Annotated in this window: 50 protein-coding genes and 1 riboswitch (1 of these 51 cut by a window edge); of the genes, 34 read left to right on the plus strand and 16 right to left on the minus strand. The window is 42.1% G+C overall.

The features are described 5' to 3' along the window. Together AAGA51_RS07340 and AAGA51_RS07345 are read left to right on the plus strand one after the other, a co-directional pair. A protein-coding gene (locus AAGA51_RS07340) for an 8-oxoguanine deaminase (protein WP_042482508.1) crosses the window boundary here: on the plus strand, nucleotides 1-231 show its 3' portion. The gene continues 1,125 nt to the left of window position 1, outside the view; 231 of the gene's 1,356 nt are visible here — the last part of the coding sequence; the start codon falls outside the window, past its left edge; its stop codon occupies nucleotides 229-231. 83 nt (nucleotides 232-314) lie between these two features. After that, the gene (locus tag AAGA51_RS07345; RefSeq protein ID WP_042482506.1) at nucleotides 315-953 is read left to right on the plus strand and encodes a LysE family translocator; all 639 of its coding nucleotides are present in this window, start codon (nucleotides 315-317) and stop codon (nucleotides 951-953) included. A 74-nt stretch (nucleotides 954-1,027) separates the two neighbouring features. On the opposite strand, the gene AAGA51_RS07350 is transcribed toward AAGA51_RS07345, so the two are convergent. Further along, on the minus strand, nucleotides 1,028-2,395 hold the full coding sequence (locus tag AAGA51_RS07350; RefSeq protein ID WP_042482503.1) for an alanine/glycine:cation symporter family protein: 1,368 nt from the start codon (nucleotides 2,393-2,395) through the stop codon (nucleotides 1,028-1,030). 99 nt (nucleotides 2,396-2,494) lie between these two features. Beyond that, a riboswitch (glycine riboswitch) is annotated at nucleotides 2,495-2,593 on the minus strand. A 305-nt stretch (nucleotides 2,594-2,898) separates the two neighbouring features. On the opposite strand from AAGA51_RS07350, the gene AAGA51_RS07355 reads away from it, so the two are divergent. After that, nucleotides 2,899-3,057, plus strand: coding sequence for a hypothetical protein (locus AAGA51_RS07355; protein WP_042482498.1), 159 nt, complete (start codon nucleotides 2,899-2,901; stop codon nucleotides 3,055-3,057). A 115-nt stretch (nucleotides 3,058-3,172) separates the two neighbouring features. Further along, nucleotides 3,173-3,907 carry a hypothetical protein gene (locus AAGA51_RS07360; protein ID WP_042482495.1) on the plus strand — a complete coding sequence of 245 codons (735 nt, stop codon included), beginning with the start codon at nucleotides 3,173-3,175 and terminating at the stop codon, nucleotides 3,905-3,907. Between the two features lie 76 nt (nucleotides 3,908-3,983). On the opposite strand, the gene AAGA51_RS07365 is transcribed toward AAGA51_RS07360, so the two are convergent. Further along, nucleotides 3,984-4,466 carry a YajQ family cyclic di-GMP-binding protein gene (locus tag AAGA51_RS07365; RefSeq protein WP_042482491.1) on the minus strand — a complete coding sequence of 161 codons (483 nt, stop codon included), beginning with the start codon at nucleotides 4,464-4,466 and terminating at the stop codon, nucleotides 3,984-3,986. Nucleotides 4,467-4,477: 11 nt separating this feature from the next. Next, nucleotides 4,478-5,542, minus strand: a complete 1,065-nt coding sequence (locus AAGA51_RS07370; protein ID WP_042482490.1) for a 3-deoxy-7-phosphoheptulonate synthase — start codon at nucleotides 5,540-5,542, stop codon at nucleotides 4,478-4,480. Nucleotides 5,543-5,748: 206 nt separating this feature from the next. On the opposite strand from AAGA51_RS07370, the gene AAGA51_RS07375 reads away from it, so the two are divergent. After that, entirely contained in the window at nucleotides 5,749-6,639 is an 891-nt protein-coding gene (locus tag AAGA51_RS07375; protein WP_042482487.1) for a putative PEP-binding protein, read from the plus strand. A gap of 144 nt (nucleotides 6,640-6,783) precedes the next feature. Further along, nucleotides 6,784-7,269 carry a PaaI family thioesterase gene (locus AAGA51_RS07380; RefSeq protein WP_042482485.1) on the plus strand — a complete coding sequence of 162 codons (486 nt, stop codon included), beginning with the start codon at nucleotides 6,784-6,786 and terminating at the stop codon, nucleotides 7,267-7,269. Between the two features lie 24 nt (nucleotides 7,270-7,293). On the opposite strand, the gene AAGA51_RS07385 is transcribed toward AAGA51_RS07380, so the two are convergent. After that, the gene (locus AAGA51_RS07385; RefSeq protein ID WP_042482483.1) at nucleotides 7,294-8,646 is read right to left on the minus strand and encodes a hypothetical protein; all 1,353 of its coding nucleotides are present in this window, start codon (nucleotides 8,644-8,646) and stop codon (nucleotides 7,294-7,296) included. A gap of 113 nt (nucleotides 8,647-8,759) precedes the next feature. Here AAGA51_RS07385 and AAGA51_RS07390 point away from each other — a divergent pair, with 113 nt between their 5' ends. Further along, complete coding sequence (locus AAGA51_RS07390; protein ID WP_042482480.1) at nucleotides 8,760-9,593, plus strand: CvfB family protein; 834 nt, start codon at nucleotides 8,760-8,762, stop codon at nucleotides 9,591-9,593. A 221-nt stretch (nucleotides 9,594-9,814) separates the two neighbouring features. Here AAGA51_RS07390 and rsmF read toward each other — a convergent pair whose 3' ends face one another. The 4 genes from rsmF to AAGA51_RS07410 all read right to left on the minus strand — a co-directional run bounded on the left by rsmF (nucleotide 9,815) and on the right by AAGA51_RS07410 (nucleotide 17,166). Continuing rightward, the gene (gene rsmF / locus AAGA51_RS07395; RefSeq protein WP_042482477.1) at nucleotides 9,815-11,239 is read right to left on the minus strand and encodes a 16S rRNA (cytosine(1407)-C(5))-methyltransferase RsmF; all 1,425 of its coding nucleotides are present in this window, start codon (nucleotides 11,237-11,239) and stop codon (nucleotides 9,815-9,817) included. A 181-nt stretch (nucleotides 11,240-11,420) separates the two neighbouring features. Continuing rightward, nucleotides 11,421-14,084, minus strand: coding sequence for an MlaD family protein (locus AAGA51_RS07400; protein ID WP_042482475.1), 2,664 nt, complete (start codon nucleotides 14,082-14,084; stop codon nucleotides 11,421-11,423). Then, the gene (locus AAGA51_RS07405) at nucleotides 14,077-15,333 is read right to left on the minus strand and encodes a paraquat-inducible protein A (RefSeq protein WP_042482472.1); all 1,257 of its coding nucleotides are present in this window, start codon (nucleotides 15,331-15,333) and stop codon (nucleotides 14,077-14,079) included. Before AAGA51_RS07405 ends, AAGA51_RS07400 begins: the two co-directional genes overlap by 8 nt. 33 nt (nucleotides 15,334-15,366) lie before the next feature. Then, nucleotides 15,367-17,166 carry an ABC transporter ATP-binding protein gene (locus AAGA51_RS07410; protein WP_042482470.1) on the minus strand — a complete coding sequence of 600 codons (1,800 nt, stop codon included), beginning with the start codon at nucleotides 17,164-17,166 and terminating at the stop codon, nucleotides 15,367-15,369. Between the two features lie 124 nt (nucleotides 17,167-17,290). On the opposite strand from AAGA51_RS07410, the gene AAGA51_RS07415 reads away from it, so the two are divergent. From AAGA51_RS07415 to rmf, 14 genes are all read left to right on the plus strand, one after another. Next, entirely contained in the window at nucleotides 17,291-17,764 is a 474-nt protein-coding gene (locus tag AAGA51_RS07415) for a GAF domain-containing protein (protein WP_042482467.1), read from the plus strand. A gap of 99 nt (nucleotides 17,765-17,863) precedes the next feature. Further along, nucleotides 17,864-18,490: an RNA chaperone ProQ gene (gene proQ / locus AAGA51_RS07420; protein WP_042482463.1), complete on the plus strand. Its 627-nt coding sequence runs from the start codon at nucleotides 17,864-17,866 to the stop codon at nucleotides 18,488-18,490. 17 nt (nucleotides 18,491-18,507) lie between these two features. Continuing rightward, on the plus strand, nucleotides 18,508-20,514 hold the full coding sequence (gene prc, locus AAGA51_RS07425; protein ID WP_042482460.1) for a carboxy terminal-processing peptidase: 2,007 nt from the start codon (nucleotides 18,508-18,510) through the stop codon (nucleotides 20,512-20,514). A 145-nt stretch (nucleotides 20,515-20,659) separates the two neighbouring features. After that, nucleotides 20,660-21,334, plus strand: a complete 675-nt coding sequence (locus tag AAGA51_RS07430) for a hypothetical protein (protein WP_042482457.1) — start codon at nucleotides 20,660-20,662, stop codon at nucleotides 21,332-21,334. A gap of 155 nt (nucleotides 21,335-21,489) precedes the next feature. Continuing rightward, nucleotides 21,490-24,096, plus strand: a complete 2,607-nt coding sequence (gene pepN, locus AAGA51_RS07435; protein ID WP_042482454.1) for an aminopeptidase N — start codon at nucleotides 21,490-21,492, stop codon at nucleotides 24,094-24,096. Between the two features lie 75 nt (nucleotides 24,097-24,171). Then, complete coding sequence (locus tag AAGA51_RS07440; RefSeq protein WP_081878676.1) at nucleotides 24,172-24,390, plus strand: DUF2835 domain-containing protein; 219 nt, start codon at nucleotides 24,172-24,174, stop codon at nucleotides 24,388-24,390. Between the two features lie 185 nt (nucleotides 24,391-24,575). Continuing rightward, entirely contained in the window at nucleotides 24,576-29,414 is a 4,839-nt protein-coding gene (locus tag AAGA51_RS07445) for an NAD-glutamate dehydrogenase (protein ID WP_042482452.1), read from the plus strand. Nucleotides 29,415-29,487: 73 nt separating this feature from the next. Next, a complete protein-coding gene (gene pyrD, locus AAGA51_RS07450; protein ID WP_042482448.1) occupies nucleotides 29,488-30,498 on the plus strand; it encodes a quinone-dependent dihydroorotate dehydrogenase in 1,011 nt (336 codons plus the stop codon). A 180-nt stretch (nucleotides 30,499-30,678) separates the two neighbouring features. Beyond that, the gene (locus AAGA51_RS07455; protein WP_042482445.1) at nucleotides 30,679-31,221 is read left to right on the plus strand and encodes a cell division protein ZapC; all 543 of its coding nucleotides are present in this window, start codon (nucleotides 30,679-30,681) and stop codon (nucleotides 31,219-31,221) included. 459 nt (nucleotides 31,222-31,680) lie between these two features. Then, a complete protein-coding gene (rlmKL, locus tag AAGA51_RS07460; protein ID WP_042482443.1) occupies nucleotides 31,681-33,807 on the plus strand; it encodes a bifunctional 23S rRNA (guanine(2069)-N(7))-methyltransferase RlmK/23S rRNA (guanine(2445)-N(2))-methyltransferase RlmL in 2,127 nt (708 codons plus the stop codon). A 24-nt stretch (nucleotides 33,808-33,831) separates the two neighbouring features. Further along, nucleotides 33,832-34,074 (plus strand): glutaredoxin family protein, encoded by a 243-nt coding sequence (locus tag AAGA51_RS07465; RefSeq protein ID WP_081878675.1) that lies wholly within the window; start codon nucleotides 33,832-33,834, stop codon nucleotides 34,072-34,074. Further along, nucleotides 34,052-35,968: an ABC transporter ATP-binding protein gene (locus AAGA51_RS07470; protein WP_042482438.1), complete on the plus strand. Its 1,917-nt coding sequence runs from the start codon at nucleotides 34,052-34,054 to the stop codon at nucleotides 35,966-35,968. Before AAGA51_RS07465 ends, AAGA51_RS07470 begins: the two co-directional genes overlap by 23 nt. An 8-nt stretch (nucleotides 35,969-35,976) precedes the next feature. Next, nucleotides 35,977-37,653, plus strand: a complete 1,677-nt coding sequence (locus tag AAGA51_RS07475; protein ID WP_042482787.1) for a DUF3466 family protein — start codon at nucleotides 35,977-35,979, stop codon at nucleotides 37,651-37,653. Between the two features lie 164 nt (nucleotides 37,654-37,817). Further along, on the plus strand, nucleotides 37,818-37,991 hold the full coding sequence (gene rmf, locus AAGA51_RS07480) for a ribosome modulation factor (protein ID WP_042482436.1): 174 nt from the start codon (nucleotides 37,818-37,820) through the stop codon (nucleotides 37,989-37,991). Between the two features lie 130 nt (nucleotides 37,992-38,121). Here the strand turns inward: rmf and fabA are convergent, their stop codons facing one another. Together fabA and AAGA51_RS07490 are read right to left on the minus strand one after the other, a co-directional pair. Further along, nucleotides 38,122-38,640, minus strand: a complete 519-nt coding sequence (fabA, locus tag AAGA51_RS07485) for a bifunctional 3-hydroxydecanoyl-ACP dehydratase/trans-2-decenoyl-ACP isomerase (protein WP_042482432.1) — start codon at nucleotides 38,638-38,640, stop codon at nucleotides 38,122-38,124. A 71-nt stretch (nucleotides 38,641-38,711) separates the two neighbouring features. After that, complete coding sequence (locus AAGA51_RS07490; protein ID WP_042482784.1) at nucleotides 38,712-40,355, minus strand: S16 family serine protease; 1,644 nt, start codon at nucleotides 40,353-40,355, stop codon at nucleotides 38,712-38,714. Nucleotides 40,356-40,521: 166 nt separating this feature from the next. On the opposite strand from AAGA51_RS07490, the gene matP reads away from it, so the two are divergent. Together matP and AAGA51_RS07500 are read left to right on the plus strand one after the other, a co-directional pair. Continuing rightward, nucleotides 40,522-40,971 (plus strand): macrodomain Ter protein MatP, encoded by a 450-nt coding sequence (gene matP, locus AAGA51_RS07495; protein ID WP_042482429.1) that lies wholly within the window; start codon nucleotides 40,522-40,524, stop codon nucleotides 40,969-40,971. A gap of 10 nt (nucleotides 40,972-40,981) precedes the next feature. Further along, complete coding sequence (locus tag AAGA51_RS07500; protein WP_042482425.1) at nucleotides 40,982-41,299, plus strand: DUF3634 family protein; 318 nt, start codon at nucleotides 40,982-40,984, stop codon at nucleotides 41,297-41,299. Nucleotides 41,300-41,524: 225 nt separating this feature from the next. On the opposite strand, the gene AAGA51_RS07505 is transcribed toward AAGA51_RS07500, so the two are convergent. The 3 genes from AAGA51_RS07505 to AAGA51_RS07515 all read right to left on the minus strand — a co-directional run bounded on the left by AAGA51_RS07505 (nucleotide 41,525) and on the right by AAGA51_RS07515 (nucleotide 44,908). Next, nucleotides 41,525-43,240, minus strand: a complete 1,716-nt coding sequence (locus AAGA51_RS07505) for a response regulator (RefSeq protein ID WP_042482421.1) — start codon at nucleotides 43,238-43,240, stop codon at nucleotides 41,525-41,527. Next, nucleotides 43,237-44,436: an FIST signal transduction protein gene (locus AAGA51_RS07510; protein ID WP_081878674.1), complete on the minus strand. Its 1,200-nt coding sequence runs from the start codon at nucleotides 44,434-44,436 to the stop codon at nucleotides 43,237-43,239. The genes AAGA51_RS07505 and AAGA51_RS07510 overlap by 4 nt, the downstream gene beginning before the upstream one ends. Nucleotides 44,437-44,551: 115 nt before the next feature. Then, the gene (locus AAGA51_RS07515; RefSeq protein ID WP_042482419.1) at nucleotides 44,552-44,908 is read right to left on the minus strand and encodes a hypothetical protein; all 357 of its coding nucleotides are present in this window, start codon (nucleotides 44,906-44,908) and stop codon (nucleotides 44,552-44,554) included. Nucleotides 44,909-45,168: 260 nt separating this feature from the next. On the opposite strand from AAGA51_RS07515, the gene ccoN reads away from it, so the two are divergent. The 11 genes from ccoN (at nucleotide 45,169) to ttcA (ending at nucleotide 55,213) form a co-directional block, all read left to right on the plus strand. Beyond that, nucleotides 45,169-46,596, plus strand: coding sequence for a cytochrome-c oxidase, cbb3-type subunit I (gene ccoN, locus AAGA51_RS07520; protein ID WP_042482416.1), 1,428 nt, complete (start codon nucleotides 45,169-45,171; stop codon nucleotides 46,594-46,596). A 13-nt stretch (nucleotides 46,597-46,609) separates the two neighbouring features. Next, nucleotides 46,610-47,230 (plus strand): cytochrome-c oxidase, cbb3-type subunit II, encoded by a 621-nt coding sequence (gene ccoO, locus AAGA51_RS07525; RefSeq protein ID WP_042482413.1) that lies wholly within the window; start codon nucleotides 46,610-46,612, stop codon nucleotides 47,228-47,230. Between the two features lie 12 nt (nucleotides 47,231-47,242). Beyond that, entirely contained in the window at nucleotides 47,243-47,413 is a 171-nt protein-coding gene (locus AAGA51_RS07530; protein ID WP_042482410.1) for a CcoQ/FixQ family Cbb3-type cytochrome c oxidase assembly chaperone, read from the plus strand. Nucleotides 47,414-47,420: 7 nt separating this feature from the next. Beyond that, nucleotides 47,421-48,398, plus strand: coding sequence for a cytochrome-c oxidase, cbb3-type subunit III (ccoP, locus tag AAGA51_RS07535; RefSeq protein ID WP_042482406.1), 978 nt, complete (start codon nucleotides 47,421-47,423; stop codon nucleotides 48,396-48,398). A gap of 99 nt (nucleotides 48,399-48,497) precedes the next feature. Then, nucleotides 48,498-48,977: a FixH family protein gene (locus AAGA51_RS07540; RefSeq protein WP_042482403.1), complete on the plus strand. Its 480-nt coding sequence runs from the start codon at nucleotides 48,498-48,500 to the stop codon at nucleotides 48,975-48,977. Between the two features lie 4 nt (nucleotides 48,978-48,981). Continuing rightward, nucleotides 48,982-51,360: a heavy metal translocating P-type ATPase gene (locus AAGA51_RS07545; RefSeq protein ID WP_042482400.1), complete on the plus strand. Its 2,379-nt coding sequence runs from the start codon at nucleotides 48,982-48,984 to the stop codon at nucleotides 51,358-51,360. Continuing rightward, nucleotides 51,361-51,552, plus strand: a complete 192-nt coding sequence (ccoS, locus tag AAGA51_RS07550) for a cbb3-type cytochrome oxidase assembly protein CcoS (protein WP_042482398.1) — start codon at nucleotides 51,361-51,363, stop codon at nucleotides 51,550-51,552. It abuts the gene before it with no gap. Continuing rightward, complete coding sequence (locus AAGA51_RS07555; protein ID WP_042482396.1) at nucleotides 51,542-52,219, plus strand: sulfite exporter TauE/SafE family protein; 678 nt, start codon at nucleotides 51,542-51,544, stop codon at nucleotides 52,217-52,219. Before ccoS ends, AAGA51_RS07555 begins: the two co-directional genes overlap by 11 nt. Nucleotides 52,220-52,309: 90 nt before the next feature. Continuing rightward, nucleotides 52,310-53,062 (plus strand): FNR family transcription factor, encoded by a 753-nt coding sequence (locus tag AAGA51_RS07560; RefSeq protein WP_042482392.1) that lies wholly within the window; start codon nucleotides 52,310-52,312, stop codon nucleotides 53,060-53,062. Nucleotides 53,063-53,192: 130 nt separating this feature from the next. Beyond that, on the plus strand, nucleotides 53,193-54,140 hold the full coding sequence (gene uspE, locus AAGA51_RS07565) for a universal stress protein UspE (protein ID WP_042482385.1): 948 nt from the start codon (nucleotides 53,193-53,195) through the stop codon (nucleotides 54,138-54,140). A gap of 140 nt (nucleotides 54,141-54,280) precedes the next feature. Further along, nucleotides 54,281-55,213, plus strand: a complete 933-nt coding sequence (gene ttcA, locus AAGA51_RS07570) for a tRNA 2-thiocytidine(32) synthetase TtcA (RefSeq protein ID WP_042482382.1) — start codon at nucleotides 54,281-54,283, stop codon at nucleotides 55,211-55,213. A gap of 56 nt (nucleotides 55,214-55,269) precedes the next feature. Here the strand turns inward: ttcA and AAGA51_RS07575 are convergent, their stop codons facing one another. Genes AAGA51_RS07575 through AAGA51_RS07585 form a run of 3 tightly spaced genes read right to left on the minus strand, consistent with a single transcriptional unit; the run spans nucleotide 55,270 to nucleotide 57,519 of the window. Then, nucleotides 55,270-55,929: a DUF2987 domain-containing protein gene (locus tag AAGA51_RS07575; protein WP_042482380.1), complete on the minus strand. Its 660-nt coding sequence runs from the start codon at nucleotides 55,927-55,929 to the stop codon at nucleotides 55,270-55,272. Further along, complete coding sequence (locus AAGA51_RS07580; protein WP_042482377.1) at nucleotides 55,929-56,726, minus strand: glucosaminidase domain-containing protein; 798 nt, start codon at nucleotides 56,724-56,726, stop codon at nucleotides 55,929-55,931. Before AAGA51_RS07580 ends, AAGA51_RS07575 begins: the two co-directional genes overlap by 1 nt. Then, complete coding sequence (locus AAGA51_RS07585; RefSeq protein ID WP_042482374.1) at nucleotides 56,719-57,519, minus strand: hypothetical protein; 801 nt, start codon at nucleotides 57,517-57,519, stop codon at nucleotides 56,719-56,721. The genes AAGA51_RS07580 and AAGA51_RS07585 overlap by 8 nt, the downstream gene beginning before the upstream one ends. Nucleotides 57,520-57,671: the final 152 nt, after the last annotated feature.

Below are 57,671 nucleotides of genomic sequence, written 5' to 3' on the forward strand. Positions count from 1 at the left end.
GAGGTTGGTTTAGAAGCCGATATAGCCATGTTCAAGCTTGATGATATTCGTTTCTCAGGAAGTCACGATCCATTAGCTGCGCTTTTATTATGTGGTGCTCAGCAAGCGGATAAAGTGATGGTGGCTGGTCAATGGCGAGTTTTAGATGGTGAAGTGTTGGGTATTGATATGGCTCAACTGCTAGAGCGTCATTCAGCGGCAGCGAAGCGCTTAGCGCAGCTCGCTAAATAATTATTCTTTAACTTAAAAGTCATAGAGACAGTGTGAGATCTTTGTTGTATAACGAAGATCTCATAATTCATCAGGGATTGATAATGTACATTCAAAATTTCGAAGCTTTTCTTATTGCTATTACCATTCTGACTCTCACTCCTGGATTGGATACCGCACTGGTTATTCGCAACACCTCACGAGCGGGATTCGCGGATGGTTGTACTACGAGCTTGGGAATTTGTACGGGACTATTTGTCCACGCTACCTTTTCTGCAATCGGTATTTCAGCGATCTTGGCTCAGTCAGCAGAGCTGTTTCATTTTGTGAAAATGATTGGTGCGGCTTACTTAATTTGGTTGGGTTTATCGAGTCTTCGAGCGCTTATGGCTTCTGGTCAAGGGCTCAATGTAGCAGTGGCTACGCATTCATCTTTGAATTTGAAACGTTCACTGCGTGAAGGTTTCTTATCGAACGTATTAAACCCTAAAACAGCGGTATTTTACTTAGCATTTTTGCCACAGTTTATTAATCCTGAGCATTCACCTTTGCTTCAATCTCTATTGATGGCTGCGATTCATTTCGTGATTGCGATGATTTGGCAATGTGGTCTGGCAGCAGCGTTAAGTTCCGCTAAGAACCTACTTAAAAATGCTTCGTTCATGCGTTGGATGGAAGGCACAACGGGTGTGGTGCTAGTGACTTTAGGCATTAAATTGTTATTTGAAAAAGAAACGGTTTAGTCTGAAACATTATGTTTGCAATAAAAAATAGCGCCAATGCGGCGCTATTTTTTTATCTGTCGGATGATGCTTGGTTAAGCAACAGCTTTTGAATAAGTCACATGCGCTTCAAAGTAACGTTTTGTCTCTTCAACTACCACATGGCGTAGGGCAATCAGACCGATAAGGTTTGGAATCGCCATCAGGCCATTCACGATATCCGCCAAAATCCAGATCATATCCAAATGCAAGAAAGCGCCTGATGCTACGAGAGCAATGAAGATTAGCTTATATGGCAGAACCGCTTTTGTCCCCAATAGGTAAACCACGCAACGCTCACCGTAATAGTTCCAACCTAAGATGGTGGTAAATGCGAAGAACATTAAGCCGATAGAGACAAGCATTGGCCCCAACGTGTTTGCATTTAAGCCAACAGCGAATGCATGAGTTGTCATTGCAGCACCAGCCAAATCTGTTTGCCATGCACCGGTAAGAATCAATGCTAAGCCCGTCATGGTACAGATGATGATGGTATCGAAGAACGTGCCTGTCATGGAGATCAAACCTTGGCGTACACAAGAGTCCGTTTTCGCTGCTGCTGCTGCCATTGGAGCACTACCAAGGCCGGATTCGTTTGAGAATACGCCGCGTGCTATACCAGATTGGATAGCCAGCATAATGCTTGCGCCAAGGAAACCACCTGTTGCAGCGGTTGAAGTGAAAGCAGAAACCAGAACCAACTCAATAGCATTCAACAGTTGATCTGAATTGGTGATAATCACACTCAGACAAGCAACAATGTAGAACACCGCCATTGTTGGTACCACTTTACCCGCTACTTTCGCAATAGACTGAATACCGCCGATAGTGACGAATGCCACTAGCAGAGTCAGCACCACTGCGGTTACTTCACGTGATACACCAAATGAAATCTGTGTTGCATCTAAAATCGCGTTTACTTGAGGGAAAGTACCAATACCAAAACAAGCGACACCCAGAGCAAAAATTGCAAATAACACGGCAAGCGCTTTTGAGCCAACGCCGTATTGTAAGTAGTACATTGGTCCGCCGACCATTTGTCCGTTTGCGTCTGTTTTACGATATTTTACAGCCAGTAGACATTCGGCGTATTTAGTCGCCATGCCAAATACCGCTGCCAGCCACATCCAGAACAGTGCGCCAGGACCACCGACTTTGATAGCGGTTGCTACGCCCACGATGTTACCCGTCCCTATCGTTGCGGATAGGGCAGTACACAAGGCAGCGAAACTGGATACATCACCTTCTTTGTTTGAGTTTTTGTCTTTGGAAAAGACCATTTTTAACGCAGTTGGTAGATGGCGAAACTGAAGTAAGCCTAAACGAAATGTAAAATAGATACCTGTACCAACAAGTAATATTAGAAGTGGTGGACCCCAAATAAAATTGTCGATTGATTGTAGTAATGATTGAAGGTTTGTCATGAATTCCCCTTAAAAAATAACACATAAGGAGAAGAGAGAAAGGGTATTAAAAAATATAAATAGATCCGTGGCATTGGATGCAACGAACACAATAGGGCCTTTCACTCCTCTGTCCTTTTGCCTGAGAGTTTCACCCTGCTAAACGCAGGACTTGCTCCTTCGGCGACCGATTTAACGGTTCTCTCCAGAGGTTCCTCCAACTACAGTCCTCGCTTATTCCAAATACGGAATAAAGCACCTGAAAGATTTACTTCTTCGGCGGGTAACACTAATCTAACAATTTGTTATTAGATTAATAACCTCTCTCCTGCAGTCTTCATCGGAACAATTATCCAAGTGAATGGATAATTTGCGTTGGCGATATTAGCGAAATCAAAATGTGATGTCACGCGCTAGATCAATTTAATGTAACATTGTGGTTCAAGTTACGGATTTATATACTTTCCCATGACTTTATGGGCAATAATACGTGATATAAGCAAGTCAACAAATTGGAGGAATCCATGAACAGGTTAATTGCTATCGCTGTATTGGTGGTGCTGGCTTTTCTGTTAATCCGATATGGTACTAACGCGAAATTTCAGAAGTGGATTGTCACAACTTTGGTTTCTGCGTTTGTCATCTACGTTGTGACAGTTGTTGTAGCTGAATTGATCCGCTGATGTTTGTATACCTAAGTGACTTCAATATGCAGAATTCAGAGCTTCATCAAAGAGTTCAGGTCAAGCTAAATAACGGTAGGAATGGCATTCCCTTTCAATATATTGGGAGTAAAAAATGAATCAAACAGATTTAGATGATGATCATGATGATGTTGTCGTCATCGAGCAGCGTGATAAAAGGGGTGTTGTTTATATAGCAGTGGCTGCTGTATTGGGCTTGGCACTCGGAGGTCTGATTGGTTCTTCAATCACGGCTTCAAAATGGGAAAAAACATACCAAGTGCTTGAGGCTCAGTATCAGAAGAGTTTAGAAACCAAAACCGAAGAAGTGGCGGTTGCAGAGCAGAATAAAACCTCAGCCCAAGAAGAGTTTGATAAGCAACTTGCAGCGGTGATGGATGAGCAAGAACAAAAGCATCAACAAGCTTTGGCAAACATTGAATCGCAACTGACTGAGCTTGAAAAAGTGAATATGTCGTTGGAAGCGCAAGTCGCAGAACAAAAAGCGCAGCTGGAGCATACTGCTCAGCAAAATGCCAAGTTGAATCGTCAGTCAGATATGCAAACCACCATGCTTGAGCGTTCGCGTGAGTTATTCCAGAAAGAGCTGAAAATTAAGCAAGAAGTAGAAACCTTGCAGAAAGAACGTGACGAGTTGGTTCCTAAGTTAAAAACACTGAAAAAAGAGTGTGATGTTTATTTAGAAGGTAAGTCATGGGATGCCACCTCAGACTCTTGTGATAAACAGGATGCTGCGAGTTCGAGAATTAGCCAAATTGATCAAATGCTAAGAATTCATCAGATGGACTTAGAGCAAATCAAAGCACTTTCAGAAGAGCTTGGACTTTGAATATCGAATCGAGATGGACAAAGAAAAAACCAGCCATTTGGCTGGTTTTTTCAACTTATTGTGACAAAACTTCTGATTAGTCGCGGAAGTTGTTGTATTGCAACGGCTGTTCCAAATCTGAACCACGTAGGAACGCTATCACAGCTTGCAAATCATCCCGCTTTTTACCAGTTACGCGTACTTTGTCGCCTTGAATTGAAGCTTGAACTTTTAGCTTCTCATCTTTGATCATCTTAACGACTTTCTTCGCTAAATCGGTTTCAATACCTTGTCTGAAAACCACTTCTTTAGACCAAGTTTTACCTGACGGTACCGATTTTTTCGATTCCATTGAACGTGGGTCAACACCGCGTTTCGCGAGGTTGTTACGCAAGATGTCCATCATCTGAGTGATTTGGAAATCGTCAGGGGCAGTAAGTTTTACCGTTTCATTTTTTAGTTCAAAACTGGCTTCAACGTTGCGGAAGTCAAAACGTGTTGCTAGATCACGTACGGAGTTCTCGACAGAGTTACGTACTTCAACAGTATCGACTTCAGAAACGATATCAAAAGAAGGCATGTTAAGTTTCCTTATTGTTGATTAGAGCGGCGTACTTTTATCGACTCAGCCAGCATCGCTAGCATTGTCTTGGTATCTTCCCAGCCCAAACAAGGGTCAGTGATAGATTGGCCGTACGTCAGATTATCAAGGTCAACCATAGACTGGTTTCCTTCCTCAATAAAACTTTCAGCCATGATACCCGCTATTTTATGACTACCGGACTCGATTTGCTCACAAATGTTTTGAGCAACGTCTAATTGTTTACGATGCTGCTTTTCGCAGTTCGCGTGGCTGAAATCGACCACAAGACGTTCCGGCAAATTAAATTGGGCTAGTTGCTTACACGCTTCATCAATTGATGCTGCGTCAAAGTTTGGTCCAGATTCACCACCACGTAGGATAACGTGACCGAATGGGTTGCCCGCAGTGCGATAAACCGTCATGCGACCATTTTTATCTGGCGAATAAAAGTAGTGTTGGGCATGAGAAGCGCGAATCGCATCAATAGCAATTTTTACATTGCCATTGGTACCGTTCTTGAAACCAACTGGACAAGACAAAGCAGAAGCCATTTCTCGGTGAATTTGAGATTCCGTCGTACGCGCGCCAATTGCTCCCCAGGTAATCAAATCAGAGATATATTGGCCTGTGATCATATCCAAGAACTCAGTCGCAGTTGCAAGACCAAGCTTGTTAATATCGAGCAGAAGTTTACGCGCTTTGTTTAGACCGGTTTCTAATGCATAAGACCCATCTAAGTTTGGATCGGTAATTAAACCTTTCCAACCAATAACTGTGCGCGGTTTTTCAAAGTAAGTTCGCATAACAATAAACAATTCATTGCTATATTGTTCTTGAATTGCACTTAAACGCTGGCCGTAATCCAAAGCTGCTTCTGTATCGTGTACAGAACATGGGCCTACGATGACCAAAAGGCGATCGTCCTCGCCAGTAAGAATCTGTTCGATTTGTCTGCGAGAGTGAGCAATACGTTGTGCAACTTCTTCCGTAATTGGATGTGCTTGGCTAAGTTCTGCCGGAGTTGGCATCGGTCCCAACGCTTGGGTTCTTAATTCATCTGTTTTGGTTGGCATAGGAGAATAGCCTGTCCTTTTATTGCGAAGCGCTAAAGATAGCGAATTTGGCTGTCAGAATAAACAGTTGCGAGCATTTGACGCTCATAAAAAGTGTAAAGTGAAAATATATTCAGTTTTTCATCATAACTATTGAATATATGCTTGTTTTTCTCTCTTTGACTCGGTATTTTCGAACTAACAACAAAACGGTAATTGGAGCAGTAATGAGTTTTGAACAACAAGGAATCATCCATCAAGAATTGGTGTTGGGAAATACCCTGCCAAATGCGGAGCCACAGCAAAGTAGCCATGCCTTATTTATATCGCTGTCTGAATTGATTGCAGAGAGTGTGTTCTACCATCCTGCATTGGCTGCGGGTGGAGTAGAGTTGCTTCCTGAGTTAGAACAAAACTCATTGAAATCTCTGCTCAACGGACTGTCGATCGAAGAACATTTTGTCTCAGTTCTTGTAGAACGCATTACGCAGTCGATCATTGCTGAACATGCCTCAATTCGAATTTGTTTAAGCTCATCAGACAGCTATGCGTTTAAAGCACTGATTGGCGGAAGCATAGAAGAAGATGAAGTTAACCCAGCAATGGGTGTTCGCGGTGTGTCTCGATTTGCTTCTAGCAAGTATTCACCGGCGTTTGCTCTAGAGTGCAAGGTGATCAAAGCACTGCAAGAGAAAGGTCATAACGTAGAGATCGTTGTACCGTTTGTCAGAGCGTTGAGCGATGCTGCAACCATTATTGATCGTCTGGCTGAACAAGGTTTACCACGTGGTTTGAATGGTCTGAAAGTGTTGTATGTTTGTAGTGTGCCTTCGGCTGCGTTGGTTGCAGAGAAACTGCTGCAGTACTTTGATGGTGTTGTCATCGATTGGGACGACCTGACGCAGATGACGTTAGCGGTGGATAAACATAATGATGCGATTAGCTATTTATATAACCCAGAAAGCGAAGCGGTAAGTCAATTAGCGAACCTTGTTGTAACGGCTGCAAACTTGGCTAAAAAGCCTGTAGTGGTTGTTACTCGTGGTTTGGAAAACTATCCGAAACTGCAGGAACATCTTGTAGAAAACATCCAGCCAGAGTCTATTTTTAACTTTTAACTCGCTGTTCTTGATTGAGAATTAAGAGATTGGTGAGAGCATCACTGATCTCTTAATTTTGTTAGCGAAATGTTGACACTTTATCCTGCATCCCTTTAACTGACCGAATAAATATAAAACAACATACCTTAAAAGGTCAGAAACATGCTCTCTACACTTACTAAAGCAAATTGGTATCTCAAGTCATTTGGATTTTTTAAAGTTCCTTTGATTTGGGCATGCCGCCCTCAAATTTTATCTCTCAATGATAAATCGATAGAAATCCGTATTCCTTTAAAACGACGCAACAAAAACCATTTGAACAGCATGTACTTTGGTGTGCTCGCTGTAGGCGCAGACGTAGCTGGTGGCTTTATGGCTATGGACAAAGCAGGGCAACGTGGCGAAAAGGTGTCATTGGCTTTTAAAGCTGTCAAAGGGGAGTTTTTTAAACGTCCGGAAGCGGATGTGCACTTTCACTGTAATGACGGCGAACTGATAGATGCAATGCTGGATGAAACCATAGCAACAGGTGAGCGAATTAATAAAGACGTAAAAATTGTTGCCACTTGCCCATCCTTACATGGAGATGAGCCAATGGCGGAATTTTTGTTAACCTTGTCGCTTAAGCGCATTAACAAGCGCGGATAGCCTGATTTAACTAGCAAAGCCCGATTATTGTTGGATTTCGGTTTTCTCAATATCGACGATCTTGCTTCGGTTGAGTACTACTTTCCAACGATAGTAACGAGGGCTTTGCTGGTGTCCGTCTTCTTTAATGATTAAGTTGATTAAATGACGTTTTTCGACGGATTCTCGGCTTACCTGACCATTGCTCAGCCGATAAATACGGTTGGAACCTTTATCCATCAAGCGGGTTAGAGCACGCAGATCGATCAGCATTACATCTCGAGTTTCTTCATAGCCACTCATGAAACGTGACGTTGTCATTTCAGTTTCGGAGCGGTAATGGAGAATTTGCTCTTCCCTTTGAACCACGCGTTTCTTACGTATTATTTTGATGCGATCGGCTAAAGCAGAAAGCGGCTTATAGTCGAGCCATTCGATTTTTTGACCGACTTGTTTGCCTGTCGTTGGGTCGAAATAGCGTCGACGCCACTTCGGTTTTCCTTTGCGAATCCAGCGCCACATCATGTCTTTCAAATCGTCTTTAAATATCTCGCGCAAAGCGTAGACAAAAGACATAGCGATAATGAATGATGCGGTGATTTCTCCCCAATAATCTCTTGCCAGAATCGCTGTAATAGTCACAAACACCATCACTAACCCCGTCGCTAAGCCTTTGACTGCGCGCCTCATATTTTTACCTAAAGAAGTCACCTTCTCAGTAAGAATAATCGGATGCTCTATCAAACGACGTAGCAAACGCATTTTGTTGCTCAAGCGGGTAATGTCTTGATCAGCTTTGACAGAGTTATAGTTGTTCAGAGTTCGGTGCGCTTGCTCCCTTTCAACCAAGGTAATCAGGCGCTCTTTTATGGTTTTATATTCTTTATCACGAGTCAGCTGAGACACCATGGATAAGAATTTTTGTTCAGTATACCAAGAGAGGTAGTTATCGATATTTGCGTAGTAACGCTTCAAACCTTCTTCGTACGGAATGCTTCGGCGTAGTCGTTTAAGTATGTCTAAAGAGAGTTCTATAACAGTATCAACCTCATCTTCAGTGACGCTGTCACTTGAAAGGTTGAGCTGACTGACGGCTTTATCTAATGCGATAACATATTGATAAGCAAACAAACTTAAACTTACACGGTACTGTGTTGGAGAGAGCCTGCCACGTTGGGCAAGTCGACTGTGTACAAGTGGGAGAAGAATTTTGTCACTGTAGTAGGAGCGTTTTTGATGAATGGAGCTGTAAAAAAATTCAGACTCAGTCATTACGTCAGAGGTAAGTCCTAGTTCGCCCGGAACAAAGATATACATGTCTAAGTCCAGTTTTTTGCTTTCTGACATCTCAGTGGTGATTTTTAACGTAACCGCATCTTGCTTATCTACCGTGATCAACAATAACTCCTAACTATCTTCGAAAAAAATAACGAAATTTTCTCTGATGAACAGGCGAAAGCATAACAGAGATAACGTATAATCTCTGCAAATTTGAGGTGAGACAGTAATTAATGATTAACGTTGGCAAGATTAACAGTCTAGAAGTGGTAAAAATCGCTGAGTTTGGCGTGTTTTTAGATGCGGGCGAATATGGCACAACAATGTTGCCAAAACGCATGGCTCCTGAGGGCGTAGAACTCGGACACTATGTTGACGTATTTTTGTATTTCGATTCAGACAACCAATTGGCTGCTACAACTGAAAAACCTGTGGCTCAAGTGGGTGAATGGGGCTTAATGACGATTGAAAGTGTTAACAGCACTGGCGCGTTTGCAAGCTGGGGTATCAAAAATAAAGATTTGTTGCTTCCATTTAGCGAGCAACGTACGCGCTTTAAGCCGGGTCAAAGCGTACTGGTTTATGTTTATACAGATAAAGCGTCTGGTCGTATCGTTGGTACCACTAAGTTCAATAAATGGTTGGATAAAACACCAGCTAATTACACTAAGAACCAGCAGGTTGATTTAATTATTGCTGAACGGTCAGACTTGGGCTTCAAAGCAATAGTAAATGGCGAGCATTGGGGAATGATTTTCCCTTCAGATGTATTTGGTAAGTTATTTATTGGTAAAAAGCTGAAAGGCTTCATCAAGAATATTCGCCCTGATGGCAAAATTGATCTCTCTTTGCAGAAGATCGGTGTTGAGAAGATGGACGACTTGAGCGAGAAGATTTTAGAGACTCTGGCTAAGAAAGGCGGTTCAATGCCATTAAGTGATAAATCAACGCCTGAAGCTATCTTTGCTGAGTTCCGTACCAGTAAAGGGACGTTTAAGAAATCTATCGGTACTTTGTACAAACAAGGTAAGATTGTTATCGAGCAAGATGGCATCCGCTTGGCTTAAATGCCAAGCTTTATAGCTTTGTTTGTTCCTCCTGAATAACCTTGTTTCCCTAGAATAAAAAAAGGCCCGAAATGCTTTGCATTTTTGGGCCTAGGGGAATGGCTCCGAAGAGCCTGCGCTAATTTCCACTTACAAATAAGTGTAGTACAGGCTCCTCGTTTAGCGAGGGTTAACTAGAATTTCATACTATAGTTTGCTTTTACAAAAGAGAAGTTTGCTTTTTAGAATAGGTTTTTGTCTCTAACAAGCTCTCTTGGTAAACCATTTTTCACTCGGTTACCGACCCATTTTCCTAATCCAATCACATCGTTACCAAAGCGGACGATGACTTCACCTTGGCCACTTTGCCCTTGTGGACGAACATCACGCCCCATATACCATTCTCTGGCGTCTTCAATCGAGAGTTCAATACCGCAAGCTTCTTTCCCCGTTGCAAGAGTGGTTGCAACTTGGTGTTGCCAGCGATAGCCTTTTTTGTGCGTTTCAGCAATTTTAATCCCCATGCGAGAGAAACGTAGCTCACCCAGCATTGGCTCTAATGCATCAGGGAATAACCATACATCGTTATCACGAAGCCAGACGGAACTGTTTTCTGGCAGCGAAATACCTAAGCATTTTTTCAGCTCTTGATTCACGTCGTTTGAAATCTTCGCGTTGGCTTTTTCAAACGGGAATTTACCTAAGCGTTTTTTGACTGGTGGCGTTTCGACACTGGCATTCTTGCGGATTCGAGCCACGAAGAAGCCTTCGCAGTCATAAACTTGTGGGAATATATGCAGGAAACCTTCTTCTGTTAATGCTTTATTGGCTTCAGGGAATAGGGAAGCTAACGATTCAAAACTGACTGCATCGCCGAATGTCTGTTTAAGATGCTGGCACACGTCTTGGTTCTCTTCACGGCTTAATGTACAGGTTGAATAAACAAGCACACCACCCACTTTTAGGGCCTGAAAGGCACTTTCGATCAGCTCTTTTTGTGTATCCGCAATACTATGAATGGATTCTTTGCTCCAGTTTTTCAATGAATCTGGATCTTTACGAATGGTTCCTTCGCCTGAACATGGCGCGTCCAACAACACGGCATCAAATTGCTCAGGTAACCAACTGCCAAACACTCGTCCATCAAAGTTGGTCAGCGCAGTGTTGCGAATGCCGCAGCGTTCTATGTTGGCATGTAGGACTTTTACACGGCTGGCTGAGAATTCATTCGCTACCAAAATACCGTTGTTTTGCATTAAGCCTGCAATCTGCGTTGTTTTTGAGCCCGGTGCTGCCGCAGTGTCTAGCACTGACAGATAAGGGCTGTCTTCCGCGGTGAACAGTGCAGATACAGGCATCATTGAGCTGGCTTCTTGGATATAGAACAAGCCTGCCATATGTTCAGCGGTATTCCCCAGAGGTACGTCACTTTCGTCAGCATCAATCCAGAAACCAGTATCACACCAAGGTACAGGTTCTAAAGCCCAGCGTTTATCTTCAGCGCGTTTTTTGAATTCCTCTACAGAGATTTTCAATGTGTTTACGCGAACACTTTTACGTAACGGTCTTTGGCATGCTGCAATGAAATCTTCCATGTTTAACTCAGGAGGAAGAATTTCGGCCATTGAAGATAGGAACAGCTCAGGGAAGGATATATTAGGATGCAAAACGTATTCTCGATTAGCTAAAGGGCAGAGTAGGTAGTAGGCGGCAGATTATAGCGGCATCACAGTTTTATTTGAAGTCGTGGTTTTACTGCTGGATTAAGCGTTGTTAAGCAGATAAATGAAAAAAGCGTGTTTCCACGCTTATTTCTTACTACTTTGAAGTTGCTAGTCCGGTTGCAGACTAGTTTGGTTGAGGAATAGGTGTGCGCCATTGTTTCCAACCTTCTTCAGCGCGCGAGTACAAGTAGAACGACTGTCCCGCTTTGGCAGCAGGCATGAGCTGTTTTTGTTCTGGTGTCGAGAAGGTAATACCACCGCGAACAATACTGTCAAACGTACCTGCCTTGATGTCCGCACCAGATAAGCCAATCGAAACATCAACACCGGAAACATTCCAGAAGACACTGTTTTGGCGAATGAGATAGCTGTACTCAGGTTCAATTTCGATAGTCGAAATCACTCTGTCAGCAAGGTTTCCTAACTGCACTCGAGTTACTCGACCTACATCCATGCCTCTAAACAAAACAGGGGTGCCAACGGAAACCGAGCCTTTATCTTCGCTTTGTAGGGTAAACGAGATACTGGTTTTCTTATATGGCAGTTCTGACAACGGGAATGAATAGGTTGGATCGCCATCTCCCGGCTTAACCTCAATAGACTTGCTTAGCAGGTTCTCGATGTTTTCAATACCATGAGTCAAGCTAACTTTCGCTGATGCAATCCAGAATACTGATCCTTTTGTGGCAATGTTCTTGCTGTATTCAGGTTTAATGCGCGCGGTAATCGAAATCTTATTTGCAGTGAAACTTGGCGTGACGCTGACCACTTCACCTACAGATACGCCTTGGTATTTGATGTTTGTACCGACAGGAACCGCCACATCGCCAGAGGCTGTAAGAGTAATGGTTTTGCCGTATTTTTGAGCTTGTTGATAGCTTGGATAAAGCACCCATTTGTCATTAACTTTGTTATCAACACCACTGATGTTATCAAACGCTATCCCTCCTTGAATCAATGTTTGTAGAGGCGCAGCTTTAACACTTATTCCTGCCAGCGATGCATCAATTTCGACACCTGAACGGTTCCAAAATACAGTTTGACTCGTAATTAGATGTTTGTACTGATTCTCTATTTTTACCTTAATCTCAACCCCTTTAGACGTCAGCGTGTAGCCTGCTACATTCCCCACTCGCAGGTTGCGATAGAGAAGTGGGCTACCCGCACTGACTGGAGGAAGTTCTTCCGCCATTAAGGTAAATGTTTGAGTGCCAGACTGATTGTACTTCGCCAATTCAGCTAACGATTGGCTTTGATAAAGCCGATATTGTGACTGAATTTGCTTACTGCCTTCACTGACAAAGCTAATTGAACCCGTCAGTAGCTGTTTAGCTGGAGGAATAGAAACGTTTAACCCTGATTCTGTCAGTTCGGCGGTTGCAGTACCTGTAACATAAAAGCGGCTATTTGAGCCGATAAATGGAACATACTCTTCATCAATCAGCACATCGAACTCAACGTTATCAGGCTTAAGGGCGACTTTTGTAACGCTACCGACCGCAACGCCGCGATACAAAATGTCGGTGCCAGCACTCAGACCAAATGAGCTGTCGGCGATAAGTTTTAAGGCGACGGATTTCGCCTGAGTACGGTTAAATTCTTGCTTACGCACTGCCACGAAATGACGAGAGCGATCACCTTCACCGGGAACCAGAGTTAGATAGTTACCCTTTATAAGATTGCCTAGGTTCTCAACGCCTGTCAGTGCGATTTTTGCTTCTTCAAGAATGAAGTTGCTGCCACTGTTCAGCATGTCGCTGAAGGCAGGTTGAATAGCGGCAGATGCAATAATTTCTTTGCGTTCTTCATCCAACTGCAGATTGGTGATCTGACCGATTTCCAACCCTCTGTACATAATTGGCGCACCAGAAACACTGATGTTGTTATCGTCTGGCAGAACAATCTTAATGGCGACACCACGTCCAGCAGTTCTGAGGTCCGGATAAAGTTTAAATTCAGAATTTTGTTCAGCGGGTTCTCCTTCGTCAGGAGAGTCAACTGCGATAGCCCCACCTAACAAAGCAGCTACACTTTCCATACGAATATCAACACCACTTAAACCTAAGTTAGCGCCAATACCACTTACGTTCCAAAAACGGCTTTCCGTCGTTATGACATTGCGATATTGCTCTTGAATGGACGCATCGATAATTACAGACTGATTGTCATCGGCCAGTTGATAGTTGTATACCTCACCGATGGGGATCTTTTTGTAGACGATTTGCGAGCCAACAGAAATTCCACCCAAATCTCGAGCTTTCAAAGTAATGGTTAACCCTTGATTGGCGAGCAAGTCTGAAGGTGCAGAGTCGAGAGCGCGATAGCTTTGAGGATGGTCGTCTGCATCATAATCATTGTCTTCAACAATTTCATCTCCCGGGTCAATAGCAATGTAGTTACCCGATACCAAAGCATCAAGACCGGAAATACCAGACAAACTAGCGGTGGGTTTTACTAACCAAAAGCGGGTCTTTTCAGAAAGCAGTCTTTTCGCATCCGGATAAATGTCGGTGTCGACATAAATGCTGTCTAAGTTAGGGGACAACTTGATGTTTCTGACCATACCGACCTCTAAGCCTTGATAACGGACCGGTGTTCTTCCAGCTACCAGACCTTGTGCATTAGAGAAGTAAATTTGAATGCGTTCACCAGCATCATGGATAGATTTCATTATTAACCAACCAGCCAGCACGACCGTGAGGATAGGCAAAATCCACAAAGGAGAGATCCCTTTGTTCTTTTTGACATCTGGCTTGTAGGAGGTTTGCTGAGTAATATTTTTATTCATCAACTGACTCTTGTTTATTGTTATCGTCGCGGTAGTTATCCCAAATGAGTCTTGGATCGAGGCTTTCTGCTGCTAACAGCGTCAACACCACAACCATTCCAAAAGCAATGGCACCGTATCCGGGAGTAAAATCGAGCAACTGCCCACGATCAACGACCGCTAACATTATAGAAATAACAAACAGGTCCATTACGGACCATTTTCCTATCCATTTGATAACAAAGTATATGATCATTCTTTGGCGGAAAAAGACGCTTCGCTTAAATTTTATGGCAAGTAGTAGATAAGTTAAGCCAAGTATTTTGGCGACCGGTACCACAATACTTGCCACAAAAATGATGACTGCAATTCCAATCATGCCGCTGTTAATCAGTGATGCTACACCCGAAAATATGGTGTCTTCGAGTCTTTGTCCGTTGGTTAACAAGATTGAAATTGGCAGAATGTTGGCTGGAATAATCGAAACCGTAGCGGCCAATAAGTACGCCCAAGTCGTTTCAATGGAATTAGGCTTTCTGTGGTAGAGCTTCTGATGGCAACGAATGCAATTTGAACTCTCTGGTTGAGAGAGATGGCAGTTGTGGCAGTGCACATGTTTCACTTCGAGCGGATATTCAGTTTCTGGTCGCCAAGCTTCCCAATAACGTCTTACACTGATACGACTGATTAGCAGAACGGTAAATATCTGTAGCAGAACCAGTCCGTATAGCCCGGGGCCAACGAAAACGTCTGAAATATCAATTAGTTTGAAACACGAAACCGCAATGCTCACCAGAAATACATCGATCATAACCCAAGGTTTAAGCTTAGAGATCAGCAGCAGCGAATAGCGCATTAGAGCGAAGTTATTGTGTCTCAACGCAACGTGTGCACCTACAACGCTGCAGCAAAGTATAAATGGAGCGAGCGAAGCACAGAAAAACACGAGCAGTGCTAAGCCGACATATCCTTCGTTATAGAGTGCTTCTACACCAGAAGGTAGTGTTGCTGGAATCATAACGCCTATTAGGCGAATACGAATAAAATCGAAAAAGTGAGAGGGTATAAACAACAATAGGCAGGTAATAGCCAAAGCTAAGTTGCCTGATAGGGAAGGTTGGCCGCCACGATAAAGTTGCGTACCACACCGAGGGCAATACGCACTTTTACCTTTCTCTACGCTAATGACGTCCACGGGCAACTCACACCCTTGGCAAAGGCGTATTCCAGAAGGAGTGGATAGATGTTTTTCTATCGCTCTCACTTTCATCAGATACCCCTTGAACTTAATGTGTCAATGTAACTAATTGGCGTAGGATTGCACCGAACCGTAGAGAGTTTGATATAGCCCTTCTTGCTCAACCAGTTCTCTATGTGTGCCAGCTTGGCTAACGCGTCCATCTTCCAATACATAAATCAAATCTGCTTGTTTCACCGCTGAAAGTCTGTGAGCGACTATCAAAGTGGTTCGTCCTTTTAAAAACTCGTTTAATGCCTTATGTAAGGCACTTTCTGTCGCGGTATCGAGTGCTGAAGTCGCTTCATCTAAAATGACGAATTTTGGATTACTTAAAACCATTCGTGCAATGGCTAGACGCTGACGCTGACCACCGGACAGGCGAATACCATTGCGGCCAATTTGAGAATCCAATCCATGATCCAGCTTACTAATCACATCCTGCATTTGCGCAATTTCAAGAGCGCGCCACAGTTCAGCTTCATCATGTTCTCCACCAAGGGTCAAATTGTGCCTTAAAGTGTCATTAAAGAGTATAGGTTGTTGTAGAACAACGGCAATTTCCCCACGGATAACATCGAAACTAATGTCGTCGCATGTCTCGCCATTGAAACGAATTTGCCCTGAGTTCGCCCGATAAACACCGATCAGTAGCTGTATTAGAGTCGATTTTCCTCCGCCACTTGCTCCGACCAGTGCAACTTTTTTACCGGATGGGATATTAAGAGACAAATCCTTGAGGACATTGTTTTCACCGTCATATGAAAAATTGACGTTTGAAACCGTCACTTCTACTTCTTTGTCTTCAGTAAATGGATTGATTTTACTGACTGGGCGATGTTCTTCTTCTAAATCAAGTAGAGCGTTGATTCGGCCAAGCGCGGCTTTGGCGCTATACCAAGAAAATTGAATGCTCAACAGTTCCTGAACAGGTGAAAGCATGAACCACAAATAGCCGAACACAGCAAACATCTGCCCAATAGAAAGATCACTGAACACTACCATGAGCATCGCCGCCGCTCTGAACAATTCGAATCCAAGTAAAAACAGCAGGAATGATAAGCGGCCAGCCGCTTCGGATTGCCATGCATATTTGTCCGCACTTAAACGTACTTCATTGGCCTGTTCTTTTAGCTCTGTAAGAAATTCACGTTCTTTGTTGGCCGCTCTAAGTTGATAAATACCATCGAGGGTTTCTACCAGCCTATTTTGAAAGCGCTCAAAGGCTTGGTTTTCTCTTTTCTTCAGGTGTTTGACTTTACTACCAAGCAAACGCGAAAAGTAAACCACGACAGGGTTTACTAATAGGATAAAGAGCCCTAAACGCCACTCAATCCACAATAAAACGATCGCTGTTCCGCTGACGGTCAACAGGCCAATAATAAATTTACTTAACGTAGACCCGATAAATTGGTCTATGGTTTCAATATCTGTAACCAAATGGGCATTTATTCCACCGCTTCCCCGAGTCTCGTATTGTTTTATGCTAATTCGCCCCAACTTATCTATCATCTTGCTGCGCATCTGATAGGTGATGGTTTTAGAGACAAGCGTGAACTGTCGGCTTTGCAGTATATTGAGCATCTGGCTCGCCGCTCGCATGAGAACGACAAGTACTAGAGTGAGGACGATGTAACCTGTTGCTGTTTGCCAAGACGATGGCAAAACACCATTCATCATCTCGATACCGGTTGAAGGCTGGTTTAGCAGCACTTCATCAACCATGAGAGGCATAAGCAGTGGGATGGGCACACTGATTAGCGTTGCAACAATCGCAATTACATTGGCAAACAATAGCTTGGATTGATGCTTTTTCGCTTGTGTTATTAGCCAAGAACGGCTAATAGTGTTTGTGGAATTTACCATCTTTATGAGAATGAATCCTATTTAGTTTTGGCGCATTATATGTAAAACCTTTAGGTAATCAAAACTTAAAGGCATTTAAAACCTAAAGTGAAGTCTTTATTTTTCAATTGGAAGTTTAGTTTATATGAAATTAGAACATTACCACCGCTTAACAAAACAAGCTGTCGCACTACTAGAATCAGAAAAGGACTTGATTGCGAACTTGTCTAACTTAAGCGCACTACTCAACATGGAATTAGAAGACCTTAACTGGGTTGGTTTCTATCTGATGCGAGAAGGTGAGTTGGTATTAGGTCCATTCCAAGGTAAACCTGCTTGTGTGCGTATTCCTGTCGGACGTGGCGTATGCGGCACAGCAGTTTCAACTAATAGTGTACAACGTGTTTATGATGTTCATGAGTTTGAAGGTCATATTGCGTGTGACGCTGCCAGCAATTCGGAGATTGTTATTCCATTTTCAATCAATGGTGAAGTAGTCGGTGTTCTCGATATTGACAGTCCAAGTGTGGGTCGTTTTTCCGAAATTGATGAGGAAGGACTGACATTTTTGATGACAGAAGTTGAAAAGCTGCTCAATTCACAGGCTAACAAGGCATAAATTGTCTTTTGCCTGTGGTTTTTCGTATTCAGGTCACTATAATACCGAACATATTTACTCTTAATGCTCGCGGACAAGCCGCATAAACCAGGAATCCTCATGGAAAACACTGAAAAGTTAAAAAACAGCAAAGAAGTTATTGCGTACATTGCTGAATGTTTCCCTAAATGCTTTACTTTAGAGGGTGAAGCGAAGCCTCTTAAAATTGGTATTTTTCAAGATCTTGCTGAACGCCTTGGCGAAGATCCAAAAGTTAGTAAAACTCAGCTTCGTGCAGCTTTAAGACAGTACACTTCTTCATGGCGTTACCTACACGGCGTAAAACCTGGTGCGGTTCGTGTAGACCTAGACGGAAATGCTTGTGGAGAGCTTGAAGAGCAACATGTAGAACATGCACAAGCAGCGTTGGCAGAAAGTAAAGCTCGTGTTGACGCTCGTCGTAAAGAACAAGGTAAAAAAGCTCGCGAAGAAGCGAAAGCTAAGCCAAAAGCTAAGAAAGCAGCTCAGCCTCGCCGTCCTCAAAACAAAGGGCCAAAACCAGAAAGTAAACCTGTTGAAACAAGAGCTTTGAATGCTGACGAAATCATTGTTGGTAAAGAAGTGAACATCAACATGGGTAAAGGCAACATGGCTGCGACCATTGTTGAAATCAATAAGGAAGACGTGCGTGTTCAACTTGGTAACGGCCTACAAATGGTTGTAAAAGCGGAGCACTTGCGCGCCTAAAGGAGAAACTCCTACGCATGAAATGCCGTTCAAAATGGACTCTGATTGCTGCTAGCGTTTGGCTAGCAGCATCTTCAGCTCAGGCTGTTGAAGCCCAAATTCAAAAGAAAGATTTACCCGTTCTTGCTCCTGAAGCTCAACATGAAACAGCAAGTAAAAGGGTAACTTCTCGTTTTACTCGTTCTCACTACAAGCATTTCAATCTCGACGATCAATTTTCTCAAGAGATTTTTGAACGTTACGTTGAGCTTCTTGACTACAACCGCAGTCTTTTCACTCAAGCTGACATCGATTCTTTCCAGTTTAAAGCTGTTCAATTAGATGATGAACTCAAGGCAGGTAGCAACGCTATTGCGTTTGAAATCTATAACTTGTCGATGATTAAGCGTTTCGAACGTTTTAAATATGCTTTGTCATTACTCGATAAAGAAATCAAATTTAATACTGATGAAACCATCGAAATTGATCGTTCTAAAGCGGCTTGGCCTAAGAATAAAGCTGAAATTGATGAGTTATGGCGCAAGCGCGTAAAATACGATGCTTTGAGCCTAAAATTGACAGGCAAAGAGTGGCCTGAAATCAAAGAGACGCTGTCAAAACGCTACAACAATGCTATCAAACGCCTAACTCAAACTCATAGTGAAGATGTTTTCCAACTTTACATGAATGCGTTTGCTCGCCAGATTGACCCGCATACCAGTTACCTTTCACCTCGTAATGCAGAACAATTCCAGTCTGAGATGAGCTTATCTCTGGAAGGGATTGGTGCTGTTTTACAAATGACGGATGACTACACGGTTATTTCTTCGTTGGTTACTGGTGGCCCAGCTGCAAGCAGCAAGCAATTGTCAGAAGGCGATCGTATTGTTGGCGTTGGTCAGGATGGTGAAGATATCGTCGATGTTATCGGCTGGCGATTGGATGATGTTGTTCAGTTAATCAAAGGTCCGAAGGGCACTAAGGTTAATCTTGAAATTCTACCTGATGGTAAGGATGTAAAACGTCACGTTGTAACAATTGTCCGCGATAAGATTCGTCTAGAAGATAGAGCCGTTAAATCAGAAGTGATTGAAAAGGGTGGTAAAAAGATTGGTGTTCTAGAAGTACCAAGTTTCTACGTTGGCCTTTCTCAAGACACCGATAAACTGATTACTCAGTTAAAAGCTGACAAAGTGGACGGCATCATTGTTGACTTACGAAATAACGGTGGCGGTGCTTTAACAGAAGCGACGGCATTATCCGGTTTGTTTATTACCAGTGGCCCAGTTGTTCAAGTTCGTGATAGTTATGGTCGCGTGAACGTAAACAGCGATACCGACGGAAAGATCAGTTATTCAGGTCCAATGACGGTATTGATCAACAGCTATAGCGCCTCTGCCTCTGAGATTTTTGCTGCGGCAATGCAAGATTATGGTCGCGCTATTATTCTTGGCGAAAACTCATTCGGTAAGGGTACGGTACAGCAGCATCGTTCTTTGAATCATATTTACGATATGTTCGATAAAGAGCTGGGCTATGTGCAATACACGATTCAGAAGTTTTATCGCATTGACGGTGGTAGTACGCAAAACAAAGGTGTAGTACCTGACATTGCGTTCCCTGCTGCAATTGATGCTGCTGAAACGGGTGAGAGTGTCGAGCCAAATGCGCTTCCTTGGGACAGCATTGATCAAGCGAAGTATTCTAAACTCCATGATTTCTCAGCGATTATTGCCTCGTTGACGCAAAAGCATCAGCAACGCATTGCCTCTGATCTTGAGTTTGGTTTTATCCAACAAGATATTACTAAATATAAAGCAGAAAAAGATGACAACGCGCTGTCTTTAAACGAAAAAGCTCGTAAGAAGAAAAGTGATGAAGCCGATGCAGAGCGTTTAGCTCGAATCAACAAACGTCAAGTTGATGCTGGAAAAGCAGAATACAAGAGTTTAGACGACGTGCCGAAAGATTATGAAGTGCCTGATGCGTATTTGAACGAATCGGTAGCCATCATGGTTGATATGCTGAAGTCGGCAAAAAAATAGAAAACTCAATGTAATAAAAAGGCGAGCTGGTTAGCTCGCTTTTTTCATGCCTAAAATCCATATGCAACTAAATGTGATGTGTATCAAATAATTTAGCGAAATCTAACATGCGATCCTAAGCTTAAGAAAAGTGAGGGAGATCGCTATGAAATGGATAACCGTTATTTTTGCCTGTATTGCTTTGACGATAACAGGCCAGTCCTTTGGTTCAATGAATGGGCCGATTAAAGATTTAACGCAGTTTGATCAGCCGTTTCTTCTTGGCGATTGGTATTTGTTGAATCCAGCCCCAGAGGAATCAGAGGAAAACTTCCTCGCCATCAAGCTGAACTTTGAGTCCGACTATACCTTCAGCATTGATATTCAGAAGAAGGATTACAGTGTCGACCACTGGGAAGGTATGTATACAGCAAACAGTGATACGCTCATTCTAGGATTAAATAGCGATGATCCTCAGGTTTATGAATATCAAAGTAACCACAATTTGCTGTTTTTAAATGGTGTAACGTTTACCAAAGCTTTACCCAACGCTTTAGCAGGAATGTGGTCTAGCACTTCACTGTCCGGTCGGGATTTGTATGCCGATAAACTCACGGAAGTGTTACTCATCCTTCAGCCGGATTTTGTGTTTCTGTTTAAAGCCAGTGGTAGTGATGGAAACGAAACGACCCATCAAGGTGTGTATTACATGGAAGGGGATCACCTTGTTTTGCTGTATGAAGACGGCGAACAAGATACTCGCTATACGCTACAGCAGGACCAGTTAACTCTGGATATGGAAGGCGGCTCTATGTATGCGGTTTTAAATCGAATTCGTTGACGGCGACAATCGAATGTTTATTAACCAATTGAATTCTATTTATAAGAGATAGCCAGTGATGGGTATCTCTTTTTTTCTTTTAGGGGTTGTTATTGGCAATAACAAGCCTAAGATCTGTAATTGTCACATATCATTATGTCAAAAGGATTCCGGCAATGGCTCACACTCCTCAAGCCAAATATCGTAAAGATTATACTCAACCATCCCATACCATTTCTCAAATCGAACTGACTTTCGATCTGTATGATACAGAGACGACGGTAACTGCTGTTTCACAAATTAAACAAATGAAGGACAGTACAATCTTAGTTTTGGATGGTGAAGATCTTAAGTTACAAGCGCTGAAAGTAAATGGCGTTGATTGGAACGAATACACTGAACTGGAAGCTGGTTTAGAAATTCGTCAGCTACCGGCGGAGTTTGAGTTAACGGTTGTTACTTTGATCAACCCAGAGGCAAACACTGCATTAGAAGGTTTGTATAAATCCGGTGGTGCGTTCTGCACGCAATGTGAAGCTGAAGGTTTCCGCAGAATTACTTACTATTTAGATCGCCCGGATGTTTTAGCGAAATACACCACAACGGTCATTGCAGATAAAGCTCAATATCCATACCTGCTAAGTAACGGTAACAAAGTTGAACAAGGCGAAGTAGACAATGGTCGCCATTGGGTGAAATGGCAAGATCCGCATCCAAAACCCGCTTACTTATTCGCTTTAGTAGCGGGCGATTTTGATGTTCTGCACGATAAGTTTGTTACTCAGTCTGGCCGCAACGTAGATTTAGAAATATTCGTTGATAAAGGCAACCTAGACAGAGCGCACCACGCGATGGTTTCTTTGATTAACTCAATGAAGTGGGACGAAGAACGTTTTGGTCTTGAGTACGATTTAGATATCTACATGATCGTTGCGGTTGATTTCTTCAACATGGGCGCAATGGAAAACAAAGGGTTGAACATTTTCAACTCGAAGTTTGTATTGGCCAATGATCAAACGGCAACAGACACTGATTATCTTGGTATTGAAGCAGTGATTGGGCACGAATACTTCCATAACTGGACAGGTAACCGTGTTACTTGTCGTGACTGGTTCCAGTTAAGCTTGAAAGAAGGCTTAACGGTATTCCGCGATCAGGAATTCTCTTCAGATTTAGGTTCTCGTGCCGTGAACCGTATCAACAATGTTCGCATTATTCGTGGCCCTCAGTTTGCTGAAGATGCAAGCCCAATGTCGCACCCAATTCGCCCAGACAAAGTGATAGAAATGAATAACTTCTACACGTTGACTGTGTATGAAAAGGGCAGCGAAGTGATTCGAATGATGCATACTTTGCTTGGTGAGGAAGGTTTCCAAAAAGGTATGAAGTTATACTTTGAACGCCATGATGGTACAGCTGCAACGTGTGAAGATTTTGTCGCTGCGATGGAAGATGCATCCGGTGTTGATCTGAAGCAGTTCCGTTTATGGTACAGCCAGTCGGGTACACCAAAGGTATCCGTAAGCAGTGAATACAATGCTGAAGCAAAAACGTATGCGCTAACGGTTTGTCAGTCGACAGAACCAACGCACGATCAAAAAGAGAAGCAACCTCTGCATATTCCTTTTAACATTGAGCTTTATGCAAAAGATGGAAGTGTGATTCCTTTGCAAAGCAAAGGTAATCCTGTTGCGAATGTGCTGAATGTTACTCAAGCGGAGCAAACATTTGTATTTGAGAACGTGACAGAAAAACCAATCCCATCGTTACTGAGAGAGTTTTCTGCTCCGGTGAAGTTGGAATATGACTACTCAGATGAAGAGTTAGTATTCTTAATGTCCAATGCGACTAACGAATTTGCACGTTGGGATGCTGGTCAAATATTAATGGCTAAGTATATTCGTGACAATGTAACTCGCGAACAACAAGGACAAAAGGTTGAATTACCTGCTGTTGTTGTCGATGCATTCCGCGGTGTTTTATTGAGTGATTCTTTAGAACCTGCATTTGTTGCCGAGATGCTTTCACTACCGAGCCATAACGAAGTGTCTGGTTGGTACAAGTGTGTAGATGTTGATGCGATTGCCAATGTGCTTAAAGCATTCAAAGTTATTCTTGCGACTGAACTTGAAGATGAATTAGGTGCAACATATCAAACGCTAAAACAAAATGAATACACCATTAGCCATGAAGCCATTGGTAAACGCGCATTACGTAATATCTGTTTGTCCTACCTAGCGTACACTGAGCAAGGTAATGCTTTAGTGGAGAAACAATACAACCAAGCGAACAATATGACTGACACTATCGCAGCCATGAGTGCGGCGAACAGTACAGGGCTTGCATGTCGTGAAGCCCAAATGGCGGATTACAGCAATAAGTGGAAACATGACGGTTTAGTGATGGACAAGTGGTTTACTCTACAGGGTTGCAACCCGGCGAGTGATGCACTAGAAGTGATTAAGAAAACGATGAATCATGAAGCGTTCAGTTTGAAGAACCCAAACCGTACTCGTAATCTGATTGGTGCTTTCTTAAATAACAACCCGGTTAACTTCCATGCGAAGAGTGGTGAAGGCTATCGTTTTGCGGGCGAAATACTTCGCGAGCTCAACAGTAGTAACCCACAAGTGGCATCTCGTTTAATTGACCCTCTGCTTAAATTCCGTAAATACGATGAAGAGCGACAAGGATTAATTAGAAAAGAGCTTGAAGCGTTAAAAGCGATGGATAATTTAGCGAGAGATCTTTATGAAAAAGTCTCTAAAGCACTAGAAGATTAACAATAGGCAGTGGTGGCATTTCGATGCCACCTTTTTTATTTCTAAACCACAATTCATCGCTGCGGTGATTGGTCTATGAAGCATTACTATTTTTCACTCAACATTTCGTATCAAGCTTATTTGGCACATTATTCGGGAGCGGCAAGTTCCATTTTAGTTGCAACAGAGCAGGGATTGCGTTTGCAGTTGCCAGCATCAAGATTTCGGCCATTTCTTAGCCAAATTGGAGTAAAAGGTCGATTTAGATTGATAACTGACCAAAATAACAAGTTTATAAAGTTAGAAATGCTATGAAGAAAGTTATTACCAGATGTTTAAATAGGAATCTTAGTCACATTCTCAAACATTTGGCTGTGTGGAAATGTTAAAAATATTAACGTTTAGTTCCTAAAACTTTTACAATAAAACATGCATTACCAGCGGTAGGTTATATTCTTACTGCATCCCCTACAAAACATAATTCTAATCTGGAGTCGCCTATGACCGCGCGTGAGACTTTGATGCCGGTTCTACTTGAAAAAGTTTACCAACTGATTCAAGACAAACTTGAGCAAAAACAACAACCTTTGGTTACTCAACTCGCTCAACATTTATTTAGCAATGTATCGCAAGATGATTTAGCTGAACGAAATGAATCGGATTTATACGGTGCAGTTGTCAGCCTTTGGCATCATATCTGTGAGAAGAAGAGCGATGATTACTCTGTTCGAGTTTTCAATCCAACAGTAAGCCGACATGGTTGGGAGTCTACCCATACGATTGTCGAGATTGTTGTTCCTGATGGTCCTTTCCATGTTGACTCTATTAAGATGGCATTAAGCCGACTAGATTTAACTGCCCACCTAATGCTAAATGGTCCTACTCAAATTGATCGTGATGATAAAGGCGCAATCAAGAGCATCAATAACGGAGAAGGGCCTCTTCAGTCTTTATTCCATATTGAAGTCGATCGTTTGAGCAATAAAGCAGAGATGAAAACTCTTCAGGATGAACTGCTAGAAATTCTGCTTGATACCGCTCTGGTCGTTAAAGACTGGAAACCTATGGTAAATAAACTGGATCAAGTTATCAGTCAACTTGAAGCAAATGTTGATCGTCTTCCAGAATCTGATCGTTTTCAGGAGACCATGGCATTCTTACGTTGGTTAGGTGATCATAACTTTACCTTCATGGGCTACAAAGAATACGATCTTGTTGAGATTGAAGGCGACACCACACTAAGACCTACTGATGAAGCGGGGCTTGGTCTTTTCTCACAAAGTGATCGCGTTCGTTCAGTAAAACTATCTGAGTTTTCAGATTCAGCACGTCTAGAAGCGAAAAAAGCCTACTTATTAATTCTAACTAAAGGCAATAAGCAATCTCGTATCCATCGTCCGGCGTATACCGATTACATCGGAATTAAAAAGTTTGATGAAAACGGAAAAGTGGTCGGCGAGCACCGCTTTACAGGTTTGTACACATCAGCGGTATATAACCAAGCCGTACAAAGCATTCCTCTTATTCGCGAAAAAGTGGAACGTATACTCAGTGCTAGTCGCTACCGTGTTGGTTCATACGCTTATAAAGCGCTGCACAACATTCTAGAAAACTACCCACGCGATGAACTGCTTCAAGCGACCGAAGAAGAATTGTTAGAAGTCGGTATGGGTGTTGTACAAATGCAGGACCGAGATCTTCTACGTCTGTTTGTACGCAAAGACCCGTTTGGCCGTTTCTTTAGCTGTATGGTGTATGTAACAAAAGAGCGTTACAACACTGAGTTGCGTCGTCAGACTCAACGCATTTTTAAACAGTATTTTGGTTGTGAACAAGAAGTCGAGTTCACAACGTATTTCTCTGAAAGCCCACTTGCAAGAACTCATTACATCGTTCGTGTTGATAACAACAATATGGACGTGAATGTGAAGAAAATAGAGCAAAACTTAATGGAAGCATCAACAACTTGGGATGATCGTTTGTCTGAAGCGATCGTGGCGAACTGTGGCGAAAGCAAAGGTTTACCGCTTTCAAAACAATATCTTCATGCATTCCCTCGTTCATATAAAGAAGATGTAATGCCAGCTTCTGCGGTTGCAGATATTGAGCGCCTTGAAGCTCTCAATGAAGAAAACAAACTGGGCATGCTGTTCTACCGTCCGCAAGAAGAAACCAAAGATTCTAAAGCGGTACGCCTGAAATTGTATCACCGTGATGAACCTATCCATCTTTCTGATGTGATGCCAATGCTTGAAAACTTGGGCTTGCGCGTGATTGGTGAATCGCCATACGAAGTGATCAAGTCAAACGGTCAGGTTTATTGGATCCTAGATTTCTCAATGCTTCATAAGAGTGAAAACCAAGTTGATCTTCGTGAAGCTCGTGATCGTTTCCAACAAGCATTTGCGGCTATTTGGTATGGTGATCTGGAAAGCGACGGTTTCAACCGTTTAGTTCTAGGCGCTTCTTTAACAGGCAGAGAAGTCTCGATTCTTCGTGCTTACGCTCGTTATATGCGCCAAGTGGGTTTCCCATTCAGCCAACAATACATCGAAGATACATTAAGTCACTATCCTGATGTGGCGAAAGGCTTGGTGGATCTGTTTGTACGTCGTTTTGATCCTAAACATAAAGGCGCTCAAAAAGGTCAAACTGAACTGATTAACAAGATCACAGAACAGTTAGATCATGTAGAAAGTCTTGATGATGACCGTATCATTCGTCGCTACATGGAAATGATCCTAGCGACTTACCGCACCAACTACTACCAATTGGATGAAGATAAGCAACCAAAACCTTGGTTAGCATTAAAGATGAAGCCAAAAGAGATCCCAGAGATTCCGGCACCTGTGCCTGCTTTTGAAATCTTCGTTTACGCGCCAGATATTGAGGGTGTGCATCTACGTGGCGGCAAGGTAGCGCGTGGTGGCTTGCGTTGGTCTGACCGTCAAGAAGATTTCCGTACTGAAATCCTTGGTCTGGTAAAAGCACAACAAGTTAAGAACACAGTAATTGTACCTGTAGGTGCAAAAGGTGGCTTCGTTTGTAAGAAACAGTACCTTTACAACACTCGTGATGAAATTTTCGCTGAAGGTCAGCGTTGTTATAAACGCTTTATTCGTGCGCTATTAGACGTTACAGACAACATTGTAGAAGGCGATCTTGTTGCACCTGTGAGCGTAGTTCGCCACGATGAAGACGATCCATATTTGGTTGTTGCGGCAGATAAAGGTACTGCAACATTCTCTGACCTTGCTAACTCGGTTTCTGCGGAATACAACTTCTGGTTAGGTGATGCTTTCGCCTCTGGTGGTTCGAATGGTTATGACCACAAAGCGATGGGTATTACCGCGAAAGGCGGCTGGGAATCAGTTAAACGTCATTTCCGCGAAATAGGTATTGATTGTCAAACCACAGACTTCACTGCAGTTGGTGTCGGTGATATGGCGGGTGACGTATTTGGTAACGGTATGCTGCTATCAAAACACATCCGTCTACAGTGTGCATTTAACCACTTACATATCTTTATTGATCCAACTCCAGATGCAGCAAGCAGTTGGGAAGAGCGTAATCGCTTGTTCAATCTTCCACGTTCTAGCTGGGAAGACTACAACCCTAAATTGATTTCAAAGGGAGGTGGTATTTTCTCACGGAAGGCAAAATCTATTACCTTAACGCCTGAAATTCAGAAGATGTTAGGGACTAAAAAAGGATCGGTTGCTCCAAATGAGCTGATTAAGATGATCCTTTGCATGGAAGTTGATCTGTTATGGAACGGCGGTATCGGTACTTACGTTAAATCTTCGCGTGAAACGCACACCGATGTGGGTGACCGTGCGAACGATGCATTGCGTATCGATGGCCGTGATCTCAACGCTAAGATTGTCGGTGAAGGCGGCAACTTAGGTATGACTCAGCTTGGACGTGTGGAATACGCACTGAAAGGCGGCCGAGTGAACACCGATTTCGTTGATAACGTTGGCGGTGTGGATTGCTCAGATAACGAAGTGAACATTAAGATCTTCTTGAACGGTCTGGTTGCAAATGGCGACATGACGATCAAGCAACGTAACCAAGTTCTTGAATCAATGGAAGACGAAGTCGGCGCGATCGTAATTGAAGATGCGTATGTTCAGTCAGAATCGATTTCTGTGACCGAGCAACAAGGTGTTGCTGTCGTTAAAGAACAGATTCGCTTTATTCACCAATTGGAGAAAGCAGGGCATTTGGATCGTGCATTGGAATATATTCCTGATGACGAAACACTGCTTGAGCGTGAAAAACTTGGTCAAGGTTTAACGCGCCCAGAGCTTTCTGTACTCGTCGCCTATGGCAAGATGGTGTTGAAAGACGAATTGGCTTGTGAAGAGATTGCGAATGACGAGTTCCATGCTCAGCAGCTAATGCAATACTTCCCAACTGAGTTACGTCGTAACTATTCACAACACATGCAGAACCATCCGCTACGTGCTGAAATTATTGCAACAGCGCTTGCGAATCAAATGGTTAACGAAATGGGTTGTAACTTCGTTACTCGTTTGCAGGAGGAAACAGGTTCAAACGCTGTCGATATTACTAATGCATACGCTGCTGCCCGTGAAATCTACAAGTTAGGTTCAGTGCTTGAAGAAGTCCGTAAGCTGGATAACAAAGCTGATGCATTAACGCAATACGAAGTGATGTTCCATGTTCGCCGTACTCTGCGCCGTCTATCTCGTTGGTTGTTACGTAATCGTCCGGGCAAACAATCAGTTCGTGATTTGATTGAGTTGTACAAAGCAGATGTAGAAGCTATCGCCAACAAACTTGATGATGTTCTTGTGGCTGAAGAAGTAGAAGAGCACAACGTTATGGCTAAGGCTTGGATCGATAAAGGTATCGAACCTAAACTGGCTAACTATGTGGCTCGTTTGTCTAGCTTACACTCAGTACTGGATATATCTACAGTGGCTAAGGAAAAACAGAAAACAGTTGAGCAAACAGCCAAACTGTACTTTAACCTTGGCGACCGCTTGTCTCTGCACTGGTTCTTGAAACAGATTAATAACCAAGCGACAGACAATAACTGGCAAGTATTGGCACGTGCAGCATTCAGAGAAGATCTGGATTGGCAGCAACGTCAACTAACCGCACAAGTGCTTAACTGTGAATGTGCAAGTGGTGAGTTGGACGTCATCAAAGCGCTGGATGAGTGGATGGAAGCAAATTCAGTCTCTTTACACCGTTGGGAAAATATCCTCAATGAGTTCAAAGTCGGTACAGTCCATGAGTTTGCGAAATTCTCTGTTGCATTAAGAGAATTGATGCTGCTCAACTTAAACTGCCAAGCGGTTGAATAAAGTTTGAATTGTTAGCCGAATAAGACAATAATTACGCCCCGTTTAATCGGGGCTTTTTTCTATCGGAGGCACAATGCTCTACCGCTTAGCCAGAACTGGCTTTTTCAAATTGGATGCTGAAAAGGCGCATGATCTTGCCATCCAAAACTTCAAACGTTTTACCGGCACTCCTCTTGATCTCTTCTATCGTCAACATCTCCCTAATCGACCAGTTGAATGTATGGGATTAACATTCAAAAACCCTGTTGGCCTTGCGGCTGGTCTTGATAAAAATGGCGAATGTATTGATGCATTTGGTGCTATGGGTTTCGGATTTGTAGAAGTAGGGACAGTAACTCCTCGTCCTCAATCCGGAAACGACAAACCACGTCTTTTCCGTATAATTCCAGCAGAAGGGATCATCAACCGTATGGGTTTTAATAACCTAGGCGTTGATAACCTAGTTGAGAATGTAAAGAAAGCCAATTACGACGGGATTATCGGTATCAATATCGGTAAAAATAAAGACACACCAATCGAAAAGGGTGCGGATGACTATTTGATCTGTATGGAGAAGGTTTATCAGTATGCTGGTTATATTGCTGTAAACATCTCATCGCCAAATACTCCTGGACTGCGCACTTTACAGTACGGTGAAGCACTCGATGAACTATTAGCAGCGCTGAAGGAAAAACAAGCTGAACTTGCTAGCAAGCATGATAAGTATGTTCCTTTAGCTCTTAAAATTGCACCAGATCTGAGTGATGACGAAATTAAGCAAATTTGTGCATCATTACTTAAGAACCAAATCGATGGTGTCATTGCAACTAACACTACTTTGGATCGTTCTTTGGTTGAAGGTATGAAGCACGGCAATGAAGCGGGTGGGCTAAGTGGTAAACCACTTCAATCTCGCAGCACTGAAGTGATCAAATGTTTATACCGTGAGCTAGGCGATCAAATTCCGATTATTGGTGTTGGTGGTATTGATTCATATGTTGCCGCTAAAGAAAAATTGTTGGCTGGTGCAAAACTTGTTCAAGTTTACAGCGGCTTCATTTACCAAGGACCAGGTTTGGTAGCGGACATAGTAAAAAACATCTAATTTGTCTTGCGGTGTATAGATTTACGCAAAAGTGACAAGGTAATGTAGAGAGGGAATGAGCAAATCATTTCCTCTTTTTTTTTGTTTTTCCTCTCTTAGAATGAACTTCAGTTAGTTGGCAAGGGTAATTAAGCGTTTTACCTAAATAGTCTGATAAAAAATATATAGAGAGTCAGGACAATGCTTAAACCGAGTGACAAATGGAATTGGTACTACTCAGATAGTGAAGGTTATCTGATGCTAGAACTGGGTGAGGATATGGTGTTTCGCACCAACCTTAGCAGCAATCTATTAGTAGATTGCGCTTTTGCATCTAATCAATTTACCGTTGATGACGCTTCCGACTATCAAACATATAAGGAGCGTATTGATTGCTTAAATCTCAGTGAGCCGCGCAAAGTAGAATTAGTTCTATATTGTGTAGCCGCTAAACGCTTCCATAAGCCAGTTCAACCTAAGAGCTGGTTCTTCGACTATCAAAGCAGTGGTTATTCTCCAGAAGAGGGTGAAGTTGTCAGCTTGGTTAACAGTAATGGCCAAGGCTATTTTATCGTCTTAGAAGTGGGCGACAGTGCAAGTCTTTGTGCACTCGTTGACCTTGAAGATTTTGCGTTAAACGGTTCAAAGCAATTGCGCTTTGGACAGGTTATTAAAGTCATGCATGATCGAATGGCTTCAGCAAATCAAATTTTGCTACCGCAGCCTATGGCGATGGTAGGTTAACTTTCCCTAGTATTTTCGTTCCTTTGTTTCATTTCCCATCGGCGTAAAGCCGATTTTTTTTGCCTCAAATTTGTCATCGACAGGTAGGGTAACATCCGTTACTGCTATCTCATTTTTGATTCTGACAAATTAATTACATTTATTTTCCTTCAAATGTGACATCCAAATCGCACAAATCTCACCCCCAACTCAACGAAAAATTCCTGTTTTAGCTAATTTTGTAACTAATTTACAGTGTAAAAATGCATCTGGTATAGTCCAATTCAAGGGTGAATAAATACTCACTATCGCTATGGGCCCTTAAATTATTAGCTTTAGCCTTAGTGATGATTTACCCGGCGGTTTTTTGGGTAATAGAAAGGATGTTTTGTGTTTTTATGGATTTGGGGTGTTTAGATTTGGGCAAGTTGTCCATTGTCAGTTATAATCTGACACCATTTTTATTAGCTAAAGAACAGTATGAATCAGTATCTAGCGGTAACCTCAAACGGTCTTGAGAACCTATTAGTAGAAGAATTAACAAAATTAGGGATTTCAGACGCCAAACCTGTACAAGCAGGGGTGAAATTCAAGGCGTCAAATGAGCAAATTTACCGTTGTTGTTTATGGAGCCGACTTGCTTCACGATTTGTACGTGTTATTACAGAATTCAATTGTCAAAATGATATGGACTTGTACCTTTCGGCAACGTCAGTGAATTGGGTCAATCATTTTCACAGCTCTAAAAAGTTTGTTGTTGACTTCAACGGTACAAACCGAGAGATCCGTAACAGTCAATACGGTGCAATGAAAGTTAAAGACGCCGTAGTTGATTGTTTTGAAAAGAAAAATCTCCCACGCCCTTCGATCAGTAAAGATCATGCAGATCTTCGCATTCATGTTCGTTTACATAATGATAAAGCGCTGCTGGGTATCGATATGGTTGGTGGTGGCTTACATGTCCGAGGTTACAGACCGGAATCTGGACGAGCGCCACTTCGAGAAACTTTGGCTGCAGCAATCATTCTACGTAGTGGTTGGGATGCCTCTAAGCCATTGCTAGACCCTATGTGTGGCTCGGGAACTCTATTGATTGAAGCTGCAATGATGGCTGCAAATATCGCACCTGGACTTAAGCGCGAGAAATGGGGCTTTGAGTCACTTGAAGATTTTGAACCAGAGCTATGGGCAGAGGTGAAATCTGAAGCGAGTGTTCAAGCAAAAAGGGGTGTCAATAAAACTGACACTAAGTTCTTTGGCCTAGATAATGATAGTCGTGTACTGAAAACAGCTAAAGATAACGCTAGACGAGCTGGTGTAGAAAACTTGATTCAATTCGAGCTTGGTGATGCTTCTCTGCTTAAGAAGCCACAAGGCTTTGAGAATGGCGTCATTGTATGTAACCCGCCGTATGGTGAACGTTTGGGAACTCATCCTGGTTTGATTGCGCTTTACACTGCATTTGGTGCTCAGTTGAAATCAGAGTTTGGTGGTTGTCAGGCATCTATCTTCTCTAGTTCAGATGAACTGCTAAGTTGTTTGCGTATGCGTGCTGAGAAACAATACAAGTTGAATAACGGTGCGTTACCTTGTCACCAAAAGAACTACTCAATTTCAGCTCGTGAACGTTCTGAAGATGAGCAGCAGTCACAATCAACACAAATTGCTCCAGATTTCTCAAATCGATTGAAGAAGAACATTGGCAAGATTGGTAAATGGGCGAAACGAGAAGGTTTAGACTGTTACCGTATCTATGATGCCGATCTTCCTGAATACAACGTAGCGATTGACGTTTATCAAGACCAGCTTGTTATCCAAGAGTACGCAGCGCCTAAAAATATTCCAGAAGAGAAGGCGAAACGCCGTCTTACTGACATCATTCGAGCGGCGATTCAGGTGACGGGAACAAACGCAAACAATGTGGTTCTAAAAGTTCGCGAGAAACAAAAAGGCACGTCCCAATATCAGAAGTTTGGTCAGCAGTCTCAAACGATGGAAGTCAGCGAGTATGGTGTAAAACTTATCGTTAACTTACACGACTACTTGGATACAGGTCTTTTCTTAGATCACAAAATCACTCGTCGTAAATTGGGTGAGATGGCTCAAGGTAAAGACTTCTTGAACTTATTTGCCTACACAGGTTCAGGCACCGTTCACGCGGCTTGCGGTGGTGCAAAATCAACTACTACGGTTGATATGTCGAATACCTATCTTGAATGGGCTAAAGACAACATGAAGCTAAATGGTCAAGTAGGGCGTCAACATCAGTTTATCCAAGCGGATTGCCTTCAGTGGCTGGATCAGGCTTCGGGTCAGTATGATCTAATCTTTATCGATCCACCGACGTTCTCCAACTCGAAACGCATGGAACAGTCTTTTGATGTTCAAAGAGATCATATTCAGTTAATGAAGAACCTCAAGCGTATTCTACGCCCAGATGGCACCATCGTTTTCTCGAACAACAAGCGTCATTTTAAGATGGATATGGAAGAACTCAGTAACTTGGGCTTGGAAGCGAAAAATATTTCAGCACAAACGCTTCCGCTCGATTTTGAGCGCAATAAGCATATCCATAACTGTTGGATTGTTACTCATAAGCAACTCTAGGGAATAATTAATAGGGAAGGTTGAGTGATCACTTTATATAGTACAGAGGGCTGTCATCTATGCGAGATGGCCTTCGCTTTACTAAATCAAGCAAATGTCTCTTCTCAAGTTGAAGTGATTGACATTGCATTCGACGATGAACTGTTTTCTCGTTACGGGGTAACTATACCCGTTGTCTCATATCAAGGTTCAGAGCTTAACTGGCCTTTTGATTTTTCAGAATTAACTCAGTGGTTAGAAAATAATGGCATTAATTACCATTCATAACGGTTTACTGGCTCTCGGTGATCACCCTTTACTCGATCACGCAGATTTTGCATTACAAGAAAACGAGCGAGTGTGTTTGGTTGGACGAAACGGCGCTGGTAAGTCGACGTTAATGAAAATCATCGCAGGCGAAATCCTGTTGGATGATGGCAAAATGCAAGTGATGCAAGATGTTGTTGTCTCTCGTTTAGAGCAAGACCCTCCTCGTAATCAGGAAGGAACGGTTTTTGATTATGTTGCTGGTGGACTACAAGAAGTCGGTGAGCAATTAAGGATCTATAACGATCTGCTCGATCTCGTTGCCGTTGACCCATCTGAGTCCAATATTAAAAAGCTTTCTAACGTGCAAGAGCAGTTGGAACACGCAGGCGCTTGGCGTTTCGAAGACAGAATTCAGAACGTTTTGGGCTCTTTGAAGCTTGATGGTCATACAAAACTTACCGATTTATCTGGTGGTTGGCAGCGTAAAGCTGCGTTGGCTCGTGCGTTGGTGTGTGAACCGGATGTATTGCTTCTTGATGAGCCTACCAACCACCTAGACGTTACAACGATTGAATGGTTGGAAGGATTCTTAAAGGACTTCCGTGGCTCAATTATCTTTATTTCTCACGACCGTTCATTCATTAAATCTATGGCGACTCGCATTGTAGACTTAGATCGTGGTCAATTGAACTCTTTCCCAGGCGACTATGAAAATTATCTCAATGAGAAAGAAGAGTTACTGCGAGTAGAAGAGCTGCAAAACGCTGAATTTGACAAGAAATTGGCTCAAGAAGAGGTTTGGATTCGTCAGGGTATTAAGGCTCGTCGTACGCGCAACGAAGGTCGAGTAAGGGCGTTGAAAAAGCTTCGTGAGGAGCGTAGTGAAAGACGTGAAGTGCAGGGTAAAGTTAACCTGCAAATCGATGATGCTGCTCGTTCAGGAAAGATTGTATTTGAAGCAGAAAAATTAAGTTATGCCATTGATGGCAAACGCCTCGTTGATAACTTTAGCTTCAATATTATGCGCGGCGATCGCATTGCACTGATTGGTCCGAATGGTTGTGGTAAGAGTACACTGCTGAAGCTTCTTTTGGGTCAGTTGGAGGCGGACAGTGGCCGTTTGCACTGTGGTACGAAGCTGGAAGTGGCCTATTTTGATCAATATCGTGAAGTTTTAGACCCTGAAAAAACGGTGTTAGACAACCTTGCTGATGGTAAACAAGAAGTGACTGTAGGTGGTCGTCAACGTCACGCATTGAGCTATCTTCAAGATTTCTTATTCGCTCCTAAACGCGCAAGAACACCAGTAAAAGCGCTGTCAGGCGGCGAGAAAAACAGACTTCTGCTCGCTCGTTTGTTCCTAAGATCCAACAATTTATTGGTTCTAGATGAACCAACCAACGATTTAGATATCGAAACTTTGGAACTTTTGGAAGATTTGCTTGCCAATTATCAAGGTACTTTATTGTTAGTCAGCCACGACCGTGAGTTTGTAGACAATACAGTGGCGACGAGTTGGATTTTTGAAGGTAACGGGAAAATAGAAGAGTTTGTCGGTGGCTATCACGATGCTCAGCAACAGCGCTCTCAAGTACTGCAATCACGTAGTGTCGAAAACGCCGTCAAACAAGAAAAATCGGTTGAGCCAGCTCCCAAATCGGAGCCTGCGAAGCCTAAGTCTAAGAAGTTATCTTATAAACTGCAGCGTGAATTAGAAACTCTGCCGCAACAACTCGAAGAATTAGAAGCTGAAATAGAATCAATGCAAGAGCAAGTCAACGATGCAGATTTCTTTAGTCAGTCTGTAGATGTGACACAACCAATTTTAGACAAGTTAACTGCTAAAGAGCAGGAGCTTGAAATTGCATTTGAGCGTTGGGAAGAGCTCGAAGCAATGCAACAGGATAGTTAATGGATTTTATGAATAGAAAATTGTTTAAGCTGAGCCTTGTGAGCTCAGCTATTCTTGCTACCACACAGGTGTCTGCTGCGCTTTATAACGTTGTAGAAATAACGCCAAATACGTCATTTAGCTATAAGAGCTCTTACGGTGTAGCAATTGAACCAGCAGCAACAACAGGCGCAAGTGACAACTGTTTTGAATCAGGTGCGGCTATTTCTGGCTCATGTAGTTCTTTTAAACTCGCTGGAGAGACACGAGTTAACGTTATGAACTCAGGTGAAGCAGTTGATGGTTTGAGTTATCGTGAAGAAGCGCCATTTGGCATGGATAACCAGTTCGCCTACATTCAGTCCTTTAGTGACTTTGAAAACTATTGTGAAGCACAACTTGGTTTTTCTACCTGCAGTGCTTGGGCTAGTCCACGTTGGAATATTTGGTCAAACGAAAACTCAAATAGTGAGCCTAATTCTATTGCTTTTATTGGGGCATCAACAACCGGTATTTCTCTGGATGAAGGCAACAACTTAGTTATAAACAGCATATCTCCAGCAGGAGATGCTGTAGGTATTTCTTCTGGACTAAAGAATGTCTCAGGCTTTAGACGTGGCTCTGTATCTTCATGGATAGAAAACTCTGCCATCGGACCTACTGGTGTACTGCAATCCCGAGCTTGGGCGCGTGATGACACTTATACAGTAGGTAGCGTTGCGGATAGTGAAGCTAATGATAATGGTACATTTTATACATCCAAAGCTGCTATTTGGTTAAATAGCTCGAGCACACCAGTTCAGATCGCATGGGAAGCCGGAGTGAATTCAAGAGTTTCTAACCGCCTAGCTCAAGGTAGTATGAGAGACTTTGTGATTAGTGGTACAACTATATATGGTGTTGGTTTTAATACCTATGACTCTTCAAATAATTATATGAACGCTACTGTATTCGTATCCGATACGACGGATATATCAACTTGGAGTTCTAAAGTTGTCTCGAATGCTAGAGCGGTAGTGAATTCAGAAAAGATTCATAGTAACTCTGTTTTAACATCTATAAACAAAAATTTAGTTGCTATTGGAAACGCCAAGAGAGATGGATCTGCACCATATAAAGGTGCTGCTCCTAACCGCTTATTCATCGTTCCAAATGTATCTCAAACTTCTCTATCCGCTACATTCCCATCAGGAGGTATTTTGTTTGAGGGAGCAGGAGGTAAAGCTGGTGCTATTAATAATTACAATGAAATTGTTGGGCAAATAGATTTTGATAGTACACGAGAGATCGATGGTAAAACTCGTAGAAAAAGAGGTTTTATTTATCCTTACAATGCTGCGGGAAGTGACATCACTCGTATGGCTAGATTTGCAAACAAAGCTTGGTATTTAGATGATTTAACTAATGATGGTTCATTGTCAGGCAATAACCAATATCGCGTTGTGGATGCTACAGATATCAATGATGCAGGCGTGATTTCTGGTACAGCGCTGAAGTGTAGTGGTGGATACAGTACTACTTCTCACAACGCTTCTTGTAGTGGAACTGAAACTGTTGTGGCAGTCAAACTTGTACCGATTGCTGGAGCCACTTCAAGTAACATTAGCCAGCGATCTACAGATACAACAACCTCTGAACGTTCGGGCGGTAGTTTAGGTTTGTGGAGTTTAATCCTACTGGCTTTAGGTTGGTTCCGTAGAAAATAGTCATTTTTTGTCAATAAAGGCACAAGCTCACAAAAATAAGCTTGTGCTTTTTTTTGACTTGAGAAAGGTCAGATTTTGCGCGATTCTTTAGGTGTGGTCATAAAAGATCCACACTAATGTAATAGTTGTAAGTAAGACACAAGTTACTGTATGAGGACTGCACTATGAAGAGACAAAAGCGTGATCGCCTTGAAAGAGCACAATCTCAAGGTTATAAAGCTGGTTTGAATGGACGATCTCCTGAGGAGTGTCCATACCAACAAAGTGATGCTCGTTCATATTGGCTAGGCGGTTGGCGTGACGCAAGAGATGATAAAAACTCTGGTCTCTATAAATAACCCCCACATACTAAAGGATCTTAAGCCCCGAAAGGGGCTTTTTAGTACCTAGTATTTATAACGCACTATAACTAAGTGTGTTTGATAAAATTAAAGCAGCTCGATAGCTGCTTTAATTAATAACTGAGAATTAAAACGCAGAAGTGTCTTGGAAGAGACCAACTTTCAAATCTTTAGCTACATAGATTTCTTTACCATCAACAAGCACGCGACCATCAGCAAGACCCATTACAAGCTTGCGATTTACTACACGCTTCATGTTGATTTCATAAGTCACTTTTTTCGCAGTTGGTAGAATCTGTCCAGTAAACTTAACTTCACCAACACCAAGAGCACGGCCTTTACCTTTACCGCCAACCCAGCCTAAGAAGAAACCTACAAGTTGCCACATTGCGTCTAGACCTAGACAGCCAGGCATTACCGGATCGCCAGGGAAGTGGCAATCAAAGAACCATAAATCTGGAGTGATATCTAACTCAGCAATAATAAGACCCTTACCAAATTCGCCTTCAGTTTCAGACATTTTGCTAATACGATCCATCATCAGCATGTTTGGTGCTGGTAACTGAGGGTAACCTGGGCCAAATAGCTCACCACGGCTAGAGGCTAATAGGTCTTCACGATTATATGAGTCACGTTTGTTTTGCATTATCAATTACTCCAATTTCTGATAGGGTGCATGTTAGTGAACACGCGTACGCCAGACAACTCCGATCAGTACTAAACAAACCAGTTTTTTATACGTTCCACAAACCCAACTGGCTGAACATGTTTTTCAAAATTTTCAATACGTTCTGCAATTCTGCTAATGACGCTATCTTCATCTTCACCTCGGAATGGTTTACCCATAACAAGAGGAACGACTTCATCGACATGCGACACTGGCCAAATATGAAACTCTCCATTCTTAATACTTTCGACTACAGATTTATGAAGAGCCAAATGTTTCAAATTACTTTGAGGAAGGATCACTCCTTGCTCGCCTGTAAATCCTTGGTGTTGGCAAACATGGTAGAAGCCTTCAATTTTTTCATTTAAACCACCAACAGCTTGCACTCGGCCAAATTGATCTACGGCTCCAGTAACGGCAATTTGCTGATTAATAGGGTATTCAGAAAGCGCACTAACTAATGAGCATAGTTCAGCTAGCGATGCACTGTCACCATCAACTTCACAATACGACTGCTCGAACACAACAGATGCTGAATAAGGAAGAGGGACGTCTAAGTCGAGTTCGCTGCTAACAAAAGCTTGCATAATCATCATACCTTTTGCGTGCAAGTTTCCGCCTAGTTCAACCTTACGCTCTACGTCAGCTATGTCACCATCACCGAAGTGAATAACACAGGAAATACGTGCAGGTTCACCATAAGACACCGGGTGGCCGGCTATATCTACAACGGTTAATCCATTGACTTGACCAACTTGTTCGCCCTGAGTCTCAATAAACACTTGTCCATCGAGGATATCGTCTAAAGCTCTTTCTGGTAGGTAAGATTCTCTGTAGTGACGTGCATCTATCGCTTTTTCTATATGAATAGCTTCAATTACATCACCATTCGCTTCTATTGCAGCTTCTTCCAAGAGAGCTCTATGCCACATAACGCAAAGAGGAGCATAGTGTTGATCTTCGGTATATCTAGCGCCGGCTGTCATTAAGCTTACAAGTGCTTCAATGTTTAGCAGAGGGAGTGCGTAGTAATCGCATAGCCATTTAACAAATGATAAATATTGAGTTATCGAATCTGAATCAATCTTTACATCTAGTTCTAGTTCACTGTAAATACACAGACCAGAGTGGATATCTGCATCTAGAAAATCAACATCACCAAGTTGACTTCTATCACCAACAACGATGAGTTTTACATCATATTGGCTGTACTGCGTTTCTTCGATGATAGATTTTGGATCACAGTTAAATGGAGGAACGGGTGTACCAAGAATGGCCGATTTCAAAGTAGGCCAGTGACGTGGATTGGCTAAAAGTAAGTTAGCGGAAACGATAAGATAGCCACCATCAGCTTGAGATATCAGGCCCTTAGATTTTGAGACAATATGACCATTTTCAGCTTTTACTTGTCCTAAAATTGCTTCCATATCAAGCGATTCAGTTGAAATAACTGGCTTGCCTTCAACCATGCTCTCTAATTTTTCTTTTAACAAAGAGCGATATATTGAGTTGTCAGGGGCATTAACAATCAAGAAACGGCTAAATCCTCTAATGTTTAGAAATCTGTCGATTGCTTTTGTTAACCTAGATTGAGTATCGATTAGCGAGATCGGCTGTAGGTTAGGGTACTGTTCGAGTTGAATTTGAAATTCATCGTACTGGGGAGTTGCAAGGCGCCAAATATCTTGAGTCATTGAATTACTGAATTGATTGTTAAGAGACAACGAATTATATAGAAAAACCACTAGTTCGAATAGCACACTTGATGAATGATCTTCCTCTAGTTTTTATCAGGATTAATTTGAACATAAAATCGGGTTGGGTTACGCTGTCACCCTGATTTTTAATGGATTGCCTCAAATGAAATATCAACAGCTTGAAAACCTAGAATGTGGTTGGAAATGGCAGTATTTGATTAAGAAGTGGAAAGATGGTGAATCAATTACTTGCCATCTCGATCGTAGTGAAGCGGATGCTGCCATACAGAAATTGAAATCGATTGAACATGAACCTACGTTGGTTCTGGAATGGATTGAAAAGAATATGGCACCTGAGCTTGATAATAAGCTGAAGCAAGCCATTCGGGCAAAACGTAAGCGTCACTTTAACGCAGAGCAAATCCATACACGTAAAAAGTCGATTGATCTTGATTACCAAGTCTGGGAAAAGCTTTCCACTAGAGCTAATGAATTGGGATGTACGTTGTCAGACGCAATTGAATATCTGCTTAGTGAAGCTTCTCGAAGCGAAAAAGCCAGTAAAGCTGTATCAAACTTAAAAGAAGATTTGAGTAAGTTGCTATCTAATTAGGAGTTAACTCATGCTGTACGTAATTTTAATCGCTGCTTTAATCATTTTCTGGCTTGTAGCTGTTGATAGGCCTGTACTTAAAGTTACTTTTAAAGATGGTACTTTAAGTAAAGTAAAAGGTCATTTTCCTCCAACTTTTAAACATAACGTCACTGAGATTGCGGAAGTAACGCCATTCAGCGGTGAAATGAAGGTATATCAGCAACGTACAGGCATGAAATTAGTATTTACAGAGCAAGTTCCTAAAAAAGTTCAACAGCGAATTCGCAACGTTTTTCCGCATCAGGGATTTAAGAGTTCTGGTGATAAAACCAAGAAGAGTCATTAAGTAAATGATTAAAAATCAATTCGATAAGGTGATAACACAGCACCTTATCTCAATAATATCCAAGTGCGCATTATATGTATTATGTTAAATATGGTTTTCTAGGTTCGAATAACATACCTGTATTGCACGGATAACTACTCTGTTCCCTCTGCATTTTACATAACTGGCATTTACCATAAAATACCTAATAACTACATTTATCATCTGTGATTAAAAATGTAGTTATTAGGCTGTAAACCTATCTACAACTGATGAGATTTCATTGATACGCATTGGTTTAAGCATAAAGTCATTCATGCCGGCTTTTAGGCATTCGTCTTTATCGTCATCCATTGTGTGTGCTGTTAGTGCAATGATCGGGACACTAAGACTCTTAGCGCGAATTTGTTTGGTTGCTTCAATTCCATCCATCACTGGCATTGAAATATCCATAAATATTAAATCGAATTGTTCGTCGTTTTTGATGAGCTCTACGGCTTGTTTGCCGTTATCTGCTAATGTCACGTTGTAACCTAGGCGGCTCAGCATCAACTGTATTACTATCTGATTGGTTTTCGTGTCTTCAACTACCAAAATGTTATAAGTTTTCTCTTGGTTCTTCTTAATTGCTGCGTTGGTAATTGTGCCCTTGGATACATCCATGCAACTATCTTTCAGAGGAATCGTTATTTCAAAGCAACTTCCTTTGTGTAATGTGCTGCTAACTGAAATTGTTCCTTTCATCAGTTCCACAAGATGTTTAGTTATGGTTAACCCTAGTCCTGTGCCGCCATAATTTCGAGTATGCGAGCTATCCGCTTGTATAAATGGTGAGAACAGTTGTTCAACTCTGTCGCTTTCTATTCCTATGCCCGTGTCGTTAACCTGTATATTCAATTTTCCACCGAGATCATAAAGTGACACTGTGACCATGCCTTTCTCAGTGAATTTAACGGCGTTACCAACAACATTAAACAGTATTTGAGTTAAACGAACGGGATCGACTAGATACTCAGTTGTAGGACAAAGTTTTACATCAACGCAAAATGTAATGCCTTTGTCTTCTGCAAGCTGACGGTGATATTCCAAGGCATGATTTAGTTTATGGTATAGATTTACTTTGTGACACTGTAGCTTAAAGTGACCAGATTCAATACGGCTCAGATCCAGTACATCGTTGATGATTACTAGCAGCAATTCTGCGGAATGCTCCATCTGTTCCAACAGATCCAGTTGATGAATGTTAGATGTATCTCTTAAAACATCAATTAAACCTAACACAGCATTAAGTGGCGTTCTTAATTCATGACTCATCATGGCTAAAAATTGAGATTTAGACTTGTTCGCCTGCTCTGCAAGTTGCTGTGCTACAACAAGTTCTTTGGTTTTTATATCAACAAGTCTTTGTAATTCTTCTTTATATTCGATATCGCTAATTGCTCGCTCTAGAAGCGGCCTAAATCGAAGTAGCGTTGTTTTCATATCTAGGCTGAATTGACCTTTTTTCTTCCCGAGCAATAACAGTACTGAATCTGATGTTTGAGTTCTAATTCCGGTAATGAGTGCCGACTCAATCTGTTTTTTGAGAAAGCTATTGAGATTTTTAAACTCATCGAGTTTGACGGGGTCAAAAAGTATGATGGATTCGCCATCAAGTACGCGCTGAAATTTGGTTCCGTTTAACCAGTTCTTTCCTGTGAACGCAATATTGGACGTAAGAAATGTGGAGTAGCTTGCGTTGTCCTTGCCTTTGGATATTACGATGAAATCATTGAACTTAATGTATCGACTGAGCACTTTCTTCAATTCATCGAAGATTTGATATTTGTTATCCGCTCGGCTAAGTGCAGACAAAGCCGCTAGGATGACTTGGTTTTCTTCGGTTATTAGGCGTTCCCGCTCTCTGCTACGTTCTAACTCAAGCAACGTTTCGTTGAAATGTTCAATATATTGCTGCTTCATAGATAGTGCTCTGACTCATAAAAGATTGCAGATGAAATCATTAAATTGCCGTGGGCATTTTCTCCGCCGACAAGTTTCCCTTGTTCACCAAAGGTGAAAGGACAGATGAAAGGACAACCATTCATTTGAGAGTTAATTTTCTCATATACTTCCCTCATTTGTTTCCCTAGATGCAACATAGAACCTGCGCAAAAAATGATGATGCCACCAACCATCTCTGTCTCATTGTAGTTCTTTATATTGGCATCTTTTACAAATCTTGACGCTCTTTCTATCAAATGCCCTTTTGAACCAGTCATTAAGGTTATGGTCTCTCCTACTTTGCTTTCCGAAAACATTTCTAGCGCATCTTCTTCAGTGATACGAATCGGATGTGACAATTTAAAATATGGTTGCTTGTCTATATGACCAACAACATTTCCGATAGGAAACTCAGAGATATAATCAAACAAGTATTCATCTAATATCGATAACCCTGAACACTCGCTCAACCACTGTTGATAAACCTGTTTTGCCGGCATTCTATCAATAGCATAAATATAGCGCCCACAAGCGTTAGTGACTCTTCCTGAGTACTCTGTAGGTGAATATCCAACGCTCAAGCCTGTGGCGATGGGTATGGAAAGAAAGCCAACGAGTATAGTTAAAGCTTCAGATGAAACGTTATGTTCATTCGAGACTGACCAGTTTCCGACGATATTGTTGTCGGCGGCTGTTCCTCCAATAATAGGTACTTGAGTTCCGAATTGAGCGTCAATCGCTTCTATAATACGTTCTTCATTACCAGGAGTTGAGTGGAGAACGATAAAGTCTGGAACTTCACCGACTCTGTTAGCTTTTAAAAGAGCTTCATTAATAGCGGAGCCAACTATTTCGTCGTATTGAGTACAATCTTTAAGGCTGGTATAAGCGGTACCGTAGGCACTGCTCTTTGAATCATCGTAAATTGCCATGACACCAATAACGGTGCCACTGTGTATCCCCGCGTCTGTCATTAGACCATTACAGGAAGAGCAACCAATAATCGGAATATCTGGAAAGTAACAAGAAAAAAAGCTGGATAGGTTTTGGTTACTATAAACTTCGGTGTAGTAACAAACTATTGCACTGATGCCAGTCAGGTTGATAGCAGACCGGATCTCTTTGATGGCGTTATTAGCATCTGGATTATTTGAAATAGCCGTTTTAAGTCGCATTTACGAGTTACTTATGTGTACACAGTCCGATTTAATTTATACCCCATAATAATTTAGATATGTACGGCGCTCTCCTCTCTATGTCACATAAGTCTTATAAATTGAACGATGTAAACTAGTTTTCAATTTCAATTTTTACCGAGTTATTAATAATAAAGTAATCAACTGTATTAAGTTTGTTAGCATTCGGAAAAAGCGCAACATTTTGAGCGTTTCTTGTTACCTTGCCTTCGTAAGTGATTTCCCAATCCTGGGGAATTGGATAAACATTCAACACTCCTAACTGCCTATCATCTTTTGTAACAGTTATTTTTTCATTATTTACAAATACAGAACAATTTGGCTGAGGCTTGCAAGTCACCGTGCTTACCTCTGTATATGTGATCGTTCTCCAAAAGAAAGCGATAAGAAGTAAGCTTAAGGTGATGAGAATTTGAGCAAGTCTGTGTTTTGTAAGCTTTTCAGCTGCCATTAGAACGGGTTCCTCGTGTAACAAAGTTCAAAGTTTTGAAATAAAAGGGCAAAACCTGATAAAGGGTAAGGTTACTACACTGTCATTGAATTGTTAATTGCAGTATACTTTTCCGCTTGAAAATGCCACTTTTTCGTAAAGTCAGCAATAGCTATTAACGTTTTGATAAAACTTTAATTTTGTTGTGGATTTGGGTGGCATTGCGACATTTGTCGTGTTGGAAGAAAAGTGTAGTTAATTAGACATTGGAAGCATGCAAAATGAGCCAAGAAAAGCAGCTTGAACAAAACTATAACTATACAGTCGTTCGTCAATTTACCTTAGTGACTATTCTCTGGGGTATTGTCGGAATGGGTGTAGGTGTTTTGATTGCCGCTCAATTAGTTTGGCCACAGCTAAACTTTGATACGCCGTGGCTGACGTATAGTCGTCTCCGTCCGTTGCATACTAATGCGGTGATATTCGCGTTTGGTACAAGTGCCCTGTTCGCAACCTCTTATTATGTTGTACAGCGTACCTGTCAAACTCGTCTATTTGGTGGGCCGCTTGTTGCATTCACCTTTTGGGGATGGCAAGCAATCATTTTATCCGCAGCAATCTCTCTACCATTAGGTTTTACCTCTGGTAAAGAATATGCTGAGTTAGAATGGCCTATCGATATTGCTATCGCAGTAGTATGGGTTTCTTACGCAGTGGTGTTCTTTGGAACACTTGTGAAACGTAAAACGTCTCATATATATGTAGCAAACTGGTTCTTTGGGGCCTTCATCATTACTGTTGCTGTTCTGCATATTGTAAACAGCATGGCAATCCCAGTATCAATGACTAAGTCATATTCGATTTATTCAGGTGCTGTCGATGCTATGGTTCAATGGTGGTATGGTCACAACGCGGTAGGTTTCCTACTAACAGCTGGTTTCCTAGGTATGATGTACTACTTCGTACCTAAGCAAGCAGAACGTCCAGTTTACTCTTACCGTTTATCGATTGTTCACTTCTGGGCATTGATTTCACTTTATATCTGGGCAGGTCCGCACCACTTACACTACACCGCTCTTCCTGACTGGACTCAGTCTTTGGGAATGGTGATGTCTTTGGTTCTATTCGCTCCTTCTTGGGGTGGTATGATCAACGGTATCATGACGTTGTCTGGTGCATGGCATAAGCTACGTTACGACCCTATCCTACGTTTCCTAATCGTATCTCTGTCTTTCTACGGTATGTCTACCTTTGAAGGCCCAATGATGTCGATTAAGACAGTAAACGCACTTTCTCATTACACTGACTGGACGATTGGTCACGTTCACTCTGGTGCATTGGGTTGGGTTGCAATGGTATCGATTGGTTCTGTATATCACTTGATTCCTCGCCTGTTTAACCAAGAACGTATGTATTCAGTTAGCTTGATTAATGCTCACTTCTGGTTAGCAACAATCGGTACTGTACTGTACATCGTGGCGATGTGGATTTCGGGTGTTATGCAAGGTTTGATGTGGCGTGCAGTTAACTCTGACGGTACGTTAACTTACAGCTTTGTAGAGTCTGTACAGGCTTCGTACCCATTCTATACCGTACGTTTCATCGGTGGTTTTATTTTCTTATCTGGTATGTTCCTAATGGCATACAACACATATAAGACGATTTCAGCTCCGAATCACAGCCTAAAAGCTATCCAACAACCAGCGTAAGGAGATTTAAAGAATGAGTTCAGATTCTAATAATCGCCATGGCATTATCGAACGTAACGTCGGTTTGTTGGCAATTATGATTGTATTCGCCATCAGTTGGGGTGCTTTAGTTGAAATCACACCGTTGATTTTCCAAAAGCAAACTACTGAGCCAGTAGAAAACCTGAAACCATACACTGCATTGCAGATGGAAGGTCGTGACATTTACATCCGTGAAGGCTGTAACGTGTGTCATAGCCAAATGGTTCGTCCTTTCCGTTCTGAAACAGAACGTTATGGGCACTACTCTGTAGCAGGTGAAAGTGTTTGGGAACATCCATTCTTATGGGGTTCTAAGCGTACTGGTCCTGACCTTGCTCGTGTTGGTGGTCGTTATTCTGATGAATGGCATCGTGTTCACTTGCTAAACCCTCGTGAACTAGTTCCAGAATCGAATATGCCAGCTTTCCCTTGGTTAGCTGAAAATGTACTTGATGGGAAAAATACTCAGAAGAAACTTGAGGTTTTCCGCAATCAGTTCGGCGTACCATATACGGATGAACAAATAGCGAATGCGGCGAAAGATGTTGAAGGAAAAACAGAGATGGATGCCATCATTGCTTACCTTCAGTCTATTGGTCACGCAATGAAATAAACAGAGGTAATTATGGATATCGGTACTATTCACAGTATTTGGACCATAACGTTGTTTGTCTGCTTCATCGGTGTGGTTTGGTGGGCGTTTGGCAAAAAGCGTAAAGCGCGTTTTGACGAAGCCGCAAACTTGATCTTTGCAGACGAGCAAAAAGAAACACCCTCTAATAAGAACAAGGAGTGACTGAGTAATGACGACATTTTGGAGTCTTTGGATCATCGTAATTACGGTTGGTACCCTACTTGGATGCGCAATTCTTCTCGTTTGGTGTCTTAAAGACAAAATGGGTGTTGAAGAAGGCGCTGACATGGGCCACGAGTACGATGGTATTCGCGAGATAAATAACCCGCTGCCTAAGTGGTGGACTTATCTATTTGTTAGTACGTTCATCTTTGCTGCTGTCTATTTAACGCTTTACCCAGGTTTGGGGAATTTTAAAGGTGTTTTAGGCTGGCAAAGTTCAGACCAAAAAGTACGTACATTGGAAGAATCAAAAGCTTCTATTGCTAATGCTCAAGAAACGAAAACTCTTGTTCAATACGCGAAGGAACTTGATGATGCTGATGCGTACTTCGGTGAAGCTTTCAAGCGCTTAGCGTACAAAGATGGTGGTTCGGAACTGCGTCCTGTTCCTGAAATTGCAGCAGATTCTGATGCATTGAAAGTTGGACAACGTTTGTTCCTACAAAACTGTTCTCAGTGTCACGGCTCTGATGCTCGTGGTCAGAAAGGTTTCCCTAACCTAACTGATAACGCGTGGCTTTACGGTGGTGAGCCTGATGCAATCGTGACAACGATTCGTCATGGTCGTATCGGTCAGATGCCAGCATGGAAAGATGCATTGGGTGAGCAAGGTGTAGCTGAAGTAGTGAGTTACGCACTTAGCCTAAGTGGTCGTTCTGTAAATGCTCGTGAAGCTGAAGCAGGTAAAGCGCGCTTTGTAGTTTGTGCAGCTTGTCACGGTACAGATGGTAAAGGTAACCCTGCTGTTGGTGCGCCTGACCTGACTGACCAAGATTGGTTGTTCGGCGATTCACGTGCTGCTGTAACTGAAACAGTGATGTACGGACGTTCAGGTGTAATGCCTGCATGGATTGACATTCTAGGTGAAGACAAGGTGCAGCTCGTTTCTGCTTATGTCTGGAGCCTAAGCAATTCAGATAAATAGTAAAAATCTAATAACAGCCCCTTTCCTAGGGGCTGCTTTTTTCTTAAATTTAAGCCTTCTAAGTTTAATCCCTTCTTTTTTGTTGTAGAGAACTTTTTTATGGTAAAGCCTTGGTATAAACAATTTTGGCCGTGGTTCCTGATTATTCTTCCACTTACTGTTGTTGTATGGACAATCGTTACGGTTATCGTGTTTTCGAATAACTCAGTTTCATTGGTAACTGAGGATTACTATAAAAAAGGAAAAGGTATTAATGTAGACTTATCTAAGATACACATAGCCAAAGATCTCGGTCTGAACGCTACTGTTAGTTCTCAAGGCAACGACATTATTATCCAGTTTAATAAAGGAAAACTGGATCACTATCCAGCTATTCAGGCGATGTTTGCTCACAGAACTCTTGCCGATAGAGACTTCTCACAGCTGATTACTGCTGATGCAAAAGGCAATTACAAAATTACTCGCGATGATGAGATGCAAGGCCCTTGGTTTATCGAGTTAACGCCACACAATGGTGAATGGCTGGTTCAAGGCCGAGTTACATTCCCTTCTGCTTCACCGACTCAACTGATGAACTAGTGATATGAGCAAAGCGTGTTACCACTGCGGTGAAGATGTACCAGAGAACACCGATTTCAAAGTCACTATTCTCAATGAAGAACGCGACATGTGCTGCCCCGGTTGTAAAACCGTGGCAGAAACCATTGTTGATAATGGACTCGTATCCTATTACCAGTTTCGAACAACAACTGCAGATAAAGTTGAGTTGGTTCCGGAACAGCTAAAAGCATTGATCCATTACGATAACTCTGACGTTCAGGCTGAATTCGTCAGAAATGTGGATTCACACTCGGAAGTGACATTGTCACTAGAAGGGGTATCCTGTGCAGCGTGTGCCTGGTTGATAGAAAAGCAACTGGTTAAAGAACCTGGCGTAATAGGAATTCGTGTTAACACCACAACAAATAGAGCTCTGCTCAGTTGGGATAAGTCTTCTGCAAAACTCAGTAATATACTTTCTCGCATTCATAACCTAGGTTACAAAGCTGCGCCTTTTGAAGCTGATAAGCACGAAGCTCAATATCACCAATCAATGAAGCAATATCTATATCGTCTGGGTATTGCTGGTCTAGCAACAATGCAAGTTATGATGCTTGCGGTTGCTTTGTACTTGGAAGCGTTTGCTGATCTAGATAGTGAATTTAAAAACTACTTCCGCTGGGTGAGCTTGTTGTTTGCTACTCCTGTGCTCCTATATTCCGCATTTCCCTTCTATGTCAACGCATGGCGAAGTATTAAAGGTCGCACTTTGGGAATGGATGTTCCCGTATCTATCGCCTTGATCTTTGCTTATGTCGCAAGCTTGTTTGCAACTGTTACTCAAAAAGGCGAAGTCTTCTTTGAGTCTATTTCCATGTTCACCTTCTTCCTATTGGTGGGGCGTTTTCTGGAAATGCGTGCAAGACGAAAAGCGGCTGCGGCCAGTGGAAACCTATTAAAATTAATTCCAGCAATTGCCACACGTGTTGATGGCTCTCAAACGCCAGTTAAGACTCTGCAAATTGGAGAGAAAATTCGCGTATTACCCGGAGAGCATGTTCCCGCTGACGGCGCGGTTGTTTCAAGCCGTATTCATGTTGATGAATCCATGTTGACTGGCGAATCGCTACCTGTTGTTAAAAACATTGGCGACGCTGTATATGCTGGGACACTGAACGGCGATGAATCATTTGACCTTGAAGTAACGGCAACAAAAGCAGATTCGGTAATTTCAAACATTGTTCGCCTCCAAGACGACGCTCAATCATCGAAGCCGAAAATTGCTGAGATTGCAGATGTTGTGGCGAGATACTTTGTTGCCATCATTTTGGTCATTGCTTTGGGAACATGGTTGTTCTGGCATAGCTCGCGCCCAGACGATGCCTTCTGGATTATGTTATCTGTGCTCGTTGCTACCTGCCCTTGTGCTCTTTCATTGGCAACACCAACTGCGATAACCTGTGCAACCTCTCGCCTTGGTAGCTATGGCATTTTGCTTCGTAAAAACCATGTATTTGAAACACTGTGTAATGTTAATCATCTCGTTTTGGATAAAACGGGCACACTCACTCATGGCAACATCGAAATCAGTGAGGTAAAACTACATTCACAAAAGTGGACCAAAGAACAATGTTTAGCGATTGCTGCAGGGCTTGAACAATACGCTAATCACCCTATTGCACGAGCATTTAAACCTTACCTAAACGCTGACTTTGTTTCGTTAGACGTTAAAAACATTATTGGTTCGGGAATAGAAGGTTCGTTTGAGGGATACAGAGTTTGCATCGGTAATGCGGATTATGTTCTGGAAAGTAAAGACATAATTAACGAGCGAAACGCCGTGTATATGTCTATTGATACTAAACTCGTTGCGACTTTCTTTTATCAAGACCCTATTCGTTCCGAAGCAAAAAGCTTCATTGAAAAGTTTCACCAAGCTGGTATTCGAATCACGCTATTGACGGGCGATTCTCAAGTTAATGCTGAAACTGTTGCGAGTGAACTCGGTGTGGATAATGTAATCGCACAAGCCAAACCTGAAGATAAACTCAATTACTTACGCTCGCTGGATCCGCAAGACATTACATTAATGGTTGGTGATGGTATTAACGATGCCCCAACGCTTGCGGGGGCTCATCTATCTGTTGCCATGGGCGGTGGTACTGATGTTGCCAAAGCTTCTGCTGATATGGTGTTACTCGGAGACAAGTTAGATCGCCTTCTGGACGCTCGAGAACTCGCTCTAAAAACTCGTAGCATTATCAGACAGAATCTTGCTTGGGCTCTGGGGTATAACTTGGTGATTTTGCCCTTGGCTGTCGCAGGGTTTGTTGCCCCTTATGTCGCGGTTGTAGGTATGTCTGCGAGCTCGATTATAGTAGTATCTAATTCTCTTCGATTACTGAAGGAACAGAACAACTAAATGGAAAGCTTGTATATTTTAATTCCCATCGCGATCGTCATTGTAGCCGTAGCAGTTGCCATATTTTTGTGGGCGGTCAAAAGTGATCAGTTCGAAGATCTAGAGCGCCAAGGTCATAACATCTTGTTTGACGAGGACGAGCATTTAACACCAAAGAATCATTCTGATAACGAAAAGAAAGATGAACGCTGATTTCGTTGGAGCCTTTGTTGTCGGTTTATTAGGTACAGGACATTGTGTCGGAATGTGCGGTGGTTTAGGTACCCTGCTAAGCATTGGCCAAGGCACCAATAAATCGACTCTTCCAATCGTATTTTATAATGTTGGGCGTATATTCAGTTACTGTGTTTTTGGCGCACTGATCGGTGGGTTAGCCACAACCTTAACTCAAATATCGACTCTCAATCATTCGCTAATCTGGCTAAGAATTTTGTCCGCGATGATGATGATAATTCTTGGGTTGTATGTCGGTCGTTGGTGGTTTGGGTTACTCAAGCTAGAAAAGCTGGGCACGGGCATATGGAAATACATTTCTCCTCTCGGGCGAAAACTACTTCCACTAAAAAAAAGCTGGCATGCTCTCCCTTTTGGAATTATCTGGGGGTGGCTACCTTGCGGTTTAGTCTACTCTGCGCTAACGTGGGCGGCTGTTTCCGGTAGTACTATTGAGGGCGCCTTGATTATGGGTGCATTCGGGCTTGGAACATTGCCTTCTATGTTGCTCGTTGGATTTGGAGCAACACAAATTAAGCAGTTACAGCAGTCGTCTATTTTTAGGACAATTGCTGCAATTTCAATTATTTGTTACGGCATATATACCGGTTACAACGCAATAAACATGCTAGTTAATCTTAGCTAGATGATTGATTAGCAAAATGATTTTTTTAACTATCCTTTAGTGTGAAGGGATGCTAAAATATTGATGTAAATCAATTAGTGAAAGGTCGTTATGATTTCGGAAAAGCCTGCTGCGAAGCGAATTCAATCTGGTGGATGTGCTATTCACTGCCAAGACTGTAGTATTAGCCAACTATGTATTCCATTCACTCTTAACGAGTCTGAACTGGATCAACTTGACCAAATTATTGAGCGTAAAAAGCCAATTCAAAAAGGTCAGGAATTGTTCAAAGCTGGTGACGAACTGAAGTCTTTGTATGCAATCCGTTCAGGAACAATCAAGAGCTACACCATTACAGAACAAGGTGACGAACAGATTACTGCTTTCCATCTTGCTGGTGATTTAGTTGGCTTTGACGCGATTACGGGCGATGCACACCCTAGTTTTGCTCAAGCACTTGAGACCTCTATGGTTTGTGAAATTCCTTATGAGATCCTAGATGACCTTTCGGGCAAAATGCCTAAGCTTCGCCAACAAATTATGCGCTTAATGAGTAACGAAATTAAGGGCGACCAAGAGATGATTCTTCTGCTATCTAAGAAAAATGCTGAAGAGCGTCTAGCTGCGTTCTTGTTTAACCTTTCTACTCGTTTTTCTCAACGTGGTTTTAGCCCGAGAGAGTTCCGTTTAACCATGACTCGTGGTGACATCGGTAACTACTTAGGTCTAACAGTTGAAACCATTAGTCGCCTACTTGGCCGTTTCCAAAAATCAGAAATCCTGAGTGTAAAAGGCAAATACATCACAATTATCGATCATGATGCTTTGATGGAATTGGCTGGCGTCTCCAAAGAAAGTAAATAAACATCAATGACGTAGCTCAACAATGAGCTGCGTCATACTTCTTCTATAATCCCTCTTTTTTTGCTAAACCTCTCGCAACTTCTAAGCTACTCTTAAGTAAGAAATCTCCGAAACGATAAAGGAGTTTATTATGAGTATTTACAACAAGATCTTGGTTGTAGCTGATATAAATCATGATGAACAACCCGCTTTAGCCCGAGCTATTCAGTTAGCTAAGAAAAGTCGCTCAACAAGTCATATTACGTTCTTCTTATCTATCTATGACTTCTCCTATGACATGACATCCATGTTATCCGGAGAGGAACGTGATGCTATGAGGCGTGGTGTCATTCATCAACGCGAACAGTGGATGAAGAAAGTTGCAGAACCTTACATCAAAGAATCCATTGTTTTTGATGTTAAAGTCGTTTGGCATAATCGTCCTTATGAAGCGATCATCGGTGAGGTATTTGCTGGTGAACACGATATTTTAATCAAAAGCACTCGCAAGCATGACGTGTTGGAATCAGTGATCTTCACTCCTACTGATTGGCATTTGCTTCGTAAGTGCCCTATTCCAGTCTTGTTGGTTAAGAATTCAGATTGGCCTGAAAATGCGAATATTATCGCCTCTGTCCATGTAGGTTCTGAAGTAGAAACTCACTTAGATCTTAATGACAGAATGGTCGAACAGCTTTTAAATCTTTCTGAACGTTTAGGTACAAACTCATATTTGGTTAACGCTTATCCGGTCACACCAGCAAATATCACAATCGAATTGCCTGAGTTTGACCCGACAACCTATACCGATGCGGTACGCGGGCATCATTTAACAGCCATGAAAGCGTTACGTCAGAAACATGGTATCGATGAAGAACATACGCTCGTGCAACAAGGTTTGCCTGAAGATGTCATCCCTCAAGCGGCTGAGAAGCTCAATGCCGCGATGGTTATCTTAGGCACTACTGGTCGAACAGGTCTGTCGGCGGTGTTTATTGGTAATACGGCTGAGCAAGTGATTGATAAAATTAACTGTGATGTAATGGCACTAAAACCTAAAGGCTATGTTAGCCCTCTTGACCCGACCGTTGCTTCTTAACTATCAGTAACATCTCATAAGTCCCTAAACGAAAGTCTAGGGACTTTTTTTTATGCTTGAACGCTTAACTCTGGCATATCGTTCATTTATCCGTATCATACGCACTTCATTTTGTTTCTAAGATTAAAGACTGCAACCTGATGACTGAGCAAACTCAAGAGCTAACCAAAGCTCAACAATACAATTTCAACAAATTGCAAAAGCGTATTCGTCGTAATACAGGCCAAGCAATCGCTGATTTCAACATGATTGAAGATGGCGACCGTATCATGGTCTGTCTATCTGGCGGCAAAGATAGCTTTACTATGCTTGAAATCTTAATGAGCTTACAAAAGAGCGCACCTGTCTCTTTTGAGTTGGTAGCAGTAAACCTTGATCAGAAGCAGCCGGGATTCCCAGAGCACATTCTGCCTGCGTATTTAGAGCAGCTTGGCGTTAAGTATAAAATTGTAGAAGAAGATACCTACTCAATCGTGCAGGATAAGATCCCTGAAGGTAAAACAACCTGTTCGCTTTGCTCTCGTTTACGCCGTGGTATTTTGTACCGTACTGCGAAAGAGTTAGGTGCGACTAAAATTGCACTTGGACACCATAGAGACGACATTCTTGAGACTTTGTTCCTCAACATGTTCTATGGCGGAAAAATGAAAGGTATGCCACCTAAGCTTGTTTCTGACAACGGTGAACATGTGGTAATTCGTCCTCTGGCTTATTGCCGAGAGAAAGACATCATTAAATACGCAAGCATGCGTGACTACCCTATTATTCCTTGTAATCTGTGTGGCTCACAGCCAAACCTACAGCGCCAGAATATTAAGCAGATGCTGAATACTTGGGATAAGCAATTCCCAGGTCGAATCGAGTCTATGTTCCGCGCTATGCAAAATGTAGTACCTAGTCACTTGGCCGACTTCGAACTGTTTGATTTTAAATCTATTAACAGTGAGTCAGGTGTAATTAATGGTGGCGATATTGGTTTTGATAAGGAAGATATTCCGGCAATGCCAATGCAAGACGAAGACAGCGTAATGGAGTTTGATCCAAGCTTGAAATTGGACGTGACCAACGTTTGATTCCCGACAGATGAATCCTTAAGAGAATGGCTGCATTAACTGCAGCCTTTTTTATGTCATTTTTTCGCAGTGGGTAAATATGGAAGAACTCGGGTGGTTTCTTCGGGGAGTTTCATCCAACCATCTTTTCCAATTTGCTCTAAAGAAACCTGAGCTTTACCATTCACTATTTCAACGTCTGATCCATTGCTTAACTGGATGAAGCCACTCAAGTTGTTGGCAAACTCCAATGTCACACCAGTTACTTCAGGTGTAAACCAACTAGAGAACATGCCGCCTAACGATTCAAGAATTTCTTGCATCTGCGGAAGCAATTTCTCGATGTCACCATACGGAACTTGTCCTGATAAAGCGGCTTTTGTCATCACGACAAGTGAAAAGTCGCAACGCGTATCCTGTGGAGTATCAACAAATACTAGTGGATTTGCTTGTTTAAGATTTCCATCAACAGGAAGCAAAAGCTCATGGATTTCGCTGCTCGGAACCAGTTCGTAGTGTTTTTCCTTTTCCATCCAAGCTTTTTCAATAGTACACAGCTTTTTTGTATCGGCATTGACGAAAAACACACCGACCTTCACATCTGGATATTCAGGTTTGTCGTTGTTTTTAATAGACGAATACAGTTTACTGTAGGTGAACATGTATTCTTGAGCCGCAGCATTGATAGAAAAGCCCGCACAAATTAGCCCTAAGGCTAACGCTGTAATTCCTTTCATTAATTTGTCCAAAATTGTTCGTTATGACGCATCATGGCCTGTAAATCCTGAATGTAGTCTTCACCTCGTTCAGAATATTTCAATAAGCCATTACTCATTTCCATTGCACTGTTCATACTCAATAGATCTGCGCCGTCTTCTCTAAGTTGAAAACGGATTTCGCGCAAATCAAAGTAAGCTTGGTTTCTATTTACATTCATAAAGTAACGGTGGATAGATTCTTGAACAGACTTAAATTTTGCCACTTCATGAGTCATCCCTTCGCTACGTTGTAACGGAACCACACCGCAACCTTTGCTATAACACCATTGGCCAAAATAGTTTTTTGCCGTGCGAGCAAATCGCGATGTACCCCAAGCAGATTCATTTGCGGCTTGCGTTAATACCAAAGCTTCTGGAATCACATCGACACGATGCAGCATGTTGTCTATCCAATCAGATGTTACAACATCTCCCTGCAACTCAACTTGATACAGATGAGAGAGCCTTTTCGCATCTTCGATGTCGGAGTCAGACATTAAGCCTGATTCAAGATTTTCTTTGAGACGAACCAGCCTTTCTCTTTCTTTTTCAATTCGTAGGTTTTCTAAAGCAATTCCCGGTTTTAGATATGAGAAGAACGCATGTTTCTTCTCATTCACATCGGTATAAGCAGTGAAATCTGGTGCCTTTGATACAGCTTTACCTTTGCTAACAACAGATTCAGTCGCGCTCTTTTGGCTTTCAAAATTGTAATAGCCATAGCCAGCAACTGCGATGATTCCGCCCAAAGCGGCAACTTGAAAAAACTTATGCATTAAATACCTGAGAGTTATTATCCTGATTGTCATCATTATCTTTATTGGTCGTGATGATCTTTAAACGCACCCCAAACATGTTGCGGTAGACAATTCCTTTTAAATGGAAGAAAAACGGAACAACAAAAATCAAACCTATTCCGTACATAAGAGCCGCTGTAACAAACATAATCATCACGATTAAGTAAAGCGACGCTAGAGGCAAAAGCTTCTTGTTTGCTGCACGCAGTGACAGAAACAGCGATTGCATTGGTGGCACTCTCTTCTCGCAAATGAGTAAGATAGAGTTGCTAAATGCGATGGAAAGATACATAGACAGTAAAGGAAAAATCATTCCTGCAATGCCTTGCAGTACCAAACCCACTAGTGTTGCTAGGATGACTGGGATAGTAAACTGCAAACCTTTACTTATGTGTCGTGTTTTCGTTTTCAGGCCAGCGGCATGGCTCATTGCCATAAGGCTTACACCAGCGAAAATTGGCGCACTGACAACTTCGTAACTGAAATTGGCGATGAAAATTGCCTCAATCATCCCTTCTGGAAAATCAGAACCTTGCTCTATCGCGGTAATTATCGCAGAAGGATCACCAAGTTGAAGCTTTAGTGCAATGAAAAATATTGCAATTTGTATGGCAACCATTACTACGATTGCTGGGGAAAAAGAGACAAAATGCTTTAGTGTTGTATCCCAAGACTCCTTCAGAACCTCACCAACTTTCAGTTGGTATTGGCCTGATAGCGCTTGCTCTACAGTACCACCTACGTTGAAATCTCTCTCTATATCCTTGCTCATAAAATGCCCTAGGTTGGCGAGTCATATTTGGGTTTGGAATATGACAACATAAAATTTTGATTCATTATACTGAAATGCACCCGAGTCTAAAATCGAAACTCGAATCGCATCTTGCTTTCTTATTAATATGGTTGATAATTAACCAATTGAAA

Source organism: Vibrio diazotrophicus (assembly GCF_038452265.1).
In the GTDB taxonomy this organism is placed as follows: domain Bacteria; phylum Pseudomonadota; class Gammaproteobacteria; order Enterobacterales; family Vibrionaceae; genus Vibrio; species Vibrio diazotrophicus.

Coding starts and splice junctions, on each gene's coding strand:
- pepN (WP_042482454.1), top strand. CDS start 21,490: ATGGCTCACACTCCTCAAGCCAAATATCGTAAAGATTATACTCAACCA.
- AAGA51_RS07560 (WP_042482392.1), top strand. CDS start 52,310: ATGATTTCGGAAAAGCCTGCTGCGAAGCGAATTCAATCTGGTGGATGT.
- ttcA (WP_042482382.1), top strand. CDS start 54,281: ATGACTGAGCAAACTCAAGAGCTAACCAAAGCTCAACAATACAATTTC.
- AAGA51_RS07475 (WP_042482787.1), top strand. CDS start 35,977: ATGAATAGAAAATTGTTTAAGCTGAGCCTTGTGAGCTCAGCTATTCTT.
- AAGA51_RS07540 (WP_042482403.1), top strand. CDS start 48,498: ATGGTAAAGCCTTGGTATAAACAATTTTGGCCGTGGTTCCTGATTATT.
- AAGA51_RS07445 (WP_042482452.1), top strand. CDS start 24,576: ATGACCGCGCGTGAGACTTTGATGCCGGTTCTACTTGAAAAAGTTTAC.
- pyrD (WP_042482448.1), top strand. CDS start 29,488: ATGCTCTACCGCTTAGCCAGAACTGGCTTTTTCAAATTGGATGCTGAA.
- AAGA51_RS07545 (WP_042482400.1), top strand. CDS start 48,982: ATGAGCAAAGCGTGTTACCACTGCGGTGAAGATGTACCAGAGAACACC.
- AAGA51_RS07510 (WP_081878674.1), bottom strand. CDS start 44,436: ATGCGACTTAAAACGGCTATTTCAAATAATCCAGATGCTAATAACGCC.
- AAGA51_RS07585 (WP_042482374.1), bottom strand. CDS start 57,519: ATGAGCAAGGATATAGAGAGAGATTTCAACGTAGGTGGTACTGTAGAG.
- AAGA51_RS07455 (WP_042482445.1), top strand. CDS start 30,679: ATGCTTAAACCGAGTGACAAATGGAATTGGTACTACTCAGATAGTGAA.
- AAGA51_RS07400 (WP_042482475.1), bottom strand. CDS start 14,084: ATGAATAAAAATATTACTCAGCAAACCTCCTACAAGCCAGATGTCAAA.
- AAGA51_RS07440 (WP_081878676.1), top strand. CDS start 24,172: ATGAAGCATTACTATTTTTCACTCAACATTTCGTATCAAGCTTATTTG.
- AAGA51_RS07380 (WP_042482485.1), top strand. CDS start 6,784: ATGCTCTCTACACTTACTAAAGCAAATTGGTATCTCAAGTCATTTGGA.
- AAGA51_RS07505 (WP_042482421.1), bottom strand. CDS start 43,240: ATGAAGCAGCAATATATTGAACATTTCAACGAAACGTTGCTTGAGTTA.
- AAGA51_RS07470 (WP_042482438.1), top strand. CDS start 34,052: ATGGCATTAATTACCATTCATAACGGTTTACTGGCTCTCGGTGATCAC.
- AAGA51_RS07370 (WP_042482490.1), bottom strand. CDS start 5,542: ATGCCAACCAAAACAGATGAATTAAGAACCCAAGCGTTGGGACCGATG.
- AAGA51_RS07350 (WP_042482503.1), bottom strand. CDS start 2,395: ATGACAAACCTTCAATCATTACTACAATCAATCGACAATTTTATTTGG.
- fabA (WP_042482432.1), bottom strand. CDS start 38,640: ATGCAAAACAAACGTGACTCATATAATCGTGAAGACCTATTAGCCTCT.
- AAGA51_RS07490 (WP_042482784.1), bottom strand. CDS start 40,355: ATGACTCAAGATATTTGGCGCCTTGCAACTCCCCAGTACGATGAATTT.
- AAGA51_RS07430 (WP_042482457.1), top strand. CDS start 20,660: ATGAAATGGATAACCGTTATTTTTGCCTGTATTGCTTTGACGATAACA.
- AAGA51_RS07365 (WP_042482491.1), bottom strand. CDS start 4,466: ATGCCTTCTTTTGATATCGTTTCTGAAGTCGATACTGTTGAAGTACGT.
- ccoO (WP_042482413.1), top strand. CDS start 46,610: ATGAGTTCAGATTCTAATAATCGCCATGGCATTATCGAACGTAACGTC.
- AAGA51_RS07515 (WP_042482419.1), bottom strand. CDS start 44,908: ATGGCAGCTGAAAAGCTTACAAAACACAGACTTGCTCAAATTCTCATC.
- matP (WP_042482429.1), top strand. CDS start 40,522: ATGAAATATCAACAGCTTGAAAACCTAGAATGTGGTTGGAAATGGCAG.
- AAGA51_RS07375 (WP_042482487.1), top strand. CDS start 5,749: ATGAGTTTTGAACAACAAGGAATCATCCATCAAGAATTGGTGTTGGGA.
- prc (WP_042482460.1), top strand. CDS start 18,508: ATGAAATGCCGTTCAAAATGGACTCTGATTGCTGCTAGCGTTTGGCTA.
- rlmKL (WP_042482443.1), top strand. CDS start 31,681: ATGAATCAGTATCTAGCGGTAACCTCAAACGGTCTTGAGAACCTATTA.
- AAGA51_RS07405 (WP_042482472.1), bottom strand. CDS start 15,333: ATGAAAGTGAGAGCGATAGAAAAACATCTATCCACTCCTTCTGGAATA.
- AAGA51_RS07530 (WP_042482410.1), top strand. CDS start 47,243: ATGGATATCGGTACTATTCACAGTATTTGGACCATAACGTTGTTTGTC.
- AAGA51_RS07415 (WP_042482467.1), top strand. CDS start 17,291: ATGAAATTAGAACATTACCACCGCTTAACAAAACAAGCTGTCGCACTA.
- AAGA51_RS07410 (WP_042482470.1), bottom strand. CDS start 17,166: ATGGTAAATTCCACAAACACTATTAGCCGTTCTTGGCTAATAACACAA.
- AAGA51_RS07580 (WP_042482377.1), bottom strand. CDS start 56,726: ATGCATAAGTTTTTTCAAGTTGCCGCTTTGGGCGGAATCATCGCAGTT.
- AAGA51_RS07355 (WP_042482498.1), top strand. CDS start 2,899: ATGAACAGGTTAATTGCTATCGCTGTATTGGTGGTGCTGGCTTTTCTG.
- AAGA51_RS07390 (WP_042482480.1), top strand. CDS start 8,760: ATGATTAACGTTGGCAAGATTAACAGTCTAGAAGTGGTAAAAATCGCT.
- ccoP (WP_042482406.1), top strand. CDS start 47,421: ATGACGACATTTTGGAGTCTTTGGATCATCGTAATTACGGTTGGTACC.
- ccoS (WP_042482398.1), top strand. CDS start 51,361: ATGGAAAGCTTGTATATTTTAATTCCCATCGCGATCGTCATTGTAGCC.
- AAGA51_RS07555 (WP_042482396.1), top strand. CDS start 51,542: ATGAACGCTGATTTCGTTGGAGCCTTTGTTGTCGGTTTATTAGGTACA.
- proQ (WP_042482463.1), top strand. CDS start 17,864: ATGGAAAACACTGAAAAGTTAAAAAACAGCAAAGAAGTTATTGCGTAC.
- AAGA51_RS07575 (WP_042482380.1), bottom strand. CDS start 55,929: ATGAAAGGAATTACAGCGTTAGCCTTAGGGCTAATTTGTGCGGGCTTT.
- ccoN (WP_042482416.1), top strand. CDS start 45,169: ATGAGCCAAGAAAAGCAGCTTGAACAAAACTATAACTATACAGTCGTT.
- AAGA51_RS07500 (WP_042482425.1), top strand. CDS start 40,982: ATGCTGTACGTAATTTTAATCGCTGCTTTAATCATTTTCTGGCTTGTA.
- AAGA51_RS07345 (WP_042482506.1), top strand. CDS start 315: ATGTACATTCAAAATTTCGAAGCTTTTCTTATTGCTATTACCATTCTG.
- rmf (WP_042482436.1), top strand. CDS start 37,818: ATGAAGAGACAAAAGCGTGATCGCCTTGAAAGAGCACAATCTCAAGGT.
- uspE (WP_042482385.1), top strand. CDS start 53,193: ATGAGTATTTACAACAAGATCTTGGTTGTAGCTGATATAAATCATGAT.
- AAGA51_RS07360 (WP_042482495.1), top strand. CDS start 3,173: ATGAATCAAACAGATTTAGATGATGATCATGATGATGTTGTCGTCATC.